The sequence below is a fragment of the Pseudorhodobacter sp. E13 genome (genome assembly GCF_003991405.1).
GTDB lineage: Bacteria > Pseudomonadota > Alphaproteobacteria > Rhodobacterales > Rhodobacteraceae > Pseudorhodobacter.
Genome location: NZ_RPEN01000152.1, coordinates 111649 through 169319, shown reverse-complemented (window position 1 = coordinate 169319; position 57671 = coordinate 111649). Strand labels below are relative to the sequence as shown.

Sequence of the window (57671 nt, the reverse complement as noted above, 5' to 3'; positions counted from 1 at the left end):
GAAGGTCTTGCCCACGTCGGCGTCACTGATGTTCAGCACGCCGGTGGCGCTGATCGCCTGGGCGCTGGCATGCGCGATCTCGCTCACGGTCGTGTTGACGGGGTTCACGGTGACGACGGGCACGTCATTGGTGCCGCTGACGGTGACGGTCACGGTCACCTGGCTGGAGTTTCCGTCGTTGTCGATGATCGTGACGGCGTAGTCAAAGCTGGCGGTATCCCCCTGCCCCAGGCCATCCAGCGTGCTGTCGGCCACGGAAAAAGTCCAGGTAACCATGCCCTTGCCGCTATTGGCCACGGTCGCAGAAGTGGTCAAAGCGGCTGAGAACAGGCCCGGCGCATTCGGCGTTATCGGCGACACGCCAACAATATGCGCGACGCCTGTGGGCACATCCTCGAACAGGATCTGGCCGGTGGCGGTGACGTTACCGATGTTCTCGTTCGCTGCGCCATCTGCCCGTTCAGTGGCGGTGCCGGTGCCCTTGGTGCCCGGCCCGGTCACCGTGACCGGCACGCCGCCGTTGACAAAGCGATAGACCTCGGGGTCAAGCGCGTTGATCTCGACCGGAACGGCGGCCGATGTTGCCGCGTTGCCCGCCGCATCGGTGGCCACCGCCGAGAGGTTGTAAAGGCCATCGGCCAGGGTCGGGGTCAGGGTGAACACGCCCGGCTCGGCCGTTTCGGTCGCGGTGCCGACAAGGGTGCCGCCGTTGAACACCTGGACGGTCGATCCCGCCTCGGCCTGGATCGTGACGATCGGGGTGGCGTCGTTCAGGATGCCGTCTTCGTCGCCGATGGCGCTGTCGGATGCCACGGTCAGCGTCGGGGTCGCCGGCGCGGTGGTGTCCAGCGTGATCGTGGAGGTCGCGGTGGCCGAATTGCCCACATCGTCGGCCACGGTCAAGGTCGCGGTCAGCACGCCATCGCTCAGGGCCATGATTTCCGTGCTGTCAAAGAAGATGGGGTCGTTGCCGTTCACCGCCACGGAAACCGATCCGCCGCCGCTGGACGTGACAACCAGCGTCCCGGTGGCATCGCTGTCCAGCCCGTCGACCGTCAGGGCCAGGCCGACACCGGCATCGGCCGCGTTGATGAATCCGTCGCCGTCGTCAAAGCTGACGGACAGAGTTGCGCCTTCCTCGTCCGCCGAAATGTCCAGTTCGAAAGCACTGACGCCGGTCCCGGCGTTGCCGGCGATGTCTTTCACGTCGACCGACACGGTGATCTGCCCGCTGACCAAGGTGTTGAAATTCGCGAAATCGCTTGCGTCAAGGGAAACGCTGCCCGCCGACAGATCGCCCGCGGTCAGAGTGTAGGTGACCACATTGCTCATGGAATCGGTCAGGGTGACGGTGCCGCTGACAGCATCGCCGGGGATGCCGGTGATGTCGATGTCGGTCCCGGATACCGAGACCGGATCGGCCACGGTGATCGTCGGGGCGATGGGCTCAACGGTGTCCAGCACGACGGTGCCGGTGGTCGAGATGAGAGTATTGCCTGCGGCATCAACGGTCCGCCCTTCCAGGACGTGGCTGCCTTCGGTCAGCGGGACACCGGCAAAGGTGACCTTGCCGGCCATAATAGCGGCGGAATCCAGCACAACAGAAGCGAAATCGATGCTATCGATGACAAGCGTTACAGTATCGCCCACGGCACCGCCGGGCCCAAAGGCCACATCGATCGACACGGTGGAAAAGTTAGTCACCCCATCGCTGTCTGACGCGCCTGTGTCGTCGCCATCGGCCAGAACCGGAGCCGCCAGCAGGGCGACCGTGGTGTCCTGGGTCACAGTTGTGGTGACTGACGTGCTTTGGTTGCCCGCCGCATCGGTCAGCACGACGTGATAGTCATAGTCGCCGTCCACGACGGAATCGATATCGTCAAGCAAGATCGTGGTGCCAGCCTCGCCGCTGGCGATGGGGCGGGTAAGCACAGCCACGCCATCGCGGAAGAGTGTCAGGGTATCGCCAACCTCTACCCCTACCGTGGGCACTTCAAACTGGAAGTAGCGGGACGTGGCCTTTGTCACATGATCGCCCGGCGTGCCACTGTCGTTATCCAAAATGAGATTGGTGGCGGAAATATCCCCCAAGGTCTTGTCGATCGTGTAGGTTTGCGTGGTGATGGCAGATGTATTGCCCACTTCATCAGTCTGGCGCACCTGCACTGTAAATGTGCCATCGGTCGCCCCAAGATCGAAACTGGTGCCGGTGCCGGTGTTCCAACCGCCGCCGTTGATTTGATATTCCCAGCTGACCGCATCTGCTGCAAGGCTGACATTCACCACCGAGTCATTGGTCAAACCATCGCTGCCGCTTGTCCCGGCATCAGTGTTCAGCGCGACAGCCGGCGCAGCGGCAAAGGCATCAACCTCCAACCCGGTCAGGTCTGTGGCAGGCACTGTGACATTCGCAGGCGTGGACGTGCCAGCGTTGAAGATCGTGGCACCACCATTCAGGATCAGCGATCCAGCGGGCACATCCACATCGCTGACTTCATTCCCGGCCTGCACGACATATGTGAATTGCAGATAAGTCGTTCCGACCAATGTCACTGTGCCGGTAAAAATCGCCGTCAATCCGCCATCCAGCACCAGACCGATTGATCCGCCATTCAAGCTAATATCAACGGGGCCGTCAAATGTCAGGAAAATGTTAAAGCTTTCGCCCGCAGTGTAGGTATCCTGGGGTGACGCGAGGCTGACTGAGTTGATGGCGGCCATTGGTATATCTCCGGGTGTATGAAACGGTTAAATGTCATTGCGCGCCTAAACGGGCACGTCTTGCCTACAGCGACTGGCGCGAAGGCAGGTCATCAATTTTTATGTATGAAAACAGTGGCATATGACCATCGGACAAAGGGCAAATAGCGCAAATGTTTTCATCGCCAGACTTACTGGCGTTATTCCTGTTTAAATTGAAGACCCCCACTATGCAGCAGTCGGCGCCTGGACCCAAACTTAAAATCAAGCACAGCAATGCCGTGCGGGAACTATACGACGAAACCGAATCCAAGCTCTCTCAATCACGCTAGCCGACAATTTACGTTTTCTTAACAATCTAAATTCAATTTTTCTGGAAAAAAATCTACACGCTTAAATTGTATTTATTTTTCTTTATAAGCTTAAAGGAGAAACCCTATTGATTACAAAGCTCAAATTGCGGGGCCGGACCACGACTCTTGGCGCAACGCCCATATTCAGCCTAGAATGCCCACCACCAAAGCCATCTCTAATTGGGAAATAATCCTGCCCGTTTCAAAAGGATGGAAACGATGGCTGATAAATCTGAGAGGCCAAAAGATATTAAGCCGATGCTTCGACGGGTTGGGGTGCTACAAGCCCATGCAAGATCAGAACCGCTGCGCCAGAGCTAGACGGCGCAACCGTGGCCTCACCAGAAATTCGGACTCCGACCCAGAGCAACCCGCAGCACGAGAAGCCATCAAGCCGTCGCGGCTTGACGGCACGAAAATTGCCTAAATTTGTAGAGTTGTTGCAGAACCTGCCAGAAACGACAAAGGCCGCTCTGATGAGCGGCCCTTATGCCATTGCTCTCTATAAGAGATTTTGGCTCCGGCGGTAGGGATCGAACCTACGACCAATTGATTAACAGTCAACTGCTCTACCGCTGAGCTACGCCGGAACACGAGGAGGCATATAGCAACTGCGAACGGGGGCGTCCAGAACCTTTCTGCATATTTTTTGAGAAATGCGGAATGGGGGTCGGAAACCTGGGGCGGCGGCGAACAGTGCGGGGTTTATTTACTTGTTTTCAGACAGTTATTGTTGGTTCCTGCGGCTGCGATGCAAGGCGTTCAGCGGCGGCGGGAAGGTCATCACTGGGGGCACAGGTGCCAGGCGCGGTGCGAAAGCCGGGGCGGCGGGCCCGTCACAGGCCATAGACGCGGCGCGCTGTTTGTTCGGTGATGCCGGCGGCCTCATCCGGGCTGAGGGGCGCCAGCAACGCACGGCTCTGATCCAGCCATTTCGGCAGGCCCGCGCCGAGGTTGGCGACAGGCCAGTCGCTGCCCCAGACCATCCGCTTCGGGCCGAAACACTCCAGCACATGCGCGACCCATGGCGCGAGGTCGGCGGCCTCGCCCTGCCCCGGCGCGCAATAGGCGGTGATGCCGGAAAGCTTGCAATACAGGTTCGGATGGGCGGCAAGCGCCCGCAGAGAGGCCGCCCAAGGCGCGAAAGTGCCGCCTGCGATATCGGGCACGCCGCAGTGGTCCAGCACGAAAATCTGATTGTCGCAGGCGCGCAGCAACTCCAGCGCCAGACCATGCTGGCGGGCCAGAACGCAAAGATCGAAGGGCAATCCCCGCGTCCCGATCTTGCGCAGATTGCGGCGGAAGGTTTCGGTGCGGGACAGATCATCCGGCATCACATGCAAGATGCGCCGAAAGCCTTTGACGCCCAGTGCATCACATTCCTCCAGCCAAGCGTCAAACCCCGCATCCACTTCGGGCCGGCAAGAGGCGATCTGCCCCAGCAGCGCGCCCCCGATCTTACCCGCGATAAACCGCGCCTCGGCTTGGTAATCGGCATCATCCACCCCGGCCTCCATGAACAGGGTGCCAGTGATGCCTTGCCCTACTGTCAGGGCCGCGTAATCTTCCAGCGTGAAATCGCCTTGCGCCAGCGCGGGGATACCGGCCGTCCAGCCATAGCGCAGGTGGTCGCGGTAGATCAGATGTTGATGCGTATCCAGAAATTCCATCGCTACATCACCGCGCCGATTTGCCATGGCACGAATTCGGCCCCGCCAAAGCCCAAAGCTTCGGATTTTGTGACCTCGCCAGAGGCGACGCGGATGAAAAGTTCAAACATTTCGGCCCCTTTGGCGGCCAGCGTCACATCCTGGTCGATGATATCCCCGGTGTTGATGTCCATGTCCTCCTCCATCCGGGTGAACATATCGGTATTGGTGGCAACCTTGATGCAAGGCACGGGCTTGTAGCCGGACACCGACCCGCGCCCGGTGGTGAACACGATCAGATTGGCACCCGAGGCCACCTGCCCCGTCACCGAACAAGGGTCATAGCCGGGGCTGTCCATGAACACAAAGCCCTTGGTCGTGATCGGTTCGGCAAAAAGATAAACCCCGGCCAAGGGGGCCGTGCCGCCTTTGGCCACCGCGCCCAGGGATTTTTCCAGAATCGTCGTCAGCCCGCCGCGTTTGTTGCCGGGGCTGGGGTTGTTGTTCATCTCGCCCTTGTTGCGGGCGGTGTAATCTTCCCACCAGTGGATGCGGTCCACCAGCTTTTGCCCGATTTCGGGCGAGGCGGCGCGGCGGGTCAGCAGATGTTCGGCGCCATAAATCTCAGAGGTTTCCGACAGGATCGTGGTGCCGCCATGGCGCACCAACAGGTCAGAGGCCACGCCCAGCGCCGGATTGGCGGTGATACCGGAATAGCCGTCAGAGCCGCCGCATTGCATCCCGATCACCAGTTCCGACACCGGGATCGGTTCCCGGGCGCAGGCCTCGGCCTTGGTGGCCATTTCGCGCAGCATTTCCACGCCGCGTTCCACCGTGCGGCGCGTGCCGCCGGTTTGCTGGATGGTCATATAGCGGAAGTTGCCATCCTCGCGCATCCGCGCCGCCCCGATCAGGTCGGGCACCTGCATCACCTCACAGCCCAAGCCCACCAGCAGAATCCCCGCGAAATTGGGGTTGCGGGCATAGCCCTGAAGCGTGCGGAACAAGGTGTCATAGCCTTCATTCTCGCCCGACATGCCGCAGCCAGAGCCATGCACGATCGGCACGATGCCATCGACGTTTTGCAAGGCGCGGAACCAGTCGGTTTTCTCGGCCTGTTCGGCGATGAAACGCGCGACAGAGCCGGAGCAGTTGACCGAGGTCAGCACGCCCAGATAATTGCGCGTTCCCGCCTTGCCATCGGCGCGGCGATAGCCTTGGAAAACGCGTGGTTCGGTGATGGCGGGCAAGGGCGTGGCGGCGCTGCCGAAGGCATAATCCTGCGCATGGTCGGCCATGGCAAGGTTATGCACATGCACATGCGCGCCCTGCGCGATGTCCACCGTGGCCGCCCCGATGATCTGGCCGTAGCGCAGGATATTCTGCCCCGCCACAATCGCGCGATTGGCGATTTTGTGGCCGCGTTTGACAGGCTCTGCCACGCGGTAGCCGGGCACCTCTGCGCCTGCGGGCAGGTCGGCCAGTGCGATATCGACATTATCGTCAGGGTGCAGGCGAAGCTTGGGCTGGTTGGTCATGGTGCACCTTCAGGCACTGGGGGACAGGGTGGTCAGCGAACGGTCAAGATGGGTGTAGCCGCCATCGACAAACAGCCATTGCCCGGTGGTATGGCCCGCGCGCGGCGACAGCGCAAAAACGGTGGTCGCGGCAATTTCGGCATCTTGGGTCATGCGGCCTTCCAGCGGGATGCGGGCGGTAATCTCGGCCAGTGTGGCGGCGGGGTCGTCCATGGAATTCAGCCAGCGGGCGTAAAGCGGGGTCATCACCTCGGCCGGGATCACGGCATTGACGCGCACGCCGGAACTGGCAAGGGCCGCCGCCCATTCCCGCGTCAGCCCCAGTTGCGCGGCTTTGGCGGCGACATAGGCCGAAGTGTTGCCCTGCCCCGTCACCGCCGTTTTCGACGAGATATTCACAATCGCGCCTTTGCTGGCCTTCAGATCACCGACAAGCAGATGCGCCAGCAGATAGCAATGCACGAGGTTCTGATCCAGCGAGGCGCGAAACGCCTCTGGCCCCGCCTCCAGCCCGACACCATCGTTATTGCCCGCGTTATTCACCAGCCCGTAAACCTGGCCCCAGCGCGCCTGCGTGGCCGCAACGGCTGCGCGGACCTGATCATCTTGCGACAGTTCCACCTGCACCCAATCGCATTGGGGCGACAGCGCCTGAAGTGCGGCCAGAAAACCTGTATCGGGGGCGCGGCGCGCAAAGATCACGGGAATGGCCCCTTCTTGGGCCAGCGCGCGGCTGATGGCACCGCCAATGCCCGCCCCGCCCCCGGTGACGATGACCACCTTGTCCTTCAAGCCTAAGTCCATTCGATCCCCCAAGATTCAGGGCCTCCAAGCACTATGGCCCCCAAGAATGAGGGCGGCCCCTTGGCATAAGCCGCAAAGCCGCCCTCGGTTTTCAGTGCATCAGATCAATCGTAAAGCACGGCGGCGATTTCCGGGCTGTCCATATTGGTCTTGTCATACCAGAAGAACCCGGTGTCGATCAGCTTTGGCACCGCCTCACCCTTAGAGGCCATCAGCGCCGCCTTCACGGTTTCATAGCCAATCCCAACCGGGTTCTGGGTGATAGCGCCCGCCATCGACCCATCCATGATCGCGGCTTTTTGCGCGGCACCGCTGTCATAGCCGATCACCACCACTTCGGACCGACCGGTTTCCTTGATCGCGTTCAGCACACCAATGGCAGAGCCTTCGTTGGCGCCAAAAATCCCCTTCATATCGGGATGCGCGGTCAGCATGGCTTTGGTGATCTCGGTCGATTGCAACTGGTCGCCCGCGCCGTATTGAATATCGACGATCTCGATATTCGGGTGCGATTCCTTCATGCGGTTCACAAAGCCATCGCGCCGGTCGATCCCGGTGCGCGAGGTTTGGTCATGCACCACCAGTGCCACCTTGCCCGAACCGCCGATCAGCTCGGCCATCTTGTCCGCAGCCAAGCCTGCGGCGGCAAGGTTGTCGGTTGTGGCGGTGGCCACCGGGATATCGCTGTCAACGCCACTGTCAAAGGCGACGACCGGGATGCCCTTTTCCTGGGCCTGACGCAGCAGCGGAATAGCGGCCTGGCTGTCCAATGCGGCAAAGCCGATGGCGGTGGGGTTTTTGGCCAAAGCGGCGGACAGCATATCCATCTGCTTGTCGACCTGCGCTTCGGTATCGGGGCCTTCAAAGGTGACTTCGACGCCAAATTCGGCGGCGGCCTTGTCAGCGCCGGCTTTCACAGCTTGCCAGAACTGGTGCTGAAAGCCCTTGGATACCAGCGGGATATACACCTTGTCTTGTGCCAGACCAAAGCTGGTGGTGGCCAGCAAGGCCGTGGCGCTGACAGCGGCAAAAAGCGTTCTTCTGTTGATCATGGTCTTCTCTCCCATTTGGTTTTCGATGTGGTGTCAGGTGATCGGAAGGTTTTGCCTTCTTCTTTTTGAAATCAGGTCATTCTGCGCCGCCGCATCATATCGGCGTAAACCGCGATGATGATGATGGAGCCGGTAACGACGGTCTGCCATTCCTGCGCGACCGACATGATGCGCAAGCCGTTCAGCAGCACCGACATGATCAGCGCGCCGATGATGGTGCCCAGAACCGAGCCGCGCCCGCCCGCAAGGCTGGTGCCGCCAATCACCACGGCGGCAATCGCGTCCAGCTCATAGCCCAGCCCCAGCGCAGGCTGCGCCGAATTCAGGCGCGAGGCGATGATCAGCCCGGCGACGCCACAAATCCCGCCCGCCAGCGCATAGATCGCCATTTTCCAACCGTCGGCGTTCACCCCCGACAGGCGCACTGCTTCCTCATTCGACCCCAGCGCAAAGCAATAGCGGCCCAGCACCGTGCGGTTGAGCACATAGCCAATGGCCAGCGCCAGCAGGAACAGGATCAGCACGCCATTCGGGATCGGCACCGCCGGGATGACATCACCGATGATCGACCCGGTAGAGATTTTGTAGAAATTCGGCGTGTCGTTGAAGTAAATCGGTTTGGTGCCCGAGATCACCAGCGACAGGCCTTTCAATATCAGCATCATGCCCAGCGTGGCGATGAACGGTGGGATTTTCATCTTGGCCACCAGCGTGCCGGAAATCAGCCCGCAGCAGGCCCCTGCCCCGATGGCCGCAATCACGCCCAGCGCCATCGGCATGCCCAGATAGGTCAACACCACCCCCGCGATCACCGCGCAAAAGGTCATCAGCGTGCCGACCGACAGGTCAATCCCGCCGGTGATGATAACCAGCGTGGCCGCAATCGCCAGCACGCCATTGACCGAGGTTGCCTGCAAAATCGCAATGATGTTCGATGTTTGCATGAAATTGGGCGAGGCGATGGAAAAGAAGGCCAACAGCACGATCAGGCTGGCGAAGGCCAGAAGCTTTTGCTGCGCGCCAGAGGCTTTGCGGATCTTCGGGGCGGCGGAAAGATCGGGGGCGGTTGTCATGCCATGGCTCCTGTCTCTTCATCGGCCCGCAGGGTGGCCAGATGCATGATATCTTCTTGCGAGGTTTGCGGCCCTCCCGGCAAAATCCCGGTCAGACGGCCCTCGCACATCACCGCGATGCGATGCGACAGGCGCAGCACTTCGGGCAATTCGGCGCTGATCACGATCACGGCTTTGCCTTGCGCCGCCAGCGATTGCAAAAGCCGGTAAATCTCGGCCTTGGCACCAACGTCGATGCCGCGGGTGGGTTCGTCAAAGATCAGGATATCGCAATCGCGCAGCAACCACTTGGCGATCACCACTTTTTGCTGGTTGCCGCCCGACAGCAGCCGCACCTCTTGCCGCGCCGAAGGGGTGCGGATGGCAAGGGTCTGGATGTATTCATCCGCCACTTTTGACAGGGCTGCATCATCCAGCACGCCCAAGCCATTGCCAAAACGCGGCAGGCTGGCCATGGCGATATTGTCGCGCAGGTCCAACCCAAGCGCGAGGCCGAAATGCTTGCGGTCTTCGGACAGATAGCCGATGCCTGCGGCCACCGCATCCTTGGGGCTGGCAATCTGCACCGGTTTGCCATGCACCATGATCTCGCCCGCCTCCCGCGGGTCGGCACCAAAAATCGCGCGGGCGACTTCGGTGCGTCCGGCCCCCATCAACCCCGCAAAGCCCAGAATCTCACCCTGTTTCAGAGAAAAGGTGACATTGCGCACCATGCGGCCACGGGTCAGGCCCTTCACCTCCAGCGCCATCGGCGCGGCAGAAAGATCGGGGATATCGACATGCACGGCTTCCAACTCGCGCCCCACCATCATCGAAATGATGGTCGAAATCGGCGTGTCGGCGGCCGCCACCGTGCCCACATACGACCCATCGCGCATCACCGTCACCCGGTCGGAAATGCGTTTGATCTCATCCATCTTGTGGCTGATATAGACAATCCCCACGCCTTCGGCCCGCAATTGGCGGATGATGGTAAACAGCTCATTGGTTTCGGCATCATTCAGCGCGGCGGTGGGTTCATCCATGATCAGGATGCGGGATTTGAACGACAGCGCCTTGGCGATTTCCACCATCTGTTGCTTGGCAACCGACAGGCTGCGCACCTCGGCGCGCGGGTCGATGCGCACTTTCATCTGGGCGAAAATCGCCTCGGCCTGCGCGTTCAGCGCCGCCTCATCCAAGCGGCCAAAGCGCAGGCGGGGTTCGCGGCCAATAAAGATATTCTGCGCGACCGTCAGGTCATTCATCAGTGCAAGCTCTTGATGGATAATACCAATCCCAAGGTCTTGCGCCGCGCGGGGGCCGTTGATGATGACCTGCTGCCCCGCAACTTCAATCCTGCCGCCATCGGGTTGATAGATGCCCGACATCACCTTCATCAGCGTGGATTTTCCAGCGCCATTCTCGCCCATAAGGGCATGCACCTCTCCGGCGACCAGATCAAACTGCACTGCGCGCAAGGCGTGGACACCGGGAAAGAATTTCTCGATCCCTTGCATGTTGACAAGATCGGTCATGCGCCGCCCCCTGCGGTGAAATCGACGATCACCTTGATGATCGCATCGCGCTGCGCCACCAGTTCCGGCAAGCGCGCGGGCAGATCGGCCAGCGCCAACACTTCGGATTCCAGCTTGGCCGCATCAATCCGTCCATCGCGCAGGGCGGCCATCACCCCCTCAAAATCCGCGCGCAGGGCGTTGCGGCTGCCAATCAACCGCATTTCGCGCTTGTGGAATTCCGGGTCGGAAAAGGTGATATCGTCGCGCACCACGCTGACCAGCACATAGGCCCCACCATGGGCGACATGGGCAAAGCCTGCCTCCATCGCGCGGGCGTTTCCGGTGGCATCAAACACCACGTCATAGCCTTCGGGCGCGGGCAGTGACTGCCCCGGCAAAAAGCCCGCGTCAAAGCCAAAGCCACGCGCGGCGGCCAGACGTTCGGCACTGGCATCCAGCACATGCACCTCGGCCCCGGCCAGACGGGCAAACAGGGCCGCGCCCAGCCCAATCGGCCCCGCCCCCGTGACCAGCGCCAGATCGCCCTGTGCGACATCTGCCCGCGCCACCGCATGTGCGCCAATGGCCAGAAACTCCACCATCGCGGCCTGACGCGGGGTCAGCCCATCGGCGGGATAGAGATTGCCCTGCGGCACCGCAAAGCGCGCGCACAGCCCGCCATCGCGATGCACGCCCAAAACTTCGATCTTTGTGCAGCAATTGGGCTTGCCGCGCTGACAGGCCCGGCAGGCCCCGCAGGCCAGATAGGGGTTCACCACCACCAACTGCCCCTTGCGCCACGGCCCCGCATCCTGTGCGACATGGGCCGAAAGCTCATGCCCGATGACGCGGGGATAGGCCAGAAACGGGTGCTTGCCGTCAAAGATATGGTAATCGGTGCCGCAAATCCCGACAGCGGCGGTATCAACCAGCACCCAACCTTCGGGGGCGGCCTGCGGCATAGGCTGGGGAACCAAGGCGAACTTGCCCGGTGCAACGCAGGTGCCGCAAAGCATGGTGTCGGCCTGCCCGATCATTGGTCCTCCCCTACCGCAGATTCGTTTTTGTCCGTTCCTTTATGTAATCAGCCCCGCTTTGTCTTGCCTATTGTTTTTTATTTTTTTATACAAAAAACAATAGGGGAAAGGGGCAGCACAGGCATGGCGCGCACGGATGATCGGTTTCGGCTGGCCTATCAGGATTTGCTGACGGTGATAGCGAAAGCAGAGATTGGCAGCGACTTGCCGCCCGAGCTGACACTGGCCGAGCAGTTGAACATCAGCCGCACCACAGTGCGCGCGGTGCTGACGGCCTTTGCCGATATCGGGCTGATTGCATGGGAGGGGCGCAAGAAAACCATCCTGCGCGCGCCTTCCGGCCAGGACAAGCTGGCAATGCGCGATGAATATCTGCCCCGCGATGAATTGGAGCGGCGCTTTCTGCAATGGGTGCTGCGCTTTGACGTGCCGGCCGGAACGCCCCTGAATGTGGCGAAGCTGGCCAAGGAATTCTCGGTCCCGCCGCATGTGTTGCAAGAGTTTCTGTCCGGCCTCAGCCAGTTTGGCCTTGTCGCCCGCCGCCCGCGCGGGGGCTGGCTGTTGCTGGGCTTTACCGCCGAATATGCGATTGAATTGTCCGAATTTCGCGCGGTGCTGGAATTGAATGCCGTGCGCGTGCTGGTGGCCTTGCCGCCCGGCCATCCGATCTGGGCGCAACTGACCGCGCTGGAGGCGCAGCATATTGATCTGGCCGCGCGGATTGACCGGGATTTTCACGCCTTCTCTCCGCTGGATGAGGCGTTTCACAGTGCCATCACCTCGGTCGTGCAGAACCGGTTTGTCAAACAGTTCCAAAAGGTTATCACGCTGATTTTCCACTACCACTATCAATGGGACAAGCGGATGGAGCGGGATCGCAATGCGGCGGCGATTGGTGAACATCTGGCAATTATCCACGCCTTGCGCAGCGGGGATGAGGCAGCAGCGGTGCAGGCCGCCGCCGCGCATCTGCGCACCTCGAAGGAAACGCTTTTGGCTTCGCTTCGGGGCAATGCGCTGATCGCGCCAGAGTGATCGCGATCAGGCCGGAATGACCCCTTTGGTCAGGATGACATTGCCGTAAAGCCGCCCCTCACCGGTTTGCACAATGGCAAAACAAGCCTTGGCGCGTTCATAAAAGGCAAAGCGTTCGACCGAGCCGACCTTGCCACGCGTGCCGATGATGCGGGTGAAATCAGCCACCGCTGGGGGCACGGCCTCGGCATCGCCGACCACCTGCATCACATTGGCGGGATGTGGCACATAGCTGTCCAGTGGCAGCAGCGTCAGCACCGCCTCCAGCGCCGCGGTGGCCGAAACGCCCTCCATGCGGATCAGGCGGCGCGCGCAGGTCGTGCCGGGGAAATTGGCGTCCACGATGGCGATCTCATCGCCATGGCCCATCGCGGCCAGCGCATGCAACAGGTCGGGCGAAAGAAGGGGGTGAATACCGATCAGCATCGGGGGTCCTTTCATCTGTCGCCAGGATCGGCGCTGCGCGAACCATAGCGCCAAGTCGTTGCGGCTGGAAAGGCCCCATGCGCGGGGCACACGCATCCAGATGCTGCGCGTTTTTTAGACAGCCCGCCCATATTTTCAGCAAGCCGCAGGCCAAACCCGGCTTTGCACCGCCGCCGGGCCGCCCGCCCCATTCTGTTCCGCGCCCCGCGCTGGTTCAGTGGCGGCAACAGGAACCCCGCCAGATGTATGCAACACACCCCCTTCCGATGATGCAGCGCAGCCATGGGCATGCCATGGCCCGCTTTGGCATGGCCCGTATTGAGCGGGGCGAGGCAGGGCAACGCTTGCTTGACCTGCGGCAAAGCGGTTGCGCCAAAGCCTTCATGCCGCATCATCGCCGCGACCCGTCTGAGGTGATCTTTCTCAACACCGCAGGCGGGCTGACGGATCAGGACCGCTTGCACTATGAGTTGACGCTGGGCGACGGGGTTTGTGTGACCGCCACCACCCAAACCGCCGAGCGGGCCTATGCCAGCCGTGGCCTTGCCGCCGAGGCGCGGGTGACGGCGCGCGTGGGGGCAGGCGGGCGGTTGGATTGGCTGCCGCAAGAAACCATTCTGTTTGAAAACAGCAACCTGCACCGGGATACCCGGATTGATCTGGAACCGGGCGCGCGCTGCCTTTTGGTGGAAAGCGTGGTGCTGGGCCGCCATGCCATGCGCGAGCGGCTGACTGACGCGCGGCTGCTGGACCAACGGCTTGTGACCTGCGCAGGCCGCCCGATCTGGGCCGATAGCGTGCGGCTGGGGCCAGAGGGTCTGGCACGCATGGCCTCCCCCGCGCTGCTGGGCGATGCCCGCGCCTTTGCCGTGATCGCGCTGCTGGGTGCGGGGGCCGAGGATGCGCTTGGCCCGCTGCGGCAGGTGTTGGATGAACCCGGCACGCGCGCCGCAGCCTCTGGCTGGGATGGCAAATGCGTGGCGCGGGTGCTGGCCCATGATGGCTGGCCGCTCAAACGTCAGATCGCCCGGATTTTGCGCGTCTTGCGCACAGCCCCCCTGCCCCGCGTCTGGCAATTGCAAGGAGTATAAGATGAACCTGACCCCGCGAGAGCGTGAAAAGCTGATGATCAGCCTTGCCGCCATGGTCGCGCGTAACCGATTGGCGCGCGGCGTCAAGCTGAACCACCCCGAAGTGATTGCCCTGATCTCGGATTTCGTGGTGGAAGGCGCGCGCGATGGCCGCTCTGTCGCGGATCTGATGCAGGCGGGTGCGCATGTGATCACCGCCGATCAATGCATGTCTGGCATCCCCGAAATGATCCATTCGGTGCAGGTAGAGGCCACATTTCCCGATGGCACCAAGCTTGTCACCGTTCACCACCCCATCCGATAGGAGGCCCCTGATGCGCCACAGCCTGACCCTTTTCGCCCTTTTGCCAAGCGCCGCTTTTGCCCATGCAGGCGACCACGCGGCCCAATCGGTGCTGCAAAACCTGTGGCATCTGGTGACAGAACCGGACCATCTGGCCATCGCGGCTGCGGTCGTTCTGGCTGTGGGGGCGGCGGCCTATCTGCGCAAAGGCCGCGCCAAATGATCCCCGGAGAAGTGATCACCGCCGCAGGTGAGATTGAGCTGAACACCGGCAAGCCCGTTCTGACCCTGATGATCGCCAATACCGGCGACAGGCCCATTCAGGTCGGCAGCCATTACCATTTCGCCGAAACCAACGCGGGCCTGTCGTTTGATCGCGCGGCGGCGCGGGGGATGCGGCTGAACATCGCCGCAGGCACCGCCATCCGCTTTGAACCCGGCCAAAGCCGCGAGGTGGCCTTGGTGCCTTTCGGTGGCGCGCGGCGGGTCTTTGGCTTTAACGCCGCCGTCATGGGAGATTTGTAAATGTCCACTCGTATTGCCCGCGCGGATTATGCCGCGATGTATGGCCCGACCACCGGCGACCGTATCCGCCTTGGCGATACCGATCTGATCATCGAGGTGGAGCGGGATCTGACAACCTACGGCGAAGAGGTGAAATTCGGCGGCGGCAAGGTGATCCGCGATGGCATGGGCCAAAGCCAGATCAGCCGGGCGGGTGGTGCGGTGGATACCGTCATCACCAATGCGCTGATCCTGGATCACTCCGGCATCTACAAGGCTGATCTGGGCCTGCGTGACGGGTTGATCCACAAGATCGGCAAGGCGGGCAACCCCGATACCCAAAACGGGGTGGATATCATCATCGGCCCCGGCACCGAAATCATCGCAGGTGAGGGGCGGATACTGACTGCGGGCGGCTTTGACGCGCATATCCATTTCATCTGCCCGCAACAGATCGAGGATGCGCTGCATTCCGGCATCACCACCATGCTGGGCGGCGGCACCGGCCCCGCGCATGGCACGCTGGCCACCACCTGCACGCCGGGGCCGTGGCATATCGGGCGGATGTTGCAAGCCTTTGACAGCTTGCCCGTGAACCTTGGGCTGGCGGGCAAGGGCAACGCCTCGCAGCCCGAAGCCTTGGTGGAAATGGTGCGCGCGGGCGCCTGCGCGATGAAACTGCACGAAGATTGGGGCACCACGCCTGCCGCGATTGACTGCTGCCTGACGGTGGCCGACCAGATGGATGTGCAGGTGATGATTCACACCGACACGCTGAACGAATCCGGCTTTGTGGAAAACACCTTGGCGGCCATTCGGGGCCGCACCATCCACGCCTTTCACACCGAAGGCGCGGGCGGCGGCCATGCGCCCGATATTATCCGCGTGGTGGGCAGTTCCAACGTCATCCCTTCCTCTACCAACCCCACCCGCCCCTATACCTCCAACACGATCGAAGAGCATCTGGATATGCTGATGGTCTGCCATCACCTTGATCGGTCCATCCCCGAAGATATCGCCTTTGCCGAAAGCCGTATCCGCCGCGAAACCATCGCGGCCGAGGATATCCTGCACGATATGGGTGCCTTTTCGATCATCTCGTCGGACAGTCAGGCGATGGGAAGGGTGGGCGAGGTTATTACCCGCACCTGGCAAACCGCGCATAAGATGAAGGTGCAGCGCGGGCGGCTGGAGGGGGAGTTGGGCGAAAACGACAACCTGCGTGCTCGCCGTTATGTCGCGAAATACACGATCAACCCTGCCATCACCCATGGCCTCTCAGCGCATATCGGGTCCATCGCCGAAGGCAAGCGCGCCGATCTGGTGCTGTGGTCGCCCGCGTTTTTCGGGGCCAAGCCGGACATGGTGCTGCTGGGGGGCAGTATCGTTTGCGCCCAGATGGGGGACCCGAACGGCTCTATCCCCGTGCAGCCGATGTATTCGCGCCCGATGTTCGCCGCCTTGGGCAAGAACCGCATGGCAAGCGCCGTGACCTTCGTATCTGACGCCGCGATGCAAGAGGATGTGGCGGGGCGGCTTGGGCTTGGCAAGGCCTGCCTGCCCGTGTCCGGCACCCGCAATATCGGCAAAGCCGATATGCTGCTGAACAATGCGACCCCGCAGATCGAAGTGAACCCCGAAACCTATGAAGTGCGGGCCGATGGCGTTCTGCTGACCTGTGAAGCCGCAACCGAGCTGCCGCTTGCGCAGCGTTACTTTCTGTTCTGAGGTGTGCCCATGACCGCTCAACCCTTCGCCCGAGAGATCATCCGCAATGGCGGCGCGGCGCTGGCCGAGGCTGTGGTGCTGGATTATGCCGCCCGTATTCTGCGCCGCAAGCGCTTGACGACGGATAAGGGCCTGTCATTTCTGGCCGATCTGGCGCAGACCACCAGCCTGAATGATGGCGATGCCTTTGTGCTGTCAGACGGTCGACGCATCGCCGTGCGCGCCGCCGAGGAATCCGTGGTCAGGATCACCGGCGATATTCCCCGGCTGGCCTGGCATATCGGCAACCGCCACACACCCTGCCAGATTGGCGCGGATCATCTGGTGATCTGCCGCGATCATGTGCTGGAGGCGATGCTGACCAATCTGGGGGCCTCGCTGGAAATTGTCACGCAACCTTTCCGCCCCGAAGGCGGTGCCTATGGGCATGGCCGCACGATGGGCCATTCCCACGGCGGGGATGCCGATGGGGCGGTTGCCGATGGGGGCGATGACCATGCAAGCGCTTTCGGCCTGCACAGCCATGACGGCGGCGCGACCTTTCACCGCCACCATGGATGACGCGCTGGACCATCTGCGCCTGACGCAATGGCTGTCGCCTGCGTTTCCCATCGGCGGTTTTGCCTATTCGCAAGGGCTGGAACAGGCGATCACCGATGGCGCTGTATCGGATGCGGCAAGCCTGCGCGATTGGGTGCTGTCGGTGCTGACGCATGGCTCGGGGCGGATGGATGCCATTCTGCTGGCCCATGCCCGTGCGCCGGAAACCGACATCGACGCTTTGGCCGATCTGGCCCGCGCCTATGCGGGCAGCGCCGAACGCGCGCAGGAAATGGCCGATCAGGGCCGCGCCTTTGGCCAGACCATCGCCGCCATGACGGGCGTGGCACAGCCGCCCCTGCCCTATGCCGTGGCCGTGGGCCATGCCACGCGGGCCTTGGCGATCCAGACGCCACAGGTGCTGGCGCTGTTTTTGCAAGGGCTGGCCGGGCAGTTGATCGCGGCGGCGGTCAAATTCGTGCCGCTTGGGCAAACCACGGGGCAGCAAGTGCTGGCCGATCTTGGCCCCGCCCTTCTGGCACAGGCCGAAACCTGTGCCACCGAACCGCTTTGCGCGCTTGGCTCTGCCTGCTTTGGCGCGGAACTGGCGCAGATGCAGCACGAAACCCTTGATGTAAGGATATTCCGATCATGAAAAGCCCGAATGGCCCTTTGCGGGTTGGCATCGGTGGCCCGGTGGGCGCTGGCAAAACCACACTGACGGAAAAACTGTGCGCGGCGCTTGGGCAGCGCTGTTCCATGGCGGTGATCACCAATGACATTTACACGCGCGAAGATGCCGATTACCTGCTGCGCGCCCAGGTGCTGCCTGCCGCGCGCATTCGCGGCGTGGAAACCGGCGGCTGCCCGCATACCGCGATCCGCGAGGATGCCAGCATCAACCTTGCCGCCATTGCCGATCTGAACGCGGCCTTTGATGATCTGGACCTGATCCTGATCGAATCCGGGGGCGATAACCTTGCAGCGACTTTCAGCCCCGAACTGGCGGACCTGACGATCTATGTGATCGACACGGCCGCAGGTCAGGACATCCCGCGTAAAAAGGGGCCGGGGCTGACGCGGTCGGATATGCTGGTGGTCAACAAGACCGATCTTGCGCCTTATGTCGGGGTCGATATCGCGCAACTGGAGGCCGATACCAAAACCGCGCGCGGGGCAAAGCCCTATGTTCTGGCCCAATTGCGCCAAGGGGCCGGAATCGCCCCGATCCTACAGTTTCTGGAAAACGAAGGCGGCTTGGTTCTGCGGGCTGAAGCATGAGGTGCGGCATTGACGGGCTGCTGAATTTCTGCACCGCAGCACAGCGCAATGCCCAAAAATTAGACAGCGCAACCCAACTGCCGGAAATCAAGGCAAACCAATCGGCGGAAGCATTGTCATAGGTCGATCTGTCAATTTTTCTGCACTTGCTCGGTTCAGATGAAACCGAAGATGTGCGGCGGGAAATTGGTTTGGACGGCCTTTCCCACCGCACGGGTGCAACGAAACGCTGCCCGGCCAATATGCCCTTTCTTTGTGCAAAGGGAAAGGCACGGTGCGGCCCCACAGGGGAATGACCATGAAACTATCCAGACGCGCGCTTTTGGCCTCCGGCATCGCGGCTTTCGCCGCCCCGCGCATTGCTTTCGCACAGGAAGACACCATCAAGGTCGGCGTGCTTCACTCGCTTTCGGGCACGATGGCGATTTCGGAAACCACGCTGAAAGACACCATGCTGATGCTGATCGAGGCGCAAAACGCCAAGGGCGGCCTGCTGGGTAAAAAGCTGGAAGCGGTGGTGGTTGACCCGGCCTCTGACTGGCCGCTGTTTGCCGAAAAGGCCCGCGAATTGCTGACCGTGTCCAATGTCGATGTGATGTTCGGCTGCTGGACATCCGTGTCGCGCAAATCGGTGCTGCCGGTGATCGAGGAGTTGAACGGATTGCTGTTCTATCCGGTGCAATATGAAGGCGAGGAATCGTCGAAAAACGTGTTCTACACCGGGGCCGCGCCGAACCAGCAGGCGATTCCGGCGGTGGATTACTATCTGGAAGAACTGGGGATCGAGAAATTCGCGCTGCTCGGCACCGATTACGTCTACCCGCGCACGACCAACAACATTCTGGAATCATACCTGATTTCCAAAGGCATCCCGAAAGAGGATATCTTTGTGAACTACACCCCCTTCGGCCATTCCGACTGGTCGAAAATCGTGGGCGATGTGGTGGCCTTGGGCGCGGATGGCAAAAAGGTGGGCGTGATTTCCACCATCAACGGCGATGCCAATATCGGCTTTTACAAGGAACTGGCCGCCGCTGGTGTGACCGCCGACAAACTGCCCGTGGTTGCCTTCTCGGTCGGTGAAGAGGAGCTTTCGGGGCTGGATACCTCCAACCTCGTCGGGCATCTGGCCGCATGGAACTACTTCATGTCTGCCGAAACCCCGGAGAACGCCGAATTCATCGCGGCGTGGAAAGCCTTCATCAAGGACGATGCGCGCGTCACTAATGACCCGATGGAAGCGCATTACATCGGCTTCAACATGTGGGTGAATGCGGTGACAGAGGCCGGAACCACCGATGTGGATGCGGTGTCTGCGGCGATGATCGGGCAGAAATTCCCGAACCTGACGGGTGGCATGTCGGAAATGCTGCCGAACCACCACCTGACCAAACCCGTGCTGATCGGCGAAATTCGCGCCGATGGTCAGTTTGACATCATCAGCCAGACCGACCCGGTTCCGGGCGATGCCTGGACCGATTTCCTGCCGGAATCCGCGGTGCTGGATGCCGATTGGAAAGAGCTGAAATGCGGGATGTATAACACCCAGACCAAGACCTGCGTTCAGTTGACCTCAAACTACTGACCTTTGCGGGGGAGAGGGGTTTGCGCCCCTCTCCCCCCTTCCTGTCCTTCCGATAGATCTGGAAAAGCCCATGCGCATGCCCCTTCGACTTTTGGCGGTTCTGTTTTGCTGTCTTTGGACAGGCCTTGCCCAAGCGCAGATTGCCCAAGAGATCCTGCAATCCAACAGCGCCTTGGTCGAAAAGGCCTCTCGGACCAGCATCGGCCCGGTGATTGATGCGCTGGCGGCCAGCGGCGACCCATCGGCGGCGGTGATTTTGGGGGCATGGGCCGAAAAGGGGCTGGGCTTGCGCAAATCCGATGGGCGGTTTGTGCTGATCGCGGCGCAAGGCGATGCCTATGCGCTGCGCGACCTGCAAGGCAATGATCTGGGCAGCGCGCCCCGGTCGGACATCACCGAACTGCGCCCCAATGCCGGGGTGCGTGGGCTGATCGCGACAGCCCTTGTGCAATTCAACCTGTCGGACCCGGACCGCGCGAAACGTGCCGCGGCGCTCGACTCCATCGCCACCGATCCGGCAGAGGCCGGGCTTGCCCCCTTGCGCGCCTCTATTCCCGCCGAGACGGACCCAGTGCTTTTGGCGCAAAAACAACGGCTGGAACGTCTGCTGACCCTGCGCTTTGACCCCGACAGCGCCGCCCGCGTGGCAGCGATTGAAAGCTTCGGGGCCGATCTGGGGCTTGATCTGCGCGGGGCCTTGAACCCTTTGCTGGCGACGCGCCGGGTGGCGCTTGCGGCGGGTGAGGCACCGCAAGGCAACATCGCGCAAAGGCTGATCCCCGGCAAAACCATCGCGGAAGCTGAAGCCTACGCCCTGCTGCAAGACGCGGGGCTTGCCCCCGCCCGCCTGACGCTGGAGGCCCAGCGCGCGGCCTTGCTGGCCAATGTGGAAAACGGGGCGGTGGGCGGCATTCCGGTGGCAGAGCTGAACACCCAAGCCGCCCGCGACCGCGCCTATACCGCGCTTGAAACGGCCGGAAACGTGCCCGTCGCCACCACCGAGGATGAAGTGGCCACCGCCCTTGCCCAGCACCAATTCCTAGAGATTTACCAAGAGGCTGACCCTGCTGTCACCACAGCGGCCAAGGCAGCCCTGTCAGCGATTTCGCAACAGGTCGGGCTGATGCAAACCGCCGATCTGGCGTTGGACGGGCTGTCGCTGGCCTCGATCTATTTTCTGGCGGCGATCGGGCTTGCGATTACTTTTGGCGTGATGGGCGTCATCAATATGGCGCATGGTGAATTTATCACCATCGGGGCCTATACCGGGTTTGTGGTGCAGCAATGGGTGCCCAATTACACCGCCTCTATCGTGGTGGCCTTGCCGCTGGCCTTTGCCGTCACCTTTGCGCTTGGCGTCGCGATGGAGCGGCTGGTGATCCGGCATCTGTATAAACGCCCGCTGGAAACCTTGCTGGCGACCTTCGGGATTTCCATCGCCTTGCAGCAAATCCTGAAGAATGTGTTTGGCACTCAGGCCCGCCCGCTGACATCCCCCGCTTGGCTGGATGGGGCGTGGGTGCTGAATGACGTGGTGTCGATCAGCTATATCCGCATCGCGATTTTCGGGCTGGCGCTGCTGTTCCTTGGCTTTTTTCTGTGGCTGATGAAGCGCACGCGGCTGGGGCTGGAGGTGCGCGCCGTGACGCAAAACCCGACCATGGCGGCCAGCATGGGTATCAACCCCGACCGTATCAATATGCTGACCTTTGGCATCGGTTCCGGCATCGCAGGGATTGCGGGCGTGGCGATCGGCCTCTTTGCCAAGGTCACATCGGAACTGGGCACCGATTACATCGTGCAAAGTTTCATGACCGTGGTTGTCGGCGGGGTCGGCAATATCTGGGGCGCGCTGGCCGGGGCCACGATGATCGGCGGGCTGCAAAAGGCGATTGAATGGCTGAACCCTTCCAACACGCTGGCGGCCCAGACCTATATGATCCTGTTCATCATTCTGTTCATTCAGGTTCGCCCCCGGGGCATCATCGCCCTCAAGGGCCGCGCGGCAGGAGATTGACATGACCGACACCCGCAAATCCCCATCGCTGTTTGTCTTTCTGGCCGTGCTGTTGGGCTTTACCTTGCTGATGACCCTGCTGTCCGAAGGCTATGGCTCGGGGCATCTGTCCACGTCTTTCATCAAGACACTGGGCAAGACGCTGTGCCTGTGTCTGGCCGCACTCGCCATGGATCTGATCTGGGGCTATGCAGGCATCCTGAGCCTTGGTCACATGGCGTTTTTCGCGATTGGCGGCTATATGATCGGCATGTGGCTGATGTATGCCCGCACCCGCGAGATTGTCGAGGCGGCCCTGTCGCAAGGCGGTCTGCCCGCCACCCCGCAAGAGTTGGAGCAAGGCATCGCCAGCCAGATTTTCGGCGTGGTCGGTGCCTCGGACCTGCCCGCGATCTGGGGCTTTGCCTATAGCTTTCCGCTGCAAATGGCGCTGGTCGTGCTGGTGCCGGGGCTGCTGGCGCTGGTCTTTGGCTGGCTGGCCTTCCGGTCGCGGGTGACAGGGGTTTACCTGTCCATCCTGACCCAAGCGATGACACTGGCGCTGGCGCTTTACCTGTTTCAGAACGATTCCGGCCTGCGCGGCAATAACGGTCTGTCGGGCCTGCAAAACCTGCCGGGGCTGACGGATGTGGGCCAAGACAAGCTGTCGATGTGGTTCTTCTGGGCCTCGGCCTTGGCGCTTGGGCTGGCCTATCTGCTGATGACATGGATCGTTTCGGGCAAATTCGGCTCGGTCATCCGCGCCATCCGCGATGACGAGGCGCGGGTGCGGTTTCTGGGCTATTCGGTCGAGGGCTACAAGCTTTTTGTCTTTACTTTGACGGCGGTGATCATCGCGCTGGCTGGGGCGCTTTACTATCCGCAAGCGGGCATCATCAACCCGGCAGAACTGGCCCCCACGGCCTCTATCTACCTTGCGGTCTGGGTCGCGATTGGCGGGCGCGGGCGGCTGTATGGTGCGGTGATTGGCGCGGCGGTTGTGTCGCTTTTGTCCAGTTGGTTCACAGGCGGGCGCGCGCCGTCCATCCCGCTTGGCTTTGGCACGCTGGATTGGGTGAACTGGTGGCAGGTGTTGCTGGGCCTGACCTTTGTGCTGGTCACGCTGTTCGCGCCAAAGGGGCTTGGCGGTTTGTTTGACACGCTGGCGGGCCTGCGCAGCCCCAACCGCCGGGGCGCCCCCTTGGGGCCGGACCAAGGCGCCTTGCAAGAACGGGAGGCGTTGAAATGAGCGCGCTGCTGGAAGTTTCAGGCGTCACGGTCAGCTTTGACGGCTTTCGCGCCATCAATAACCTGACCTTTACCATCGGCGCGGCAGAATTGCGCGCCATCATCGGGCCCAACGGCGCGGGCAAAAGCACCTTCATGGATATCGTCACCGGCAAAACCCGGCCCGACAGCGGCTCGGTGCTGTTTGGCGATCGCTCGCAATCCTTGCTGAAACTGACCGAGGCACAGATCGCGCGCGTGGGCATTGGCCGCAAATTCCAGCGCCCCACCGTGTTTGAGGATCAGACCGTGGCTGAAAACCTGACGCTGGCCCTGAAAGCCGCGCGCAGCCCGTGGCGGGTGTTGGCATGGAAGGCGAAAGCCGCAGATCAGGCCCGGATCGCGGAACTGGCGGCCGAGGTCGGCCTGTCGGACCATCTGGCCCGCAAGGCTGGAGAGCTGAGCCATGGGCAAAAGCAATGGCTGGAAATTGCAATGCTGCTGGCGCAGGAACCCCGGCTTTTGCTGGTCGATGAACCTGCGGCAGGTATGACCCCCGCTGAACGCGACCGCACCACCGATATGCTGGTGGACATTGCCAAGACCCGCGCGGTGGTGGTGGTGGAACATGACATGGAATTCGTGCGCCGCCTGAATTGCAAGGTCACGGTGCTGCATGAAGGCGCGGTGCTGGCCGAAGGCTCGCTCGACCATGTGACGCGGAACAAGGATGTGATTGATGTCTATCTTGGCCGTGGTGAATAAAGGACAGATGCAATGATAAGAACCCAAGGCCTGACCCTGCATTACGGCGGCTCTCAGATCCTGCATGGCATTGATTTTGAGGCGAAACAGGGCGAAGTGACCTGTATCATGGGCACCAATGGTGTCGGCAAGACCAGCTTTCTGAAGGCGCTGAGCGGGGCGCATCCGCGATCCGGCGGGACGGTGGAACTGGCGGGCGCGCAATTGGGCATCCTGCGCCCCAATGACATGGCGCATCGCGGTTTGGCGGTGGTGCCACAGGGCCGGATGATCTTTCCGCTGCTGACAGTGCGCGAAAATCTGGAAACCGCCTTTTCGGTGCTGCCCAAGGCCAAACATCACATCCCCGATGAGGTTTATGAGCTGTTTCCCGTGCTGAAAGACATGCAGAACCGGCGCGGGGGGGATTTGTCGGGCGGGCAGCAGCAACAGCTTGCGATTGGCCGCGCGATGATCATGCAGCCCCGCGTCTTGCTGCTGGATGAACCGACCGAGGGCATCCAGCCCAATATCATCCAGCAGATCGGCCATGTGATCACCTATCTGAAATCCAAGGGCAGCATGGCGATTGTGATGGTCGAACAGTATTTCGACTTTGCCTATAACCTTGCCGATCAGGTCTATGTGCTGCGGCGCGGGGCGGTGGCGATCAATGACCGCAAATCCGCGCTGCCCCGCGATGCCTTGCGGGCGCAGGTTTCGGTGTAGCCCCCCAATAAAAAACGCGGCCCCGAAAGGCCGCGTGTTTTGGATTGTAGGCTGGCGCTTAGGCCAGATCGGTGCGGCCAAGGTTCATCACCTTGGTCCATGCCGCCACGAAATCCTGCACAAAGCGCGCCTCGTTGCCCTTGCTGGCATAGACTTCGGCAATCGCCCGCAGTTGCGAGTTGGAGCCGAAGACCAGATCGGCGCGGGTGCCGGTCCATTTCTTCTTGCCGGTTTTGGCGTCACGCCCGTCGAACAGCACAGCACTTGCATCGGTGGGCACCCACGCGGTGGCCATATCCAGCAGATTGGTGAAGAAATCGGTGGTCAGGCTGCCGGGACGGTCGGTCAGCACGCCATGGGTTGCCCCGCCGACATTGCCGCCAATCACCCGCAAGCCGCCGACCAGCACAGTCATTTCCGGCGCGGTCAGCGTCAGAAGCTGGGCGCGATCCACCAACAACTCCTCAGCCGACACCGAATAGCTGCCTTTGAGGTAGTTGCGGAACCCGTCTGCCACCGGTTCCATCACCTCAAAGCTTTCAACATCGGTCTGTTCCTGGGTGGCATCGGTGCGGCCGGGGGTAAAGGGCACCTCTACCGCGTGGCCAGCGGCTTTGGCTGCGGCTTCCACCGCCGCAACGCCGCCCAGCACGATCAGATCGGCCATCGAGATTTTCTTGGCCCCGGTGTTGAACCCGGCCTGAATACCTTCCAGCACCGACAGAACACGGGCCAGTTGTTCAGGCTGGTTTGCAGCCCAATCCTTTTGCGGTGCCAGACGGATACGCGCGCCATTGGCCCCGCCCCGCTTGTCCGACCCACGATAGGTCGAGGCCGAAGCCCAAGCCGTTTGCACCAGTTCCGCACCCGTCAGGCCAGAAGCCAAGATCTTGGCTTTCAGCGCCGCAATATCGGCAGCATCGGCCAACGGATGATCGACCGCAGGCACCGGATCTTGCCAGATCAGATCTTCTGCCGGAACCTCTGGCCCCAGATACAGCGCCTTCGGGCCACTGTCGCGGTGGGTCAGCTTGAACCATGCCCGCGCGAAGGCATCGGCAAATTCATCCGGGTTGGCATGGAAATGGCGCGAGATTTTCTCATAGGCCGGGTCCATGCGCAGCGACATATCGGCGGTCGTCATCATCGGCGCGTGACGCTTGGACGGGTCATGCGCATCGACGACCATATGCTCGGGCCGCACGTCTTTGGCACGCCACTGGTTTGCCCCGGCGGGGGATTTCACCAATTCCCACTCATAGCCGAACAGCACGTCGAAATAGCCCATGTCCCATTTGGTCGGGTTGGGTTTCCACGCGCCTTCGATGCCGGAGGTGATGGCATCATAACCTTTGCCCGACCCATGGGTCGACAGCCAGCCAAAGCCCATCGCCTCCATCGGTGCGCCTTCGGGTTCTGCGCCAACGGCCGTTGCCGGGCCATTGCCATGCGCCTTGCCAAAGGTGTGCCCCCCTGCAACCAAGGCGACGGTTTCATAGTCATTCATCGCCATGCGCGCAAAGGTTTCGCGCACATCCCGGCCCGATGCGATGGGGTCGGGGTTGCCGTCCGGGCCTTCGGGGTTCACATAAATCAGGCCCATCTGCACGGCGGCCAGCGGGTTTTCCAGCTCACGCTCGCCGGAATAGCGGCTGTTTTCCTTGTCAGAGGTGGCCAGCCATTCAGCCTCGGCCCCCCAGTAAATATCTTCCTCCGGCTCCCAGATATCGGCGCGACCGCCGCCAAAGCCAAAGGTCTTGAAGCCCATGGATTCCAGCGCGCAATTGCCCGCAAGGATCATCAGATCGGCCCAGGACAGCGCGTTGCCGTATTTCTGCTTGATCGGCCACAGCAGGCGGCGGGCCTTGTCAAGGTTGCCATTGTCCGGCCAAGAGTTCAGCGGCGCAAAGCGCTGCGTCCCGGTAGAGGCCCCGCCCCGGCCATCGGCGGTGCGATAGGTGCCGGCGCTGTGCCATGCCATGCGGATGAACAGCGGGCCGTAATGCCCGTAATCGGCAGGCCACCAATCCTGACTGTCGGTCATCAGCGCGTAAAGATCCGCCTTCACCGCAGCCAGATCCAGCGTCTTGAACGCCTCGGCATAGTTGAAGGCCGCGCCCATCGGGTTCGACAAGGACGACTGCTGGTGCAGCACTTTCAGGTTCAACTGATTCGGCCACCAATCGCGGTTGGACCGCGCAGAATTGCTAACCGAACCATGCATCACCGGGCATTTGCCGCCCGTTCCGATATCGTTTCCGTCCATGGTTTTCTCCTGTGTTGGTATCGTTTTATTCAATGTCGCAAAGACTTACGCGGCCCGAAACGGTGGGGGCAGCACTGGGGCAAGATGCCCGCCTCATGCCTGTCTCTGCATCGCTTGGCGCAACCATAGCAAAGCCGCGCGATTAGTTTAAGTTGTATTTTCTGATTGATACGATAAGCCTGAATTATGAAGAACGTGACCCTGAAACAGATGCGCTATTTTGAGGCTTTGGCCCGCCACGGCCATTTCGGCCATGCCGCCGATGATTGCGCCATTTCGCAGCCTGCCCTGTCGATGCAGATCAAAGAGTTGGAACTGTCGCTGGGCACCGACCTGTTTGAACGCGGCACCCGGCGGGTCCGCCTAACGCATTTCGGAGAGGAATTTGCCCTGCGGGTGCGTGACATTCTGCGCGCGGTGGATGAATTGGGCGATCTGGCCCGCGCCTCGCAGGACAAGCTGGTGGGGCGCTTGCGGATCGGGGTGATCCCGACCATCGCGCCCTATCTTTTGCCCACGCTGATTGGGCGGCTGACAGCGCTTTACCCCGAACTGGATATCCATATCCGCGAAACGGTGACGCCAAAGCTGTTGCAAGAACTGACCGAGGGGCGGCTGGATACCGCCATCGTCGCCCTGCCCGTCTCGGAACCCGCGCTGACCGAAGCGGCGCTGTTTGCCGAAGATTTCGTGCTGGTCCGCCCGCAGGAAGATGCCGGAAAACCCGTGCCAAACCGCGAAACCCTGCGCGAGATGCGCTTGCTTTTGCTGGAGGAAGGCCATTGTTTCCGCGATCAGGCGCTGTCGTTTTGCAACATGCAATCGGCTTTGCCGCGCGAATTGCTGGACGGCAGCTCGCTGACCACATTGGTGCAGATGGTGGGGGCGGGCATCGGCGTGACCTTGATCCCTGAAATGGCGGTGGATGTGGAAACCCGCTCGGCGGCGGTGTCCATCGCGCGGTTTGCAAGCCCGCGCCCGACCCGGACCATCGGCATGATCTGGCGCAAGGCCAGCCCCTTGGGCAAGCAATTGTCCGAGATTGCAGGCGTGGTGCAAGGGGCGGCGGAAACCCTGCGGCTGCGGGCCGGCGCCTAAGCTTCATGGGTGGCTTGGCTGTCGGCCACCTCGCGCAGATGCACCCCCAGCAGCACCAGCCCCGGCCATAGCATATAGGCCTCGATCTCCAGGTTTTCGCCAAAGGACAGCAAGGTGATCGTCATCAAAATGCCCAGCGGCAAGCGCCCGCGCGGATGGCGTGCGGCATCCAGCATCACAAAGCCGATATGCAGCAGCATCGGCACCAGCAGCGCGGCAAAGCCCACCAAACCTTTGACAAACAGCAACCCATACCAAGTGTGATGGCTGCCAATCGGCATATATTCCACCGCATGAGAACCGGGATGCACCGTGCCATGGCCGAACCAGACCGCCTCATTCTGCCACCGCTCGCGCGCGATGCGTTGCAGGGTTTCGCGCACGCGGGTGCTGTCGGCCCGCGCGCCTTTGAAGGCGGACACCGCGTCTTGGCCCAGGGTCAGCAGCGTGGTGCCGAATACCGCCAGCGATGCGGTCAGGCCCGCCACCATATGCCACGCCCAACCGCGCAGGATCAGCGGCAACATGCGGGGCCCAACCGTGCAGGCCACCAGCCCCACAAGCCCCATCCGGGATTTGGAGGCAAGGATCATCAAAACCCCCGCCCCCACCCCCAAAAGCATCCAGCGCCGCTGTTTTTCCTCGAGCGCGAACAACACCATCACCACACCCAGCAGCGCCGCAAAGGGCGACCATGGGGCATAGAACTGCCAGCGCGGCGTCCAGCTTGCCGGATCAAAGGTGAACAGATAAACGCTGAAATATTCCGGCCCCGGCCCGCCAACGGCTTTCAGGGGCGAGGTGAACAGCCGTTCGGGCAAGCCGAGATAGGGGGCGGCCAGCATCAAGGGGGCCAGCGCCAGTGTCCACGCCCCCACCACGCATTGCCCCCGGATCAGCACCGCGCGGCGGATGGGCAGCACCGCCCCGATCAGCGGAAACAGCGCCAGCAAGGCCCAGCCCTTGGCCCAACCGATCGAGGATTTGATGGTCTGCTTCAGGCCAAGCCCCCAATCCAGATGCCCGACCCACAGCGCCACCAGCATCACGGCCATGCCCAGAAACCACAGCCAAACAAGGTTTGGCACCGGCCCCGTCACCTGCAAATCGCGCCGCATCGCTGGCCCCAGATACAGCGCCAGCGCCGCCAGCGCGCCCAGCACCCAAGCCAGCACCGGACCCACCACATAAAGCGCGCCCACCGCATAAAAGGGCCATGTCAGCACCATGGCCTTATACAGCATCCGCTCTGCCGGGTTTTGCGGGGTCATTCGGGCCGCCCCGGCGCGGTCAACAACCGCCCGATCAGCGCCGAGCGCATCCAACCCAGAACCAGCCCGATCAGCAGCATCAAGGTCGCCGCCGCCCCCGCCGCCAAAGCCAGCTTGCGATTGGGCGAGGACGGGCGGTCCGGCAGAGAGGGGTTTTCCAGCACCTGCACCAGCGGGTAAGAGGCATAGACATCCGATTTCGTGGTCTGCGCGCGGGCAATCGCCGTGGCAAACACCGCTTCGGCCACCGAAAAGTCGCGCTGCAAATCTTGCAGCTTGGCGGCGGCGGCGGTCAGGCTTTGTTGCTTGGCAAGCTCTGCCTGCAAACGGTCCGACAGCGCGGCATATTCGCGCGACAGGCCCGCCGTTTCCGCCGCCATCCGCACCAGTTGCGCCAGCAATTCGGCCCGCGCGCCTGCCGGGGCCAGATCCAGCGCTTGCAATTGCGCTGCGTCCAAACCCGTCACCTGTGCGGCTTGGCGCAGGGCGGCATCGGTTGCGGCCCTATGGGCAGCGCGGGCGTCCTGCACCTTTGGGTGGCCTTCGCCATAGGCAGATCGCGCCTCGGCCAAAGCGGCGGCCTGACGGCCTGCTTCGGCGATCAGGGCGGTAAAGTCGGCATCGGCATAAAGTTTCAACGTGGCGGCCGCCGCATCGGCGGGAATACCCAGCGTTGCCTCCAGCGCGGCCATGCTTTGCGTCTTTTCGCCCAAAGTCGCCGCCAGATCCTGCACCCGGCTTTCCAGCACGCGCGTCGCCTCCACCATCGCATCATATTGCCCGGCCGAGATCAGCCCGGTATCCTGCTGCAACTGCGCGATATCGCTGCGCGTGGCCGCGACCGAGTTGCGATATTCGGCAATCGCGGCAAGCCCGCTATCCTCGCGGGTGCGCTGTTCATCGGCGCGCAAGGCATCAAGTTCGGCGAAAAACGCGGTCAGCAGGGCCTCACCCCGCGCTTGGGCATCCTGAGCGGTGCTGCCTGTCATCTCGACATTGATGAGGCTGGTCTGATCCACCAGATTGATACGGGGCTGCCCGAAATCGCGGCGGGTCAGCCCCATGGATTGCGCTGCCGCAACCAGAATCCGGTCGGCCCCGATCAGCCGCTTATAGGTTTCGGTCGGGCTGACGGAATTGCTGGCAAAGGCCGAATTGGCGTAAGAGGAGGCCTGCCCGATCCCGTTCAGGTTCATCGAGGCTGACGCGCCAGACCCCGGCAGAATCAACGAAGTTTGCGATTTGAAGCTGAGCGGCGCGGTGCGCAGATAGCCCGTGATCGGTGCCCAGATCAGCGTTCCGCCCAGCAAGGCAAAGGCCAGATAGCGCGGAAACCGCCCCAGATCGCCCACACGCCCGCCCACCAGAATGCGGCGAATGGATATCCGGCGGGGATCGGTGCGGGCCAGTGCGGCCTTGCGGCGAAGGGTGTTGAGTGCGGTCATCGGGCCTCTCCTTTGGCCATGACCTTAATGGGGCCGCCTGCCCCCTGCATCCGCGCGCAAGGTGGGGGGGCGGGGCCTTTGGCATGGCCCGCCTATCCCTTGGGGTAGGATGGGATGCGGCCAAGCCGCCCCGGCAAAGGCGCTTAGAACAGCCCCGCTTCGCGTGCGATCATGGCGGCCTGCGTGCGGTTCGATGCCTCCAGCTTGCGATAGAGCGTTTTCATATGCAGCTTGACCGTTGGTTCCGTGATATCCAGATCGCGGGCGATTTCCTTGTTGGCCTTGCCCTCGGTCAACCCTTTGAGAACCTGCAATTCACGCGCGGTCAGCTTTTGCGCCAAGGGGTGCGCGGGGGCTTCTTCAACGGCCGTCATAAAATCGACAGGGGCATATTGCTCGCCCATGGCCATGAATTTCACCGCGTTGATCATGGATTTCGCGGGCAAGGTCTTGGGCACGAAGCCCGCCGCCCCAGCGTCCAGCGCCTGTTCCACAATCTCACGGCTGGCCGAGCCTGACAGCAACGCCACCCGCTGCCCGCCCTTCAACGCCATGGCCTGTTTCAGGCCCGCAAGCCCGTTCATCCCCGGCATGTTCAGATCCAGCAGCACCAGATCAAAGCGCGCTTCGGTTTCGATGGCCTTGCAGGCTTCGGCCAGATTGGCGGCGGTGCTGGTTTCAATATCGCCCTGCGCTTGCAGAAACAGGACAAGGGTATCCCGCAGCAAATCATGGTCATCTGCAATCAATACGCGCATCTCACACTCCCTTTGATTGTCCTTTGCTACCCGTTGATCTTGGCTGATGCACGTCAAAAATCGCGCAGAACCGTGGCACTGCGCGGGGCTGAACGGGTATGCCCCCCTCCGTTGGGATAGGTTGGTAAACCGCGCGGGACAGCGCGCACCCCAAAGTCCCCGCCGCCTGTCCGTCCGCTCGGTTGAGCGGGGGCACAGCTTTCGTCACCTTGAGGAAAAGACGCAACCCCAAGGACTTACCCGATGAAATACGCAAGCTTCCCGTCAGACTTTGCCCGCGCCGATTATGTCGGCTCGCCCCGCCTTGCCACCACTTTCCTGCCCGCATTGGGGTTGGATATGGTGGATGCAACCGCGCAAGATACGATTGCCGCGCTTTTGGCCCCCGGCCAGCGCCGCGCGTTCTTCATGAATGCGCATTGCTGCAATATCCGCCGCAAGAACAAAGCCTATGCCGAAGCGGTGGCGGCGGCGGATATGCTTCTGCCCGATGGCATCGGGGTAGAGCTGGCCGCCCGCATGACCGGGCAACGATTGGCCGCCAACCTGAACGGCACCGATCTGGTTCCGGCCTTGCTGGCGCAGGCTGCGCGTTTGGGCAAATCGGTCTATCTGTTCGGTGGCACCCCCGGCACCGCCGAGGCCGCAGCCGACCGCCTGTGCCAGACCATCCCCGGCTTGCGCATCGCAGGCACCCGCGATGGCTTTGGCGGCGCTGCGGATAGCGAAGCGGTGATCCGCGACATCAATGACAGCGAGGCGGGTATCGTGCTGGTGGCCCTTGGCGTGCCGCAGCAGGAACTGTGGCTGCACCGCCACGCACATCGGCTGCACGCCCCGCTGACCATGGGCGTGGGGGCGCTGTTTGATTTTCTGGCGGGCCGGGTGGTGCGCGCGCCCAAAGCGGTGCGCAAACTGCGGATGGAATGGGTCTGGCGTCTGGCGCAAGAGCCGCGCCGCCTGGCCAAACGCTATCTGGCGGGCAATCTGGGCTTTCTGGCCCATGCTGGCAAAACCGCCTTGGTGCAAGGGGCCGGGGCGGATATGCAGCGCCGCTTTCTGGATGTGGTGCTGTCGCTGGGCGGCCTGCTGGCCCTGTCGCCTTTGCTGGCGCTGACCGCGCTGGCGATCAAACTGGACAGCCCCGGCCCGGTTCTGTTCCGCCAAACCCGGATTGGCCGCAATGGCGTGCCGTTCACCATGTTCAAATTCCGCTCCATGACCACCGACGCCGAAGCGCGCCGGGCCGATTTGCTGGGCCGTTCTGACCGCGAGGGGATTTGCTTTAAATCCCGCAGCGATCCGCGCGTCACGCGGGTTGGACGCTTCATCCGCCGTTTCTCGATCGACGAGCTGCCGCAGATCATCAACGTGCTGCACGGCGAGATGGCGATTGTCGGACCCCGCCCTGCCCTGCCCTGCGAGGTTGCGGCCTATCCCAAGCGCGCGCTGGGGCGGTTGGTGGTCAAGCCCGGCATCACCGGGGTCTGGCAAGTGTCTGGCCGCGCCAGCATCGGCTTTGACCAGATGGTCGAGATGGATATCGCCTATGCCGCCTCGCGCAGCCTGCTGCTGGACCTTGCGCTGATTGCCAAAACCTTTGGCGCTGTTGCCTCGGGTCGCGGCGCCTACTGATCCCCCCACATCGAAAGAAAGAGAGACCTATCATGACACATATCCGCAAAGCTGTGTTCCCCGTGGCCGGTATGGGCACGCGTTTCCTGCCCGCCACCAAGTCCATCCCGAAAGAGATGCTGCCGCTGGTTGACCGCCCGTTGATCCAATACGCGGTGGATGAGGCGCGCGCCGCCGGGATCGAAGAATTCATTTTTGTCACCGCCGCAGGCAAAGGCGCGTTGGAAGATTACTTCGACACCGCCGCCGCGCTGGAACACTCGCTTCAGGCCAAAGGCAAGGCCGAGGCCTTGGCCACGCTGGAGCGCACGCGCATGCCCGAAGGGGCCTTGTCTTTTGTGCGGCAGAACAAGGCGCTTGGCCTTGGCCACGCGATCCGGGTGGCGCAACACTTGGTGGGCAATGAACCCTTTGCCGTCTTGCTGCCCGATGATGTGATCCGGGGGCAGGCCGGGGCCTTGGGCCAGATGGTCGCCGCCCATGCCAAAACCGGCGGGCATATGGTGGCAACGATGGATGTGCCCCGCGCCATGACCGCGCAATACGGGGTGCTGGATGTCGCCCGCGAGGATGGTCCCTTGGCCTATGCGCGCGGTCTGGTGGAAAAGCCGCGCGCCGATATTGCGCCCTCCACGCTGGCCATCATCGGGCGCTATATTCTGGAACCCTCGATCTTTGCCAAGCTGGCCCATCTTGGCCCCGGCGCGGGCGGAGAGTTGCAACTGACCGATGCCATCAACGCCGAGGTGGACACGGCTGGCGTCACCGGATACCGGTTTGACGGCGAACGCTTTGACTGCGGCTCGGTTCAGGGCTTTGTGCAGGCCACCGCCGCCTTTGCGCTGGATCGCCCGGATTTGCAGCAAGGCTTCAGCCAGTTTCTCGATCAGCGCCGCGCGCCCTTGCATCAAGCCGCCTGACCGGCGCGCACCCTATCCAAACGGGTAGGGTGCTATCCGTCTGACCCAAAGAGATCGCGGCGCAAATGCTGTAGGGTGGCCGCAACGCCACAAAGGATATTGCCATGTTTCGCACCCTCATTCACACCGCCGCTGCCCTTGCCCTGACTGCTGCCCCGCTTTGGGCCGAAGATCTTGCCACCCCCAAAGGCACCGTGATCCTGACCGTTTCGGGCCAGATTGCCGCCACCAATGCCGAAGGCGCCGCCCAGTTCGATCTGGAGATGCTGGAGGCGATGGAGGCCACGACGGTGGAAACCTCGACCATCTGGACCGAAGGCACCCACCGCTTTGACGGCGTCGCGCTGGCGACCTTGGTTGACCGGCTGGGCATCACGGGCAGCACGCTGCGCGCCTTGGCGATCAATGATTACGCGGTGGATATTCCGCTGACCGATGCAGTCGAAAACGGCCCGATCATCGCCTATAAGATGGATGGGGCCACGATGTCGGTGCGCGACAAGGGGCCGCTGTGGATCATCTATCCCTATGACAGTTCTGCCGAATACCGCAGCGAGGTGATTTATTCCCGCAGCATCTGGCAACTCGACCGGATTGAGGCGATAGAATAACGGCGGGCGGCGGCGCTCTGGTTTTATTCCGGGGCCGCCCTGTTGAAAGGGCAAAGGATGGTGCAGCTTAGATCGCGGACAGCACGCCGCGCCCGGCTTGGGCTTTCCGTGCTGCTGGGCACCATCGGCGTGGTCGCGATTGTGCTGATGGCGATCAATGTGGCGCGGGATTTGCGGCTGCTGAATTCTGCCAGCTCGGACAATGTGCAATGGACCTTGTCACAGGCCGAGGTGGAGTTTCTGGAATATGAGCTGCACCTCGAACGCGCCTTGCGCGACAGCCCGCCCGATCTGACAACGCTGCGGCGCGAATTTGATATTTTTTATAGCCGCGTCAATACGCTGCGCTATTCCTCGCTTTACGCCACCTTGCGCGAAAGCCCGGCGTTTCTGGACCCGCTGGGCAAGGTGCAGTTTTTCCTCGACGCCTCGGTCGAGGCGATAGACGCCGATGATGCGACCCTGACACAAGCGCTGCCTGATCTGTTGCAACAGGCACGGGACAGCCGGGGCGATGTGCGCATGTTGTCCAATGCGGGGCTGAATTTCTTTGCCGAGGATTCGGATCGCCGCCGCAACAATGTCGCCGTGACGCTGACGCAGATGGCGGCGGGGGTGACCTTCTTGCTGCTGGCCCTGCTGGGGCTGACGTTTTACCTCAGCTATCTGAACAGCCAGAACATCCGCCGCCGCGCCGAGGTGGTGCAGGCCAGCGCACGGATGAAAATCGTGATGCAGACCGCGCTGGATGCGGTGATCGTCAGCGATCAGGACGGGATCATTCTGGATTACAACAGCGCCGCCGAACAGATTTTCGGCCATCCTGCCTCACATGCCATCGGGAAAACGCTGGGCGCGCTGATCGTGCCCGATCAGTATCTTGCCGCGCATGAGGCCGGGATGGAACGGATGCGCGCGGGCGGCGAAAAGCGGGTGGTTGCCAAAGGCCGGATCAAGCTGGAAGCCAAGCGCGCCAATGGCGAGATTTTCCCCGTCGAATTCGCCATCCAATCCGCCGACACCGATGCGGGCGAGATTTTCATCGCCTTCCTGCGCGACATTTCGCACCGGGTGCGCGCCGAAAAAGACCTGCTGGAGGCCCGCGACCGCGCGCTGGCGGGCGAAAAATCCAAAACCGACTTTCTGGCCACCATGAGCCATGAAATCCGCACACCGCTGAACGGCCTACTGGGCAATCTGTCCTTGCTGCGCGAAACCCGCCTGAGCGCGCGGCAGGCGCGGTATATCAAGAACATGGAAACCTCTGGCAAGCTGTTGATGAGCCATATTTCCGATGTGCTGGACATCACCAAATATGACGCGGGCAAATTGCGGCTGCGTCCGGTGGCGATGAATATCAGCGCCCTGATCCAGGATATCGTCGACAATCAAAGCGGGGCGGCCTCGGCCAATGGCACCAGCCTGAAATGGGGCTGGCTTGGCCCGGCCTCGGATTGGCTGCGCAGCGACCCCGACCGCATCCAGCATATCCTGATGAATGTGGTGGGCAATGCCGTGAAATTCACCCGCGATGGCAGTGTCTCGATCGAGGTGGAACTGATCCGCCGCGATGGCGGCAACCCCGATCTGCAAATCAGCGTGCGCGATACGGGCATTGGCATCGACGCGGAATTTCAGGCGCAGATTTTTGATGATTTTGCCACGGGCAACAGCGCATATGACCGGGAAACCGGGGGCACGGGCCTTGGGCTTGGTATTGCGCAGCGTTTTGTCAAGGCGCTCGGGGGCAGTATCGAGGTGGAAAGCGAGAAAGGCATCGGCAGCACGTTCCGCATCCGCTTTCCGGTGGAACCGATTGCCGCCCCCGATGCCCGCCATCAGGCCAAAATCGCGCCGGACCATGCTGAGGCGCGCTCGGTGCTGTTGGTAGAGGATAATGAGATCAACCGCGTCGTCGCGCGCGAAATGCTGGCCGCCGCCGGGCATCGCGTGACCGAGGCCCCGAATGGCAAGCTTGCGGTGGATCTGGCGCAGGCGCAGCGATTTGACCTGATCCTGATGGATATCAGCATGCCGGTGATGGATGGCCGCAGCGCCACCCGCGCCATTCGGGCCGGTCAGGGCCTGTCGGCGCAGACGCCGATCATTGCCGTCACCGCCAATGCCATGGCCGAGGAACAACAGGCCTTTTTGTCGGACGGGATGAATGACATCCTGACAAAACCCCTGACGCGTGAGGCTTTGCTGGCCGTCATCGCCAATCACGGCCAGCCCGCAGACCCGCCGGGCGCAAAGGGGCAGCCCAGCCCGGCCCCGGTGGCGCGGCACTATATCGACGAATTGCGTGACAGTTTGGGGGTTGCGCCCCTGCAAGGCCTGCTGGACCGCTTTATCGCCGAGGTAGATCAAACCCTGACCGATCTGGGCACCAGCCCCGATATGGCACCAAAGGATATCGCCGCCCGCGCCCATCGCATCGCGGGCAGCGCCGCCACCATGGGTGCAGTGGACCTGCGGGCCGGGCTGATCGCCGTGGAAACCGCCGCGAAAACCGCCGCGAAGACCGGGGACAAAGCTGCCGTGCAAGCGGCCATTGCAGCCTTGCCCGCGATCTGGGCCGCCAGCCGCCCCTATCTGCGGGCCGAGCGGCGCGAAGCCCCACGGCCCCGCGACAAGGCCTAGAACGCGGTCGCCGCCGCCCCAAGGATGCCTAGCACGCGCCCGACCTCTCCGACATTGGTGATGGCGCTGTCATAGCAGGCAAGGGAATCGCCGGGCAGCAGATAGGGGTCGTAATCATCCCGGTCGGCGCGGCGCAGCAAATCCTCGATATCACGCTCGATCACCACCGAAACGCCCGTCACCGGGTTGCGCGAAAACAGCACCGCTGATCGGTCGGCACTGCTTCCCCGCGCGCCGCCCACGCAATTGGTATTGATCACCGCTTGCAGATAGCGCGTGCCATAAGGCACCTCGCGCACATCGCGCCCCACCGCTGACACGGCATTGCCCGCCGCCGGTTGCGTCAGGTTGGACAGAAACAGCGAGGTGCCGGGCGGGCTGATCGGGCTGGGGCGCATCAGGTCTTCTTGAAAACAGGCGCGGCTGGGCACCGAAACCTCATCCCCGGTCAGCAGCATCACATCCGACACATTGCGCCCTTCAAACACGCCGCGCATATCCAGCACATGCAGCGCGCCGTTGCGGCGCAACTCCACCGCCGAGATATCGGCATCGGGCCGCACCCCACCCGCCGCGCGCAGGGCCGCCGACAGGTTGCGCCCCTCGCCCGAGGCGCCAAGTGCGGCTTGGCGGCGGCTGTCGACCTGATCGCCCGGCGTGCCGCCGATTTCGACGGAATGGGGTTCAAACACCGCCCCCGCAACCCCGACCGATACCGAGGCGAAATCGGCCACCCGCACCGAAATGCGCGGACGATCTGCGAAATACGCGCCCGCGATCAGTTGCTGGGCAATGTCATCCTCTATCTCGGCGGTCTGGCGGCCTTGGGCACGGATGGGGGACAAAAAGGGCAGCTTGATCGTGCCATCGCGCGACACGACATAATCGCCGTTAAACGTCTCATCCTCGCCGACGCGGATATTGATCAGGTCATTGCGCGACACCCGCTCCCCCCCCAGGGCCGATGCGCCAGGGCCTTTGCCGCCAGCACCACCGCGCAAGGGTTTGCATTTGGCGGCGTTCATATCTGCCGAGCGCAGGAAGTCCGCTTGGGCGCGGCGCTTGTCCGGGCTGCGGTATTGCGCCTGATAGGCGTCGCCCGTGGCCACCGGTTCCAGATTGTCGGGCGTATCAAACCCCGCGCAATTGCCCAGAACAAGGGCGGACAGAAGTGCTGAACTGAGTTTTGCTGTGTAAGCCATGCGTGCAATCGCCTTGAAATCATTGGTTTTGGCACTTTTACGCGGGCCGGTCGCCCCGGTCGAGCGCGCGGACGGAGCGAAACACCCATCCAATCGGATAGGGGGCCGTTCCGTTGTCCCGCATCCCTGTCCATGGGCGCAGAGGACAAGGCGCGTGGCAGGGCGGTAGAACCGGGCAACCCTATGGATTGGACCCGACGATATGACGCCCCGTTTTCACATACCGCGCCTCGCGCAGAACCTGTTTGCCTATGGCGCATCCGAAGTGGCGGCCAAAGCCTCGCGGTTGCTGGTCGTTGTGGCGGTGGCGCGCGGGCTGGAACTGGACCAGATCGGCGTGGCCGCAGCCGCCCTTGCCGCCGCCGATATCCTGAAATCGATGACTGAAAACGGTGTCGGCCAAAAGATCATCGCCGCCCCCGAGGCAGAGTTGCCGCAAACCTGTGCCACCGCGCATCGGATCTTCTGGGTCTGGTGTGTCGGGTTGTTTCTGGCGCAGGCTTTGGTGGGGCTTGCCCTGTATGCAGCGGGGGGCACCGCGGAACTTCTGGTGCTGATCCTGCTTTTGGCGGGGGAGTATCTGTTCATGCCCGCAGGGCTGGTGCAAACCGCGCTGGCGATGCGGGCGGGCAAGTTGCGCCAGACGGCGGCGATTGCGGGCGGGCAGAATGTGGCCGCGAACCTGCTCTCGGCGGGGCTGGCGCTGCTTTGGCCTTCGGCCTTGGCGCTGGTCTTGCCGCGCTTGCTGACAGCGCCGTTCTGGCTGCTGGCCATGCGCCGCCTGCACCCTTGGACAGCCGATACCAGTAAAGGCCGCGCGCCGCTGCGCCCCTTCATCCGCTTTGGCGGCGCGGTGCTGGGGGTGGAACTGGTCAAGGCGCTGCGGCTGCAAGCCGACAAGCTGCTGGTCGGCAGCCTAATGGGGGCCGAAGCGTTGGGGCTTTACTTCATGGCCTTCAACGCCGGGCTCAGCCTTGCCAATTCTTTCACCACGGCGTTTTCCAGCGTGCTGTTCCCACATCTGTGCAGCAGCACAGACAAAACCCTTGCCCTGCGCCAAAGCATCCTGTTGGCGATGGGGCTGATTACCCCGGTTGTGGTGCTGCAAGCGATGCTGGCCCCTTATTACGTTCCGCTGTTGCTGGGCGCCGATTGGGCCGGGCAAGCCGAGGTTGTCTCGATCCTGTGTCTTGTCGCCATTCCCACGACCTTGTGGTCGGCGGCGGCGGGCTGGTTGCGGGCCACGGGGCGCGCGCAAATTGAACTTTGGGTCACCATCGCCATCACCCTTGCCGTCATGCTGAACACCGCGATCTGCGCGCCTTACGGGCTGGTGGCGGTGGCCCGTGGCTATGCGCTTGTCGCGACCGTTCTGATGGTTGGCGCATCGCTTCCCGCGCTGTCTTTCGCCTTTTCCCGCCGCCTTGCAAGGATCTGACCCATGCCGCAGTTTTCCATCATCCTGCCCTGTTTCAACTCCGGGGCGACCTTGCCGCAAACGCTGGCCAGCCTGCGCGCGCAAAGCCTCACCGATTGGGAGGCGATCTGCGTCGATGACGGCTCAACCGACGACACATTGCACATCATTGCCAGCGCCGCCGAGGCAGACCCCCGCATCCGGGGCCTGCGCAACAGCGGCAAAGGCCCCAGCGCCGCCCGCAATCTGGGGGCGCAACAGGCAAAGGCCGACCTGATCGCCTTTTGCGATGCCGATGATCTGTGGCTGCCCGGCAAACTGGCGCAGCTTGCGCAATGCTTTGCGGACCCGCAGGTTGACGGTGCCTTTGGTCAGATCGGCTTTTTCAACACCACGCCCAAGGATGCCCAGGTGTTTTCCTCGGTGCCGCAGGGGGCTTTGACCATCCAGCAGTTGCTGGGCGAAAACCCGGTCTGCACGATGTCAAATCTCAGCCTGCGTAGATGCTGTTTTCTGCACTCTGGCGGGTTTGATCTGGCGATGATCCATAATGAGGATCTGGAATTTCTGATCCGCTTGGTGGGGTTTGGCGCGCAGATCATGGGCCTGCCGCAGTTGCAAACCTATTACCGCACCTCTGTTGGCGGGCTGTCCACCGATCTGGGGGCAATGCTGGCGGGGCGCGCACGGGCGATAGAAACCGCCGCGCGCTTTGGCATCCAGCCCAGCGCGCAAAGCCATGCCATCCACCACCGCTATCTGGCCCGCCGTGCCCTGCGGCTGGGCGCTGCCCGGACCGAGGCTTTGCGCCACGCGCTGATCGGCCTGCGCCAAAGCCCCGGCGGGTTTTTCTCGCCTCGGCGGCGTGGGGTGCTGACGCTTGCAGGCGCGGTTGCGGCGCTGATCCTGCCCCGCGCCACCCGCCAATCCCTGTTTTCCTGACCTCAAACGAAAGACCATGCCATGACCCTTGCCACGATCATCGTGCCCGCCTTCAATGTCGAAGCCACGCTTGCCCAGACCCTGCGCGCCTTGCAGGCCCAGACCTATCCGGAATTTGAGATCATCATCGTGGATGATGGCTCCCGCGATGGCACCGCCCGGATTGCACATGAATTTGCGCGCGACCGCCGCATCCGCGTTATCCGTCAGGAAAACCGTGGGCTGGCCGGGGCGCGCAACAGCGGCATTGCGGCGGCACGCGGCGCGGTGATCGGCTTTTGCGATGCCGATGATCTGTGGTTGCCGGAAAAACTGGCCAGCCATGTCCGGCATCTGGAGGCCAACCCGGCGGTTGGTATCAGCTATTCCGGCTCGGCATTGATCAATGATGCAGGCGCGGAATTGGGGCAGGCCCAGCGCCCGCGTCTGCGCAATATTGACCCGGCGGTGATCTTCAAGCGCAACCCGATTGGCAACGGCTCTGCCGTGGTGCTGCGCCGCGCGGTGCTGGACCAGATCGCCTATCGGCCCGCCCATGAAACCAGCCGGGATTGGTATTTTGATGAAACCTTTCGCCAGTCCGAAGATATCGAATGTTGGCTGCGCATCGCCCTTGCGACCGATTGGCAGTTCGAAGGGGTGCCGGGCCTGTTGACGCAATACCGCATCAGTGCGGGCGGGTTGTCGGCGGCAACCGACCGTCAGCTTGCCGCGTGGGAGCGGATGGTGACCAAGCTTTCGCCGCTGAACCCGGCCTTTTTCGCCGTGAACACCCGTGCCGCGCGGGCCTATCAGTTGCGTTACCTCAGCCGCCGCGCCATCAGCGATCTGGACGCCCCGCGCGCGCTGGCGCTGACCCGCGCCTGGCTGGCAGAATCGCGTTTGCCCCTGTTGGAGGAGCCTGCAAAATCGTTGGTCACGCTGGCGGCGGCAGTGGCGCTGCGGGTGTTCGGATCGGGGGTGTTGCGCCGTGTGATGGGGCTGGCCCGGAGGCGCAAAACCGCAGGGGCCGGGGCATGACCGTGCCTGCGCCTTTGCTCCGCGTGCTGCATCTGGTTGATGACACCACCGCCGGCGGTGTGATGCGGGTGCTGGATCATCTGCTGCACGCCCCGGCGCTGGCCGCGATTGCCCAGCATCGGCTGGCCGAGGTTGCGCGCGGGCAGATATCCTGTCGCCGGATGAAGGCGGATGTGATCGTGTCGCATCTGGCGATCAGTTGGCGGGCCTTGCCAATGTTGGCCGCCCTGCGCGCGCGCCACCCCAACACCCCGATTATCCATGTCGAGCATAGCTACACACAGGCTTTTGTGGCCGAAAACGTGCGGCATAAACGGCGCTTTGCAACGCTGTTGCGGCAGGCCTACCGGCTGTTTGACAAGGTGGTCGCGGTCAGTCGGGCGCAGGCGCTTTGGCTGGCGGCAAGCGGGGCGGTGGCGCCTTCACGGCTGGCGCTGATCCGGTCTTGTGTCGATCTGTCAGCCTTTCGCGCCGTGCCAGCAGTGCAACGCCCCGCGCGCGTCATCGGGGCCATCGGGCGGCTGGACCGGCAAAAGGGTTTTGATACGCTGATCGCCGCCTTCCGCCGCCTGCCCCAGCCCGATCTGGCGCTGCATATCTATGGCGAAGGGCCCGAGGCCGCCCCCCTGCGCCGTCTTGCGGGCAATGATCGCCGCATCCGCTTCATGGGCTTTGCCGCCGTTCCGGTTGCCGCGATGGCGGCGGTTGATGTGGTCGCCATGCCGTCCAACTGGGAGGCCTATGGCCTTGTCGCGATCGAGGCGATGGCAGCGGGGCGCGGGCTGTTGGTCAACCCTGTGGATGGGTTGACCGATCACCTCGCCCATGGCGCGATTGGCGTGACGGATACCTCGGTGGAGGCATGGCAAACGGCGCTGCTGACCCAGACACAGGATACCCAAATATTGGGGCCGCGCCCCACCCCGCAAGCGGCCCCTGCGCGCAGCGGCGTTGATACGCCAGAGCGGGTCTTTGCACAGGATTGGGCGCATTTGCTGCACAGCGTTTCCTGCTGAACGCCCCTTCCGGGACCAGCCAAAATCAGCCGCGACCGGGCAGCGCCATCACCACGATCATTTCCACCCGCATACCGGGCCGGGCCAAGGCCACGCCCCCGGTGGCGCGGGCGGGCGGGTTGGCCTTGTCCACCCAGGCATCCCAAACCGCATTCATGCCCTGAAAATCGGCCATATCGGCCAGCCAAACCTGCACCGAGGCGATATCGGCCTTGCTGCCGCCCAAACGGGCCGCGACCGCATCCACATTGTCCAACACCTGCCGGGTTTGCACAGTGATATCTGCGGTCAGATCATCGGGCACTTGGCCTGCGAAAAAGGCAAGGCCGCCTGCGCAAACCGCTTCGCTCATCCGAGGGCCGGGGTCGAGGCGCTGAACTGTCATATGTCATTCTTCCTTTGGTCAATCATTGTCGCTGCTGCTGGCCCCGGCCCCGGCGCGCGAGGCGTCAGAGGCGGGCACTGTCGTGCGCAGGGCAAAGGCGTTCAGCCCTGCGATGGTCTGCGCTGCAATCGCGGGCGCGGGCTCACGTTGGCCTGCGCGCGCCCCTTGCCCATGGCGCAGGGATAAATGCAGCGTGACGCCGGTTTTCCCGTCCAGCGGTGCCAGTGCATCGGGCGTCAGCCTGCCTGCGGGGTCCACCTCTATCGTGCCACCGTCCCAAGCCATGGTCACGGTGCCGGCACTGGCCCCGGCGATGCTGCCAAGGAAGGGCAGCACCAAAAGCGGTTGGTCCACCGGCCCCACCTTGATCGGTGCCGCGCCAAGCCCTGTGGCCAGCGCCGCGTGATCGCTCAGCGTGGCCCCCAGCGCAATCGGGCACAAGGATTTCCCCTTGGGCGCGGCCCAGGCCCCCGGTGCCACCGCAGGGCACAGATCGGCCCAGGCCCGGCCTTGGGCCGCCGTCAGATGCGCCAGCAACAGGCGCGGCCCGTCCAGCCCGCGCGCGGTCAGCCAGCTTGCGGCAAAGCCTGCTTCTTCGGCCATGCCCCAAGTCATGCCAGCCCCACGCGCGGCTTTCAGGCACAGGGCCGCCACCTCGTTTTGCGACATCCGGGCGGATTGGCCGCCACTGAAGAACGCGGTCGAATCCCCGCGCGTCTGATCGCCTGCCAGTTCGGTCATGCTGCCCCCTTTGCGGTGATATCTTCCGGGTAATCCGCGCCTTGAAACAGGCTGATCCTGATCCAGCGGTCCGAGCGGGGGTCGAACCTGTCGGCCCCGAAAAACGCCAGTTTGCAGCGCATCATGTCTATCGGCAGCATCTGCGCGCCGATCAGGTTGTCCTGAATTTCGGCATAGGGGTGGCCTGCCGCCATCTGCGCGCGCCGCAGCATCAGGCGGTGTTCGGGATGGGCCAGCAACAGGCTTGCCACGGGTTCCGCTGCGGGCCGTGCCGCGAGCGTGCGGGCCAGATCGCTTGCCAGCCGCGCGATGCACAAGGGTTGTTCCAGCGCGGCGCCTTCCTCGCGGGTGCGGTCGCCCAGACGCGGTTCCAGCTTTTCCTCGGACACATACCAAAACCGCGCCGTGTTTTCGGGGCGATCAAAATCCATCGCCAAGGCCCAGCCGTAATGCTGCTGCAACAGATCGCGCAGCGCGCCCACGGTCATCGCACCATTCAGGCGGAACATCGCGTCTTCATCCGCGCCCATTGCGGCGGCCAGATCATCGACCAGCGCGCCATGCGGTTCCAGCATCAAGGCCAGCAAGGCCTCTTGCCCCTCAAGGCTCAGATGCGCCTCACCCCACAGCCACAGCGCGTTCCACGGGTGCGGCACCTGCCAATCCCAGCTTGGCAACAGATCGGAAAGCTGGTCCAGATCGCGGCGCAGATCGGCCAGCTTGCCGCGCTGCACAGGATGCTCTGACTGCCAAAGCCGCGCATTTTCTACCGCCGCCCGCAGCGCCTGTTGCAGCCCCTGAACCGCCACGGCATCCGCCCGCGCTTGGGCGCGGACACGGGCCAGCGCCTCCTCCCGCGCTTGGGTCCAGTTGTTCAGCAGCATCGGGTGACGCACCACAAAAGGTGCCATGCCAAGCCCGGTGGAATTGCCCACCCCAAGGCTGCGGCGGATGCCCGGCGCAAGCCGCACCGCGCGCGCGCCCCCCGCCACCCGCGCCATATGTTCCACGATATCCACCGTAAACGCGCGGATCAGCCAGACGGTCAGCATTTCCACCTGAAACGGGCCGTTCAATTCCGGCCGCGCAGCAATATCGGCCCGGTCAGCCGCGCCAAACTTGCCCGAACCATAAACAGCGGTGGTGCGCATCAGATAGCCCACCGCGTCAATCTCCTCGACATCGGGTTGCTGGCCTTTGGCCAAAGCTGCCACCACATGCGCGAACAAACGGACAGAGCGGTTGGCCCGCGCCAGTGTCAATTCGCGGGCGGTGATGCGCCCGGCCTCTTGCAGCGGCACATTGGCGGCAAGCCGGGCGATATCGGCCTCGGTCGGGGTGCCATCGAACAGGGTGAAGGTGGCATCCCAAGCGGTCGCGATCACCCGGTCTGACCGCATGTCATCGGGCAGATCATGGGCAAAGGCGACAAGGCTGTAACAGCACTGCGGCCCCTGCACACGGTAAACGGCATGGCCGACACCTTGATCATTCACCTGCCAGACGGGGCGGTCACACAACCAGCCCTCGGCCTTGATCCGGCGCAACAGCACGCGCAGAAACGACAGGCGGGTCGGATGCCCCGCCCCCATCCGGGCAAGGCGCATCACCTCGGCGGCGGGCCGACGAAAGCGGGCGGTCGCGGTATCGGGGGCGGGGCTTGTCATGGTCAACGCTCCTGCATTATTCGGCGGCGGTTGGCAGGGCGGCCGCCTTGCGCGCCCGCCCCAGCATCAAGGTGATCCGCAGCGCATCCCAAAGCGATGGCAGCAAGATCAGCGACACCGGCACCGCCGTGATCACGATAAAGCTTTGCAACTTACCAATCCCCCCTGATCCCGTCGAAATCAGGATCAACGCCATCACCCCCATCGACAAGCCCCAAAAGGCGCGCAGCAAGGTCGCAGGTTCGCCCTTGGTCATCGAGGCCGCGATGACATAGCTCATAGAGTCGCTGGTGGTGGCGACGAACAGCATCGTCAGCACCAGAAACAGCACCGACAGGATCAACCCGGCTGGCATGGCCTGCGTGATCGCCAGCAAGCCTGCGGGCAGGTTGAACCCTTCGAACGGGCCCGAGATGATGCCGGGGGTGGCAAGCTCAAAGGAAATGCCCGCACCGCCGATGATGGTGAACCAGAAATTGGTGATCAACGGCGCTGCAATCGACAGCATGATCACGATTTGCCGGATAGACCGCCCGCGGCTGATCCGGGCGATGAAAATCGCCATCAGCGGGCCATAGCCCATGAACCAGCCCCAAAAGAACACCGTCCACCAGCCCAGCCAGCCCGGCTCGCCGAATACACCGGCCTCACCGCGATACATCGCCATCTGAAAGAAGTTTTCCAGATAGACACCCATGCCGCCGAAAAAGCCCGCAAAGATCGCAGCCGTTGGCCCGAACACCAGCAAAAACGCCAGCAAGCCCAGCGCCAGCACCACGTTCAGCGTGGACAAAAGTTGAATACCCTTGGACAGCCCAGTGATCGCAGAGATGGTGTAAAGCGCCACAAGCGCCATGATAACAACGGCTTGCGTGGCAAAACTATCCGGCACGCCCAAAAGCGCGTTCAACCCATAGGACATTTGCAGCCCCAGAAAGCCAATCGGCCCCACCGTGCCCGCCACCACCGCAATGATGCAGGACGCATCGGCGATCAGGCCAATCGGGCCATGGATCGCGCGGTCACCGAACACCGGATAAAGCAAAGTGCGCGGGGCCAGCGGCAGCCCTTTGTCATAGTGGTAATGCATCATCATCACCGTGGTCAGCGCACCCAGAATGGCCCAGGCCAAAAAGCCCCAGTGCAGAAAGCTTTGCGCCAGCGCCGCATTGGCCCGCGCCTGCGGATCGCCGCCCAGATCGCCAAAGATAGGCGGGGTGGACAGGAAATGCGCAATCGGCTCTCCTGCGGCCCAGAACACGCCGCCCCCGGCAAGCAAGGTGCACATGATCATCGACCCCCAGTTGAAGGTCTTGAATTCTGGCTTGGTCAAGCCGCCCAGCACCGCGCGGCCCCCCGGCAGCACGCACAGCACCAAGCCGATCAGAAAGGTGGCAAGCAGCAGAACCTGCCAGTAAAGCCCGAAATACTTGGCCGAAAAGGCAAAGCCTGCATCGACCATGGCCGACAGCCCGTCGATATCAATCAGCGCATAGAGGCAAAACAGCAGGATGAACCCGCCCGAAATCGCCAGAAGCGGCATATCAACATGGCCAAGCCATCGGTTGGTTTTTGCTGTGGTGTTGGGTTGCATATTCCGTTCCTCCCCGAACGTCATAAAAGGGCCGCGCGCTATTCCGCAGCGCGCTGCCGAAGCTGTGTCTTTGCGGGCAAAGGCCCGAAACTCTTGTCAAAAAACGCGTGCCAATTGGCGCCCATCAACCCGTCGATGGTGGCACGGTCCAACCCTGCGGCCTGCAATCCGGCGCGGATATTGCCGAAATGGCGGTTATCCTCAAACCAGTCATTCATCGGCGGAAAGCCCGGTGCATCGGCGCTGCCTTCGCCAAAATCCATCGTCTTGGTCCAACGGCCCACGCGCATCCATTCAACGATGCTGTCGGGCTGGTCCTGGCACAGATCGGTGCCAATCCCCACATGGCCCGGCCCCACCAGATCCACCGCCCGCGCCGCCATATCGCACCAGCTTTGCAGGCTGCACGCACTACCGCCTTTCAGGTGATGCGGGTAAACCGACAGCCCCAGAAACCCGCCGCTTGCCCCCAAGGCGCGCAGCAGATCGTCGGATTTGTTGCGCAACGCGGGGTGCCAGCTTGCCGGGTTGGCATGGCTGATGGTGATCGGGCGGCTGGAATGGTCTATCGCGTCAAAGGTGGATCGTTCGCCCGAATGGCTCATATCCACCACCATTCCGACGCGGTTCATCTCGGCCACCACGGCGCGGCCCATCCGGGTCAGCCCGCTGTCTGTCGCCTCATAACAGCCCGAGGCCAGCAAGGACTGGTTGTTATAGGTTAGTTGCATGAAGCGCAGGCCCAAGCGGTGCAGCACCTCAACCAGCCCGATATCATCCTCGATGCAACTGGGGTTCTGGCTGCCGAAGAAAATCGCCGTCCGCCCCGTATCGCGGGCCAGTTGCACATCAGCGGCGGAAAAACCCTGAAAGATCAGATCGGGGAACTGTTCAAACCAGCGGTTCCAGCGTTCGATCACCAAAACCGTCTCGCGAAACGTCTCATGGTAGGTGATGGTGACATGCACCGCATCCACCCCCCCTTCGCGCATCTGGCGGAAGATCTTTTCCGACCAGTTGGCATATTGCAAACCGTCGATCAGCGGTGTCATTCGGGGGCCCCTGCGGCAACATAGGCAGTTTTGACCGCCGTATAGAACTCCGCCGCATAGCGCCCTTGTTCGCGCGGCCCATAGCTTGACGCCCCGCGCCCGCCAAAGGGCACATGGTAATCGGTGCCTGCGGTGGGCAGGTTCACCATCACACAGCCTGCCCGCATATTGGCGCGGAAATGGCTGGCGCGCGACAGGCTGCGCGTCATGATGCCTGCGGTCAGCCCAAACTCGCTGTCATTGGCGCGGGCCAAGGCTTCGGCATAGCTGTCGACCTTTTGCACGCAAGTTATCGGGGCGAACATTTCTTCGCGGTTCATCCGCATGTCATTGCGGGTATTGGCAAAAACCGTGGGGGCCATGAAATAGCCGTCGGTCGCGCGATCAAGGCGCGTGCCGCCACACAGCAGTTCCGCGCCTTCGGCACGGCCGATGCCGATGTAATCAAGGTTCTGCGCCAATTGGCTTTCGCTGACCACCGGGCCGATTTGCGTGCCCTCCTCCAGCGCGTGCCCGACCTTGAAGGCCTGCGCGGCCTTGACCAGCTTTTCGACAAAGGCGTCATGCACAGCAGAATGAACAATCAAGCGGCTGGCGGCGGTGCATTTCTGCCCCGTGCCGCCAAAGGCCGAATTAGCCGCATGGGCCACCGCCAGATCAAGATCGCAATCATCCATCACCAAAAGCGGGTTTTTCGATCCCATCTCCATCTGGATTTTGGTCATATTCGCAATCGCTGCCGCCGCGATCCCGCGCCCGACAGGCACCGAGCCGGTAAAGCTGATCGCATCCACATCGCGGCTTTCGACCAGCCGCTGGCCAACCGCGCGGCCCGACCCCAGAACCATGTTGAACAGGCCCGCCGGAATATCCTGCTTGGCGATGATTTCGGTCAGGGCCACCGCACTGGCAGGCGTCAGGTTGGCGGGTTTCCACACCACCGCATTGCCAAAGGCCAGCGCGGGCGCAATTTTCCACGCAGGCGTGGCAATCGGAAAGTTCCACGGGCTGACAATCGCCACCACGCCCACGGGCTCACGCCGCACGTCGATTTCAATGCCGGGGCGGACGGATTCGGCCAGATCGCCTTGGTTGCGCAAGGCTTCCGCCGCGAAATAAGTGAAAAACTGCCCGGCGCGATAGACCTCGCCCTTGCCCTCGGCGGCGGGTTTGCCTTCTTCGCGGGCGATGATGCGGCCGATTTCCTCGGCCCGCGCCATCATCTCCGTGCCAATCGCCATCAGCACATCATGGCGTTTTTGCACCCCGGCGGCCCACCAGCCAGGCTGGGCGCGGCGGGCAGCAGCAATGGCCGCATCCAATTGCGCGGCATCGGCTTGGGCATAGACACCGATCAGATCCGATGTGTCAGACGGATTGCGGTTTTCAATCTGCCCCGCGCCGTTGGACCATGTGCCGTCGATATAGATGCCTGTGCGTTCTGTCATAGCTGCCTCCGAGAATTTCAACAGCAGCATAGACGCGGGGGCGATATTCAGTCATTCTTGAATATCTGAACAAACCAACAGAAAAACTGAATGTCATTGAAGCTGGAAATGTTGCGGGTGTTTCGCGTGGTCGCAGAAAAAGGCACGCTGGCGGCGGGGGCCGGGATTTTGGGCCGCACGCCTTCGGCTGTGTCGATGATGCTGGCGCAGCTAGAGGCCGATATCGGCGCGCCCCTGTTCGAAACCGATCGCAAAAGCCGGCTGACCCCTTTGGGCCAGTTGGTGCTGGATGAATGCTGCCGGGCCACCGATATGTTTGACCGCAGCGTCGAGGCGATCCGCCGTCATGCTGTGTCGACCGTGGGCATCGTGCGGATTGCGGCGGTGCCTTCGGCGACCGTATCGCTGCTGCCGCGTGTGATTGAACAGTTCAGCGCCGCCCTGCCCGCCGTTCGGATTGAGATCAGCGACGGCGAGTCCAGCATGGTGCGGCGCCGGGTGCAGCAGGATGAGGCCGATATCGGGATTCTGTCTTCTCGTCCCGGCGAGGCGCGTGAGGGCAGTCTGATTTCCAGCGATGATCTGGGGATCGTCTGCGCCGAAGGTGGGGCCATCCACCGCGCGCATCTGGCCCGCTCTGGCCCGTCTGACTGGGGGGTGATGGGGTTGGAGCCGCTGATCGCGAACCCGCTATGCGATCTGGTGGACCATCCCACGATCGCGGATTTGCTGGCCGCAGCCAAGCTGGAGGCCCGCAATACCTCGGCCATTCTGTCCTTCGTGCGGCGGGGGCTGGGGGCGAGTATTCTGCCCTTCGACGCGGTGAAAAGCCAGCCCGATGGGGTGGAGTTTTTCGTCCCCTCGCACCCGGTTTACCGCCGGGAGTTGCGCAAAATCCGGGACGGGCAACACCGGCCCAGCGCGGCGCTGGAGGTGTTCTGGACCCTGCTGACCGACGCGACGTGAGGGCCGCCAAAGTGGGGCGGGAGGGCAAGGAGTTCCGCAGATGAATCGCGTGCGGAGAGTCTTGCATATAATTGAAATTATTGTGTTTTGCTGTTTTTATTCATCAAAAATTAACCTGTGAACTACAGGGGATCAGTGGGGGTAAGGCCGACCAATGTTGAGTATTGGCACCCGCTGGGATCCGAGAGAACCTTGCTAAAGTCGGCGGGAGGATTGGAAAATTTATAAGGCAGCTTTGCAGGATTGAACGGGCAAACCGCTAGGGCTTCAAGCTGTCAAGCACCTCACGGCAGAATTGGTCGTGCATTTCAACATCGTCCAAGTCAGCGGTCCAACCATGGTCCAGCGCCAAGGTTCCAACCGGGACAATCTTTTCCGCGATTTCGCTGGGTGTGGTTTCATCTATGCGTCCCCCTGCCCAATCATGAAAGGCGGATGAATATCGGACCGCCGCGCCGCTGGACGACAAGTCGATTGTTCCCCCTTCTGCAAAAAACGTCAGACCGTCCCCCATCTCTTCGCCAATAAGGCGGAGCCGCGCACCCAGACGATGCTTGAGGATAGCGGCGAAGACGATGGCGGCAGAGAAGGTGAATTTATCGACAAGCAAAGCAACCCGGCGATGCTCTGCACCGTCCGAGAGCGCGTCGATCAATGGCATGGCCCGAAGAAAACTGCCGCCCGTGTTTCCCCGAAGGTCAATAAGAAGGGGGGTAGCGGGGCGCGATCTTACAAGGTCTGCCGCCTCGGAAACCGCGTTCGAGAGCGCCTTTTCACCGGGGTCGAAGAAGCTTGGAAGACCCATCCGTAATCCGCGCTGGCCGAGATCATTGATCTCCAGAAAGGCCTTGGGGGACCAGAGCGGGTCTGCTTTGCCATGCTCGTTGCGGGGGTAAAGCGCAGATCCGGGAACCCTGTCTGCCGTATCCAAAACCAGTTCGCTGATCCATCCCGCTGCATCGCGTATCCGGTAATCGACGTTGGTATCGCCGGAAAAGACGCCCAAACGCTGCAATGCGCCCGGCCAGACGAAAAGGATCGGCCCGATCACACGTCTTCGTTGCCTTGTCCCCGCTAGGAATTTCGCTGCGCTGGCTTCAATCTCGGTTATGGGAATACCGTTGATCGCTATCAACTCGCCGCCGATCGCCCCGGCAAAACCGGAGGGGGCGCCAAGCAGTCGGACCGTGGAACCGATGGTGACAAGCCTGAGCGGCAAAACCAAGATTGCGGTGTTCGGAATCAGACGTGTGTGTCCGTTCCCCGGAAGCGCCAGAAGACGCATCAGAGAAAGCAGGAATGCGTCCTTATCGTCTGCGAGTGCATTCTGCCGGGCATCAACGATATGACGTTCCATTTCATCGCGCCCGATGGCCCGGAAACTGGGGTCGGTCTGCAGGACCGTTCTCACGATCAGTTCAAGGTCATGGATCATCGACATAGGTCAATGTCTATACTTGCGCGCCTTAAAGTCCAGAGCGGCCTCAAAAGCGCAGAAAATGGCCCCGCCACTTGCGTGCGGGGCCTTTGGTCGTTTGGCGCGCGGTTTATCCGTTTACCCTGATCCGTTCATTGCTCGGGTCGAACGGGCTGTCTTCAACCACCACGGCGTCCCATTCTTGCAGCAGCATTTTCACTTTCAGCTTGGTGCCAACGGCGGCAAGTTCGGGCTTTACATAGCCCATGCCGATCTGCTTGTTGAACGCGACCGACCAGCCGCCGGAAGTGAGGCGGCCAACCTTTTTGCCATCGACAAAGATCGCCTCTTTGCCCCATGGGTCGGCATCCGCTGGGCCGTCGATCAGCACGGTCACGCATTTGGCGCGGATGCCGGTGTCGATCATCGCTTGCTTGCCTTGGAAATCCTTGGACAGGTCGATGAAACGATCCAGCCCCGCCTCCATCGGCGTGGCATCGCGGCCCAGTTCGGTGCCGAAGGCGCGGTAGGATTTTTCCTGACGCAGCCAGTTTTGCGCGCGGGCGCCGACCAGCTTAAGCCCATGTTTCGCGCCTGCGGCTTGCAGCAGGTCCCACAGGTAGCGGTTCATTTCAATCGGGTGGTGGAGTTCCCAACCGAGTTCCCCGGTATAGGCCACGCGGATGGCGTTGACGGGGCACATGCCCAGTTCCAGCTTGCGCGCGCTGAGCCATGGGAAGCGTTTGTTCGACAGAACGGTGTCCGGGTCGGCATCCTTGACCACTTCACGCAGGATTTTGCGGGCGTTGGGGCCAGCAAGGGCAAAGACGCCCCATTGGGTGGTGACATCGTTGATATCCACATGCGCGCCACCGGCTGCGATGAAATCCTCGGCGGATTTGCGCATGTAATCAGCGTCATAGGCTGTCCATGCACCTGCCGAGACGAGGTAATAGTCATTCTCGCCGTTGCGGACGATGGTGTATTCGGTGCGCGTGGTGCCGGTGGGCGTTAGCGCATAGGTCAGGTTGATGCGGCCGATGCTGGGCAGTTTGTTGCAGGTGAACCAGTCCAGAAACGCCGTGGCCCCCGGCCCCCGGACGGTGTGTTTGGTGAAGGCGGAAGCGTCGATCAGGCCCGCGGTGTCGCGCAGGGCCTCGGCCTCGGCCTTGGCATATTGCCACCAAGCGCCACGGCGGAAGCTGCGGGAGTTATGGTCGAAATCGGCGGGGGCGTTCAGCGGGCCGTAGTAGTTCGGGCGTTCCCAGCCGTTGACCTGACCCATCTGCGCGCCAAGGGCGATTTGCTTGTCGTAAACCGGGGTGGTGCGCAGGGGGCGGCAGGCTTCGCGTTCTTCATCGGGGTGGTGCAGGATAAAGACGTGGTCGTAACATTCCTCATTCTTGCGCGCGGCGTATTCGGTGGTCATCCATGACCCGTAGCGGCGCGGATCGAGGGAGGCCATGTCAATCTCCGCCTCGCCTTGGGTCATCATCTGGGCAAGGTAATAGCCGGTGCCGCCAGCGGCGGTGATACCAAAGGAGAAGCCTTCGGCGATCCACATATTGCGCAGGCCGGGCACGGGGCCGACCAGCGGGTTGCCATCGGGGGTATAGCAGATCGGGCCGTTGAAATCATCCTTCAGCCCCACGGTTTCCGAGGATGGCAGGCGGTGCAGCATCGACATGTATTCCGCCTCGATCCGTTCCAGATCCAGCGGGAACAGGTCAGCACGGAAGCTGTCTGGCACCGCGTATTCGAAGCGGGCGGGGGCGCCTTTTTCATAGGGGCCAAGAATCCAGCCGCCGCGTTCTTCGCGGACATACCATTTGGCATCGGCATCGCGCAGCACGGGGTGTTCGGGGTTGTTCTTGCGGTATTCGACCAGCATCGGGTCGGGTTCGGTGACGATGAACTGGTGTTCCACCGGAATGGCGGGGATTTTCACGCCCAGCAGGCGCGCGGTGCGTTGGGCATGGTTGCCGGTCGCGGTGACGACATGTTCTGCGTGGATTTCATAGGTTTCATCCGAGGGCACAAGGTTGCCGCCCTTGTCCACCATCCTGGTGCAAGAGACGATCCATTCCGACCCGGTCCAGCGATAGCCATCGACCTGAATTTTGCGCTCAATCGTGGCACCGTGCTGGCGCGCGCCTTTGGCCATGGCCTGCGTCACATCGGCGGGGTTGATGTAGCCATCCTGCGGGTGAAACAGCGCGCCGACCAGATCATCGGTGCGCAGCAGCGGCCAACGCTCTTTCATCTGCGCGGGCGTCAGGAATTCGTGATAGACATCGGCGCTTTCCGCCACGGCGGAATAGAGCATGTATTCATCCATCCGGTCCTGCGTTTGCGCCATGCGCAGGTTGCCGACCACGGCAAAGCCTGCGTTCAGGCCGGTTTCCGCCTCCAGCGATTTATAGAAATCGACCGAGTATTTGTGGATATGGGTGGTGGCGTAGGACATGTTGAACAAGGGCAGCAAGCCCGCTGCATGCCATGTGGAACCGGAGGTCAGCTCATCCCGCTCCACCAGCATCGTGTCCCAGCCCGCTTTGGCAAGATGATAGGCGATCCCGTTTCCGACGGCCCCACCGCCGACGACCAAAGCTTTGACATGCGTTTTCATTCCCGCGACTCCCCGGATGCGAATTTTGCCCATACATGCCCGATTGCGCGGGGCACGGGCAATATGGCCCGACCGATTGCAGATAAAAACGACATTGCAAGGGATGTGCGAATATCGGGGAAATCTTAATTGACAATATAGTTGTCATTATGACATCAATAGTGTCATTATGAAAACCGATCAGCTATACAAACTCATCTGGATGTCGCGCCCGCTGATGCAGGCAGCGGAAGCGCGTGTGGAACATGGATTGGCCGGAACCGACCTGACGGTGCGTATGCGCGCGGTGCTGGAGGTGTTGCGGGCGCATGGCGATATGACGGTGCCGGACATCGCAACCAAGCTTGAGATCCAGCGACAATACGTTCAACTGATGGTCAATGAGACGCTGGCTTCGGGGTTCACTGAACAGCGGCCAAACCCGCGGCACAAACGCTCGGCGCTTTTGTCACTGACAGACAAGGGGACCGCCGTTATCGACACGGCCATCGCGCGTGAGATGGAAATTTTGCGGGGCATCGGGGCCGGGTTTGCCGATGATGAGGTTGCAACGGCATTGCAGGTTGTCGAGCGCGTGACGGCAAGGCTGAAGCAGGTGGGTGCCGCAGAATGACGGGGGTGATCTATGCCCTTCTGGCCTTTGGCTTGCTTGTCCTCCTTTGGCTTGGGGCGGGTATTCTGCGCATTGGGGCGGTCAGCACAGGGCGCGCGATTGGGGAGCGAAGCGGAACCGCGCTTTTGCTGATTGATTTGCAAGAGGTGTTCTGGGAGCGCGGACCTTATCCCGAGGCATCCAAAATGGCGGCGAAATCCGCTATTCTGGACGAAATTGACGCGGCAAAGGCGCAGGGATTTCCGGTTATTGCGATCCGTCAGGAATGGTCGCAGCCCGCGACCAAGGTGATTGCCCGGCTAGCGATGAAAGGGCAGGCCGTGGCGGGCACGCCGGGGACCGGTCTTGCGGCGCCGTTTGTCGGATCAGCCGATATCGTGCTGACAAAGCGGGTGCAGGATGCGTTTGAAACCGGCACACTCGACGTAGTTTTGCAGGAGCGTGATGTGGGGCGGCTGCGGATTGTCGGGCTGGATTTCAACTATTGTGTTTTTAAGACCGCGCTTGCTGCGTGCAACCGCGGCTATCACGTTACGATTGTGGAGCGGGGCACATTGGCAGCGGCACCCGTGCTGCGCAGCCGGGACCAGCTGACTGCGCAAGGGGTTATCGTGGAATAGGTGGCTAAAGCGTTTCGCGTTCAACCTGATTCGTCAAATGCTATCGCCGCAGCTTTCCTGGATGTGGATCAACGCGCCTTGAGCGGGGCGATCACCACCGACAAGGTGAAAATCAGCGCGGCAATCGCGATGATCGAGGGGCCAGCGGGCGTATCAAACAGCAGCGACAGTTGCAGCCCGGCCAGCACCGCCCCCGCCCCGATCAGCACCGCGATCACGGCCATCGTCTCGGGGCTGCGCGACAGGCTGCGCGCGGCGGCGGCGGGGATGATGAGCATTGCCGAAATCAGCAGCGCACCGACGATTTTCAGCGCCACCGCGACGACAATCGCCAAGGCAATCGTCAGCACCAACCGCTCACGGTCGGGGTTCAGGCCCGACGCTTGGGCGAGGTCTTCGGACAGCGTAGCGGTCAACAAGGGTTGCCAGCGCCAGAGGAGCAAAGCGAGGATGGCGCCCGCCCCGGCCCAGACAAAACCAAGATCGGTTTTCGACACCGCCAGAATATCGCCGAACAGCAGGCTGGACAGATCGGCCCGCGCACCGGGCAGAAAGCTGATGGCCACAAGGCCAAAAGCCAGCGCAGAGTGCGCCAGCACGCCAAGCGTGGTATCCACGGCCCAGCCTTTGGCCGAAAGGGTCGAAACGGTCAGCGCCATCGCCAGCGCCACCAGCATTGTCCCGATGCCGATGGGTAAAGACAGCGTCAGCGCCAGCGCCACGCCCAGAATCGCCGCGTGGCTGGTGGCATCGCCAAAATAGGCCATGCGCCGCCAGACGACAAAGGCCCCCAAAGGCCCGGTTGCCAAGGCAAGGCCAACACCTGCCAATGCGGCGCGCATCAGGAAATCGTCAAACATGGTCTTGCGGCTCTTTCGCTTTGGCGGGGCTTTGATGGGTGTGGCTGTGGTCATGGCCGCAGCCCGGCCCGTGTTCATGCCGCAGCCCCGGCCCGTGGTTATGGTCATGGTCATGCCGATACAGCGCCAGCGCGCCTTGGGTGCCAAACCCGAACAGCGCGCGATATTCCGGCGCATCGCGCACCACATCCGGCGTGCCTTCGCAACACACATGCCCGTTCAGGCAGATCACCCGGTCGGATGCGGCCATGACCACGTGCAGGTCATGACTGACCAGCAGCACCGCCGCGCCCGTCTCTTGCCGCACATCGGCGATCAATTGGTAAAATGCCGCCTCGCCGGGTTGGTCAAGCCCTTGCGTCGGTTCATCAAGGATCAGCAGGTCCGGCGCATTGAGCAAGGCGCGCGCCAGCAAGACCCGCTGCAACTGCCCGCCCGACAGGTCGGCCAATTGGCGCGGCCCCACGCCCGCCACGCCGCAGCGGGCCAGCACCTGTTCGGCCTGCGCGTCCGAGCAGCGCTTTGGCAGCGACAAAAAGCGCCGCGCCGTCATCGGCATCG

General features: G+C 62.3%; 50 protein-coding genes and 1 tRNA gene (2 of these 51 only partly in view). 26 read left to right on the top strand and 25 right to left on the bottom strand.

Going from position 1 to position 57671, the window contains the following annotated elements:
* The 9 genes from EGN72_RS07895 to EGN72_RS07855 form a co-directional block, all read right to left on the bottom strand.
* Positions 1-2721: part of a VCBS domain-containing protein coding region (locus EGN72_RS07895; protein ID WP_127046282.1), annotated on the bottom strand (this coding region is incomplete at its 3' end). Its footprint begins 5536 nt before the window's first position; the window shows 2721 of its 8257 annotated nt.
* Positions 2722-3568: 847 nt separating this feature from the next.
* Positions 3569-3643 (bottom strand) — tRNA-Asn (locus EGN72_RS07890).
* A 246-nt stretch (positions 3644-3889) separates the two neighbouring features.
* On the bottom strand, positions 3890-4750 hold the full coding sequence (locus EGN72_RS07885) for an amidohydrolase (RefSeq protein WP_199743723.1): 861 nt from the start codon (positions 4748-4750) through the stop codon (positions 3890-3892).
* A complete protein-coding gene (locus EGN72_RS07880; RefSeq protein WP_127046280.1) occupies positions 4726-6240 on the bottom strand; it encodes a UxaA family hydrolase in 1515 nt (504 codons plus the stop codon). The genes EGN72_RS07885 and EGN72_RS07880 overlap by 25 nt, the downstream gene beginning before the upstream one ends.
* 9 nt (positions 6241-6249) lie before the next feature.
* Positions 6250-7044 (bottom strand): SDR family oxidoreductase, encoded by a 795-nt coding sequence (locus EGN72_RS07875; RefSeq protein WP_127046278.1) that lies wholly within the window; start codon positions 7042-7044, stop codon positions 6250-6252.
* A 104-nt stretch (positions 7045-7148) separates the two neighbouring features.
* The gene (locus tag EGN72_RS07870) at positions 7149-8096 is read right to left on the bottom strand and encodes an ABC transporter substrate-binding protein (RefSeq protein ID WP_127046276.1); all 948 of its coding nucleotides are present in this window, start codon (positions 8094-8096) and stop codon (positions 7149-7151) included.
* Between the two features lie 71 nt (positions 8097-8167).
* On the bottom strand, positions 8168-9169 hold the full coding sequence (locus EGN72_RS07865; protein WP_127046273.1) for an ABC transporter permease: 1002 nt from the start codon (positions 9167-9169) through the stop codon (positions 8168-8170).
* Positions 9166-10686 (bottom strand): sugar ABC transporter ATP-binding protein, encoded by a 1521-nt coding sequence (locus EGN72_RS07860; protein WP_127046271.1) that lies wholly within the window; start codon positions 10684-10686, stop codon positions 9166-9168. The genes EGN72_RS07865 and EGN72_RS07860 overlap by 4 nt, the downstream gene beginning before the upstream one ends.
* Positions 10683-11705, bottom strand: a complete 1023-nt coding sequence (locus tag EGN72_RS07855) for a zinc-binding alcohol dehydrogenase family protein (protein WP_233587074.1) — start codon at positions 11703-11705, stop codon at positions 10683-10685. The genes EGN72_RS07860 and EGN72_RS07855 overlap by 4 nt, the downstream gene beginning before the upstream one ends.
* 123 nt (positions 11706-11828) lie before the next feature.
* On the opposite strand from EGN72_RS07855, the gene EGN72_RS07850 reads away from it, so the two are divergent.
* Positions 11829-12740, top strand: a complete 912-nt coding sequence (locus EGN72_RS07850; protein WP_127046269.1) for an FCD domain-containing protein — start codon at positions 11829-11831, stop codon at positions 12738-12740.
* A gap of 6 nt (positions 12741-12746) precedes the next feature.
* Here the strand turns inward: EGN72_RS07850 and EGN72_RS07845 are convergent, their stop codons facing one another.
* Entirely contained in the window at positions 12747-13166 is a 420-nt protein-coding gene (locus tag EGN72_RS07845) for an RbsD/FucU family protein (protein WP_127046267.1), read from the bottom strand.
* 242 nt (positions 13167-13408) lie between these two features.
* On the opposite strand from EGN72_RS07845, the gene EGN72_RS07840 reads away from it, so the two are divergent.
* From EGN72_RS07840 to urtE, 13 genes are all read left to right on the top strand, one after another.
* Positions 13409-14257 carry an urease accessory protein UreD gene (locus tag EGN72_RS07840; RefSeq protein ID WP_127046265.1) on the top strand — a complete coding sequence of 283 codons (849 nt, stop codon included), beginning with the start codon at positions 13409-13411 and terminating at the stop codon, positions 14255-14257.
* A 1-nt stretch (position 14258) separates the two neighbouring features.
* A complete protein-coding gene (locus EGN72_RS07835; RefSeq protein ID WP_127046263.1) occupies positions 14259-14561 on the top strand; it encodes an urease subunit gamma in 303 nt (100 codons plus the stop codon).
* 10 nt (positions 14562-14571) lie between these two features.
* Positions 14572-14763: a HupE/UreJ family protein gene (locus EGN72_RS07830; protein ID WP_127046261.1), complete on the top strand. Its 192-nt coding sequence runs from the start codon at positions 14572-14574 to the stop codon at positions 14761-14763.
* A complete protein-coding gene (locus EGN72_RS07825; RefSeq protein WP_127046259.1) occupies positions 14760-15065 on the top strand; it encodes an urease subunit beta in 306 nt (101 codons plus the stop codon). Before EGN72_RS07830 ends, EGN72_RS07825 begins: the two co-directional genes overlap by 4 nt.
* Positions 15066-16772 (top strand): urease subunit alpha, encoded by a 1707-nt coding sequence (gene ureC / locus EGN72_RS07820; protein ID WP_127046257.1) that lies wholly within the window; start codon positions 15066-15068, stop codon positions 16770-16772. It begins immediately after the preceding gene.
* 9 nt (positions 16773-16781) lie between these two features.
* A complete protein-coding gene (locus tag EGN72_RS07815; RefSeq protein WP_127046255.1) occupies positions 16782-17333 on the top strand; it encodes an urease accessory protein UreE in 552 nt (183 codons plus the stop codon).
* On the top strand, positions 17326-17967 hold the full coding sequence (locus tag EGN72_RS07810) for an urease accessory protein UreF (protein ID WP_127046305.1): 642 nt from the start codon (positions 17326-17328) through the stop codon (positions 17965-17967). Before EGN72_RS07815 ends, EGN72_RS07810 begins: the two co-directional genes overlap by 8 nt.
* A complete protein-coding gene (gene ureG / locus EGN72_RS07805; RefSeq protein ID WP_127046253.1) occupies positions 17964-18593 on the top strand; it encodes an urease accessory protein UreG in 630 nt (209 codons plus the stop codon). The genes EGN72_RS07810 and ureG overlap by 4 nt, the downstream gene beginning before the upstream one ends.
* A 298-nt stretch (positions 18594-18891) precedes the next feature.
* Positions 18892-20178, top strand: a complete 1287-nt coding sequence (gene urtA, locus EGN72_RS07800) for an urea ABC transporter substrate-binding protein (protein ID WP_127046251.1) — start codon at positions 18892-18894, stop codon at positions 20176-20178.
* A 70-nt stretch (positions 20179-20248) separates the two neighbouring features.
* Positions 20249-22195, top strand: coding sequence for an urea ABC transporter permease subunit UrtB (gene urtB / locus EGN72_RS07795; RefSeq protein WP_127046249.1), 1947 nt, complete (start codon positions 20249-20251; stop codon positions 22193-22195).
* Position 22196: 1 nt separating this feature from the next.
* On the top strand, positions 22197-23423 hold the full coding sequence (urtC, locus tag EGN72_RS07790; RefSeq protein ID WP_127046247.1) for an urea ABC transporter permease subunit UrtC: 1227 nt from the start codon (positions 22197-22199) through the stop codon (positions 23421-23423).
* A complete protein-coding gene (gene urtD / locus EGN72_RS07785) occupies positions 23420-24166 on the top strand; it encodes an urea ABC transporter ATP-binding protein UrtD (protein ID WP_127046245.1) in 747 nt (248 codons plus the stop codon). The genes urtC and urtD overlap by 4 nt, the downstream gene beginning before the upstream one ends.
* A gap of 12 nt (positions 24167-24178) precedes the next feature.
* Entirely contained in the window at positions 24179-24874 is a 696-nt protein-coding gene (gene urtE / locus EGN72_RS07780) for an urea ABC transporter ATP-binding subunit UrtE (protein ID WP_127046243.1), read from the top strand.
* A 58-nt stretch (positions 24875-24932) separates the two neighbouring features.
* On the opposite strand, the gene katG is transcribed toward urtE, so the two are convergent.
* The gene (gene katG / locus EGN72_RS07775) at positions 24933-27140 is read right to left on the bottom strand and encodes a catalase/peroxidase HPI (protein ID WP_127046241.1); all 2208 of its coding nucleotides are present in this window, start codon (positions 27138-27140) and stop codon (positions 24933-24935) included.
* Between the two features lie 186 nt (positions 27141-27326).
* On the opposite strand from katG, the gene EGN72_RS07770 reads away from it, so the two are divergent.
* Positions 27327-28238, top strand: a complete 912-nt coding sequence (locus tag EGN72_RS07770; protein ID WP_127046239.1) for a hydrogen peroxide-inducible genes activator — start codon at positions 27327-27329, stop codon at positions 28236-28238.
* On the opposite strand, the gene EGN72_RS07765 is transcribed toward EGN72_RS07770, so the two are convergent.
* The 3 genes from EGN72_RS07765 to EGN72_RS07755 form a co-directional block, all read right to left on the bottom strand.
* The gene (locus tag EGN72_RS07765) at positions 28235-29509 is read right to left on the bottom strand and encodes an O-antigen ligase domain-containing protein (RefSeq protein WP_127046237.1); all 1275 of its coding nucleotides are present in this window, start codon (positions 29507-29509) and stop codon (positions 28235-28237) included. The genes EGN72_RS07770 and EGN72_RS07765 overlap by 4 nt on opposite strands.
* Positions 29506-30954: a hypothetical protein gene (locus EGN72_RS07760; protein ID WP_127046235.1), complete on the bottom strand. Its 1449-nt coding sequence runs from the start codon at positions 30952-30954 to the stop codon at positions 29506-29508. Before EGN72_RS07760 ends, EGN72_RS07765 begins: the two co-directional genes overlap by 4 nt.
* Positions 30955-31097: 143 nt before the next feature.
* Positions 31098-31712, bottom strand: a complete 615-nt coding sequence (locus tag EGN72_RS07755) for a response regulator transcription factor (protein ID WP_127046233.1) — start codon at positions 31710-31712, stop codon at positions 31098-31100.
* A 243-nt stretch (positions 31713-31955) separates the two neighbouring features.
* Between EGN72_RS07755 and EGN72_RS07750 the strand changes: the two genes are divergently transcribed.
* The 4 genes from EGN72_RS07750 (at position 31956) to EGN72_RS07735 (ending at position 37521) form a co-directional block, all read left to right on the top strand.
* Positions 31956-33347, top strand: a complete 1392-nt coding sequence (locus EGN72_RS07750; RefSeq protein WP_127046231.1) for a WecB/TagA/CpsF family glycosyltransferase — start codon at positions 31956-31958, stop codon at positions 33345-33347.
* Between the two features lie 32 nt (positions 33348-33379).
* Positions 33380-34267 carry a UTP--glucose-1-phosphate uridylyltransferase gene (locus EGN72_RS07745; protein WP_127046229.1) on the top strand — a complete coding sequence of 296 codons (888 nt, stop codon included), beginning with the start codon at positions 33380-33382 and terminating at the stop codon, positions 34265-34267.
* Positions 34268-34371: 104 nt separating this feature from the next.
* Positions 34372-34878: a molybdopterin-dependent oxidoreductase gene (locus tag EGN72_RS07740; RefSeq protein WP_127046227.1), complete on the top strand. Its 507-nt coding sequence runs from the start codon at positions 34372-34374 to the stop codon at positions 34876-34878.
* A gap of 57 nt (positions 34879-34935) precedes the next feature.
* Complete coding sequence (locus tag EGN72_RS07735; protein WP_127046225.1) at positions 34936-37521, top strand: ATP-binding protein; 2586 nt, start codon at positions 34936-34938, stop codon at positions 37519-37521.
* Here EGN72_RS07735 and EGN72_RS07730 read toward each other — a convergent pair.
* Positions 37518-38723: a polysaccharide biosynthesis/export family protein gene (locus EGN72_RS07730; RefSeq protein ID WP_127046223.1), complete on the bottom strand. Its 1206-nt coding sequence runs from the start codon at positions 38721-38723 to the stop codon at positions 37518-37520. The genes EGN72_RS07735 and EGN72_RS07730 overlap by 4 nt on opposite strands.
* A 202-nt stretch (positions 38724-38925) precedes the next feature.
* Between EGN72_RS07730 and EGN72_RS07725 the strand changes: the two genes are divergently transcribed.
* From EGN72_RS07725 to EGN72_RS07710, 4 genes are read left to right on the top strand one after another with little or no spacing between them, the layout of a single operon-like run.
* Complete coding sequence (locus tag EGN72_RS07725) at positions 38926-40161, top strand: oligosaccharide flippase family protein (protein ID WP_127046221.1); 1236 nt, start codon at positions 38926-38928, stop codon at positions 40159-40161.
* 3 nt (positions 40162-40164) lie between these two features.
* Entirely contained in the window at positions 40165-41082 is a 918-nt protein-coding gene (locus EGN72_RS07720) for a glycosyltransferase family 2 protein (protein ID WP_127046219.1), read from the top strand.
* Between the two features lie 21 nt (positions 41083-41103).
* Positions 41104-42102: a glycosyltransferase family 2 protein gene (locus EGN72_RS07715; RefSeq protein WP_127046217.1), complete on the top strand. Its 999-nt coding sequence runs from the start codon at positions 41104-41106 to the stop codon at positions 42100-42102.
* Complete coding sequence (locus tag EGN72_RS07710; RefSeq protein WP_127046215.1) at positions 42099-43118, top strand: glycosyltransferase family 4 protein; 1020 nt, start codon at positions 42099-42101, stop codon at positions 43116-43118. Before EGN72_RS07715 ends, EGN72_RS07710 begins: the two co-directional genes overlap by 4 nt.
* A gap of 25 nt (positions 43119-43143) precedes the next feature.
* Here EGN72_RS07710 and EGN72_RS07705 read toward each other — a convergent pair whose 3' ends face one another.
* From EGN72_RS07705 to EGN72_RS07680, 6 genes are read right to left on the bottom strand one after another with little or no spacing between them, the layout of a single operon-like run.
* Positions 43144-43503: a RidA family protein gene (locus tag EGN72_RS07705; RefSeq protein ID WP_127046213.1), complete on the bottom strand. Its 360-nt coding sequence runs from the start codon at positions 43501-43503 to the stop codon at positions 43144-43146.
* A gap of 18 nt (positions 43504-43521) precedes the next feature.
* Entirely contained in the window at positions 43522-44244 is a 723-nt protein-coding gene (locus EGN72_RS07700; RefSeq protein ID WP_127046211.1) for a DUF3726 domain-containing protein, read from the bottom strand.
* Positions 44241-45911: a hypothetical protein gene (locus EGN72_RS07695; RefSeq protein ID WP_127046209.1), complete on the bottom strand. Its 1671-nt coding sequence runs from the start codon at positions 45909-45911 to the stop codon at positions 44241-44243. The genes EGN72_RS07700 and EGN72_RS07695 overlap by 4 nt, the downstream gene beginning before the upstream one ends.
* Before the next feature lie 16 nt (positions 45912-45927).
* Positions 45928-47505 (bottom strand): BCCT family transporter, encoded by a 1578-nt coding sequence (locus EGN72_RS07690; protein WP_127046207.1) that lies wholly within the window; start codon positions 47503-47505, stop codon positions 45928-45930.
* A gap of 38 nt (positions 47506-47543) precedes the next feature.
* A complete protein-coding gene (locus tag EGN72_RS07685; RefSeq protein ID WP_127046205.1) occupies positions 47544-48557 on the bottom strand; it encodes a membrane dipeptidase in 1014 nt (337 codons plus the stop codon).
* Positions 48554-50005: an aldehyde dehydrogenase family protein gene (locus EGN72_RS07680; protein WP_127046203.1), complete on the bottom strand. Its 1452-nt coding sequence runs from the start codon at positions 50003-50005 to the stop codon at positions 48554-48556. Before EGN72_RS07680 ends, EGN72_RS07685 begins: the two co-directional genes overlap by 4 nt.
* A gap of 90 nt (positions 50006-50095) precedes the next feature.
* Here EGN72_RS07680 and EGN72_RS07675 point away from each other — a divergent pair, with 90 nt between their 5' ends.
* Positions 50096-50971, top strand: coding sequence for a LysR family transcriptional regulator (locus EGN72_RS07675; RefSeq protein ID WP_127046201.1), 876 nt, complete (start codon positions 50096-50098; stop codon positions 50969-50971).
* 259 nt (positions 50972-51230) lie between these two features.
* On the opposite strand, the gene EGN72_RS07670 is transcribed toward EGN72_RS07675, so the two are convergent.
* Positions 51231-52406 (bottom strand): S41 family peptidase, encoded by a 1176-nt coding sequence (locus EGN72_RS07670; RefSeq protein ID WP_233587073.1) that lies wholly within the window; start codon positions 52404-52406, stop codon positions 51231-51233.
* A gap of 112 nt (positions 52407-52518) precedes the next feature.
* Positions 52519-55017, bottom strand: coding sequence for an FAD-dependent oxidoreductase (locus tag EGN72_RS07665; RefSeq protein ID WP_127046197.1), 2499 nt, complete (start codon positions 55015-55017; stop codon positions 52519-52521).
* 169 nt (positions 55018-55186) lie between these two features.
* Here EGN72_RS07665 and EGN72_RS07660 point away from each other — a divergent pair, with 169 nt between their 5' ends.
* A complete protein-coding gene (locus EGN72_RS07660) occupies positions 55187-55630 on the top strand; it encodes a MarR family winged helix-turn-helix transcriptional regulator (protein ID WP_233587072.1) in 444 nt (147 codons plus the stop codon).
* Complete coding sequence (locus tag EGN72_RS07655) at positions 55627-56250, top strand: cysteine hydrolase family protein (RefSeq protein WP_127046195.1); 624 nt, start codon at positions 55627-55629, stop codon at positions 56248-56250. The genes EGN72_RS07660 and EGN72_RS07655 overlap by 4 nt, the downstream gene beginning before the upstream one ends.
* Before the next feature lie 68 nt (positions 56251-56318).
* On the opposite strand, the gene EGN72_RS07650 is transcribed toward EGN72_RS07655, so the two are convergent.
* Entirely contained in the window at positions 56319-57110 is a 792-nt protein-coding gene (locus tag EGN72_RS07650; RefSeq protein WP_127046193.1) for a metal ABC transporter permease, read from the bottom strand.
* On the bottom strand, positions 57103-57671 hold the 3' portion of the coding sequence (locus tag EGN72_RS07645; protein WP_127046191.1) for a metal ABC transporter ATP-binding protein. Its footprint extends 238 nt past the window's final position; the window shows 569 of its 807 coding nt (coding positions 239-807); its start codon lies beyond the right edge, outside the window — the gene reads right to left on this strand; the stop codon is at positions 57103-57105. Before EGN72_RS07645 ends, EGN72_RS07650 begins: the two co-directional genes overlap by 8 nt.

What these genes read in the sequence shown, in the direction of transcription:
- EGN72_RS07885 (WP_199743723.1), bottom strand. Translation starts at nt 4,750, where the DNA reads ATGGCAAATCGGCGCGGTGATGTAGCGATGGAATTTCTGGATACGCAT.
- EGN72_RS07880 (WP_127046280.1), bottom strand. Translation starts at nt 6,240, where the DNA reads ATGACCAACCAGCCCAAGCTTCGCCTGCACCCTGACGATAATGTCGAT.
- EGN72_RS07875 (WP_127046278.1), bottom strand. Translation starts at nt 7,044, where the DNA reads ATGGACTTAGGCTTGAAGGACAAGGTGGTCATCGTCACCGGGGGCGGG.
- EGN72_RS07870 (WP_127046276.1), bottom strand. Translation starts at nt 8,096, where the DNA reads ATGATCAACAGAAGAACGCTTTTTGCCGCTGTCAGCGCCACGGCCTTG.
- EGN72_RS07865 (WP_127046273.1), bottom strand. Translation starts at nt 9,169, where the DNA reads ATGACAACCGCCCCCGATCTTTCCGCCGCCCCGAAGATCCGCAAAGCC.
- EGN72_RS07860 (WP_127046271.1), bottom strand. Translation starts at nt 10,686, where the DNA reads ATGACCGATCTTGTCAACATGCAAGGGATCGAGAAATTCTTTCCCGGT.
- EGN72_RS07855 (WP_233587074.1), bottom strand. Translation starts at nt 11,705, where the DNA reads ATGATCGGGCAGGCCGACACCATGCTTTGCGGCACCTGCGTTGCACCG.
- EGN72_RS07850 (WP_127046269.1), top strand. Translation starts at nt 11,829, where the DNA reads ATGGCGCGCACGGATGATCGGTTTCGGCTGGCCTATCAGGATTTGCTG.
- EGN72_RS07845 (WP_127046267.1), bottom strand. Translation starts at nt 13,166, where the DNA reads ATGCTGATCGGTATTCACCCCCTTCTTTCGCCCGACCTGTTGCATGCG.
- EGN72_RS07840 (WP_127046265.1), top strand. Translation starts at nt 13,409, where the DNA reads ATGTATGCAACACACCCCCTTCCGATGATGCAGCGCAGCCATGGGCAT.
- EGN72_RS07835 (WP_127046263.1), top strand. Translation starts at nt 14,259, where the DNA reads ATGAACCTGACCCCGCGAGAGCGTGAAAAGCTGATGATCAGCCTTGCC.
- EGN72_RS07830 (WP_127046261.1), top strand. Translation starts at nt 14,572, where the DNA reads ATGCGCCACAGCCTGACCCTTTTCGCCCTTTTGCCAAGCGCCGCTTTT.
- EGN72_RS07825 (WP_127046259.1), top strand. Translation starts at nt 14,760, where the DNA reads ATGATCCCCGGAGAAGTGATCACCGCCGCAGGTGAGATTGAGCTGAAC.
- ureC (WP_127046257.1), top strand. Translation starts at nt 15,066, where the DNA reads ATGTCCACTCGTATTGCCCGCGCGGATTATGCCGCGATGTATGGCCCG.
- EGN72_RS07815 (WP_127046255.1), top strand. Translation starts at nt 16,782, where the DNA reads ATGACCGCTCAACCCTTCGCCCGAGAGATCATCCGCAATGGCGGCGCG.
- EGN72_RS07810 (WP_127046305.1), top strand. Translation starts at nt 17,326, where the DNA reads ATGGATGACGCGCTGGACCATCTGCGCCTGACGCAATGGCTGTCGCCT.
- ureG (WP_127046253.1), top strand. Translation starts at nt 17,964, where the DNA reads ATGAAAAGCCCGAATGGCCCTTTGCGGGTTGGCATCGGTGGCCCGGTG.
- urtA (WP_127046251.1), top strand. Translation starts at nt 18,892, where the DNA reads ATGAAACTATCCAGACGCGCGCTTTTGGCCTCCGGCATCGCGGCTTTC.
- urtB (WP_127046249.1), top strand. Translation starts at nt 20,249, where the DNA reads ATGCGCATGCCCCTTCGACTTTTGGCGGTTCTGTTTTGCTGTCTTTGG.
- urtC (WP_127046247.1), top strand. Translation starts at nt 22,197, where the DNA reads ATGACCGACACCCGCAAATCCCCATCGCTGTTTGTCTTTCTGGCCGTG.
- urtD (WP_127046245.1), top strand. Translation starts at nt 23,420, where the DNA reads ATGAGCGCGCTGCTGGAAGTTTCAGGCGTCACGGTCAGCTTTGACGGC.
- urtE (WP_127046243.1), top strand. Translation starts at nt 24,179, where the DNA reads ATGATAAGAACCCAAGGCCTGACCCTGCATTACGGCGGCTCTCAGATC.
- katG (WP_127046241.1), bottom strand. Translation starts at nt 27,140, where the DNA reads ATGGACGGAAACGATATCGGAACGGGCGGCAAATGCCCGGTGATGCAT.
- EGN72_RS07770 (WP_127046239.1), top strand. Translation starts at nt 27,327, where the DNA reads ATGAAGAACGTGACCCTGAAACAGATGCGCTATTTTGAGGCTTTGGCC.
- EGN72_RS07765 (WP_127046237.1), bottom strand. Translation starts at nt 29,509, where the DNA reads ATGACCCCGCAAAACCCGGCAGAGCGGATGCTGTATAAGGCCATGGTG.
- EGN72_RS07760 (WP_127046235.1), bottom strand. Translation starts at nt 30,954, where the DNA reads ATGACCGCACTCAACACCCTTCGCCGCAAGGCCGCACTGGCCCGCACC.
- EGN72_RS07755 (WP_127046233.1), bottom strand. Translation starts at nt 31,712, where the DNA reads ATGCGCGTATTGATTGCAGATGACCATGATTTGCTGCGGGATACCCTT.
- EGN72_RS07750 (WP_127046231.1), top strand. Translation starts at nt 31,956, where the DNA reads ATGAAATACGCAAGCTTCCCGTCAGACTTTGCCCGCGCCGATTATGTC.
- EGN72_RS07745 (WP_127046229.1), top strand. Translation starts at nt 33,380, where the DNA reads ATGACACATATCCGCAAAGCTGTGTTCCCCGTGGCCGGTATGGGCACG.
- EGN72_RS07740 (WP_127046227.1), top strand. Translation starts at nt 34,372, where the DNA reads ATGTTTCGCACCCTCATTCACACCGCCGCTGCCCTTGCCCTGACTGCT.
- EGN72_RS07735 (WP_127046225.1), top strand. Translation starts at nt 34,936, where the DNA reads ATGGTGCAGCTTAGATCGCGGACAGCACGCCGCGCCCGGCTTGGGCTT.
- EGN72_RS07730 (WP_127046223.1), bottom strand. Translation starts at nt 38,723, where the DNA reads ATGGCTTACACAGCAAAACTCAGTTCAGCACTTCTGTCCGCCCTTGTT.
- EGN72_RS07725 (WP_127046221.1), top strand. Translation starts at nt 38,926, where the DNA reads ATGACGCCCCGTTTTCACATACCGCGCCTCGCGCAGAACCTGTTTGCC.
- EGN72_RS07720 (WP_127046219.1), top strand. Translation starts at nt 40,165, where the DNA reads ATGCCGCAGTTTTCCATCATCCTGCCCTGTTTCAACTCCGGGGCGACC.
- EGN72_RS07715 (WP_127046217.1), top strand. Translation starts at nt 41,104, where the DNA reads ATGACCCTTGCCACGATCATCGTGCCCGCCTTCAATGTCGAAGCCACG.
- EGN72_RS07710 (WP_127046215.1), top strand. Translation starts at nt 42,099, where the DNA reads ATGACCGTGCCTGCGCCTTTGCTCCGCGTGCTGCATCTGGTTGATGAC.
- EGN72_RS07705 (WP_127046213.1), bottom strand. Translation starts at nt 43,503, where the DNA reads ATGACAGTTCAGCGCCTCGACCCCGGCCCTCGGATGAGCGAAGCGGTT.
- EGN72_RS07700 (WP_127046211.1), bottom strand. Translation starts at nt 44,244, where the DNA reads ATGACCGAACTGGCAGGCGATCAGACGCGCGGGGATTCGACCGCGTTC.
- EGN72_RS07695 (WP_127046209.1), bottom strand. Translation starts at nt 45,911, where the DNA reads ATGACAAGCCCCGCCCCCGATACCGCGACCGCCCGCTTTCGTCGGCCC.
- EGN72_RS07690 (WP_127046207.1), bottom strand. Translation starts at nt 47,505, where the DNA reads ATGCAACCCAACACCACAGCAAAAACCAACCGATGGCTTGGCCATGTT.
- EGN72_RS07685 (WP_127046205.1), bottom strand. Translation starts at nt 48,557, where the DNA reads ATGACACCGCTGATCGACGGTTTGCAATATGCCAACTGGTCGGAAAAG.
- EGN72_RS07680 (WP_127046203.1), bottom strand. Translation starts at nt 50,005, where the DNA reads ATGACAGAACGCACAGGCATCTATATCGACGGCACATGGTCCAACGGC.
- EGN72_RS07675 (WP_127046201.1), top strand. Translation starts at nt 50,096, where the DNA reads ATGTCATTGAAGCTGGAAATGTTGCGGGTGTTTCGCGTGGTCGCAGAA.
- EGN72_RS07670 (WP_233587073.1), bottom strand. Translation starts at nt 52,406, where the DNA reads ATGATCCATGACCTTGAACTGATCGTGAGAACGGTCCTGCAGACCGAC.
- EGN72_RS07665 (WP_127046197.1), bottom strand. Translation starts at nt 55,017, where the DNA reads ATGAAAACGCATGTCAAAGCTTTGGTCGTCGGCGGTGGGGCCGTCGGA.
- EGN72_RS07660 (WP_233587072.1), top strand. Translation starts at nt 55,187, where the DNA reads ATGAAAACCGATCAGCTATACAAACTCATCTGGATGTCGCGCCCGCTG.
- EGN72_RS07655 (WP_127046195.1), top strand. Translation starts at nt 55,627, where the DNA reads ATGACGGGGGTGATCTATGCCCTTCTGGCCTTTGGCTTGCTTGTCCTC.
- EGN72_RS07650 (WP_127046193.1), bottom strand. Translation starts at nt 57,110, where the DNA reads ATGTTTGACGATTTCCTGATGCGCGCCGCATTGGCAGGTGTTGGCCTT.